Below are 57,671 nucleotides of genomic sequence, written 5' to 3' on the forward strand. Positions count from 1 at the left end.
CATGATCCCCTACCCTCAAATACAGGCATGATGCACTTCGGGGAGATTCTCCCCCCACTGGCACTTCATCTAACCCACGTCCGGAAACTGTAAGCCAGTGAAATTGGCCTTCAGGCACGTCCTCCCCCGATAATGCGCCCCACCGTACGATGCTGGGTTACGTTTCAGCTGAATTTGCTACCGGTAAAATCATCCGTTTCTTAGTCCTGAGAAAACACCCGGTATCCGATCCACAGTATTGCAGGATGGTTGAACTTAAAACGCGCATCCAGCCAGCATATCGATGCCCCCTCAATATCAACTTGGATGCAGGAGAGTTTATCGGCTATAGATATATGCTGGGAACTTATGCAATTCGGCGGCTTACCCGGTCTCTTTCTGGTTCCATCTCATGCTGATCGGACTATGCTAGCCGTGAAATCACGCAGTGAGGAGACTTGGAATTGTTGTTGCAATTCATGATGGCTGGTAGCTTCGCCTTGGTCCTGCTCGTGCTGTTGGTCTTCATCTGGCCTCGGAGAGAGGGATTGCGGCGAGTGTTCGGCAGCGGCGTTACGGATAGCTCTGGCGGTCACGACTACCTTCCACATACCGGCGGCTGCAACGACACCGGCTTGGATGGCGGGAGCGGCAATCATTGATGGCGAGACTCTATTATGTCGGGACCTGCCCACAGTGTGACAATCAGGGCCGCCTTTATCTCCAGAAGGACGTGACCCGGCAGATGATCTATGCGCATTGCGAGGAATGTGAGTGGGGATTCCTCAAGCCTGAGGATATCATGCATTCAAATAGTGCGTTCCTAACGCTGTTGGAGGAGTATGACACGGTGAACCCGACCGAAGACGAAATCTCGCGATCCACCTGGGCGCCTCACGTCATAAAGCACGCCGATGTTTGAAGCGGCCGAGACCTTTACCTGCATCATCCAGCCTCACCTAGGGACGATCTGCATCTGAGAGTCGCCCGCGCATTGATCGGGAGACTTCCCGCCAAGCTACGTCCGCAACTTGAAAATGGAAACAATTTGCGGCGGTATTCGCGTTGAAGAGCTATGAACCAACGACGCGGTTAAGGAGTAAGATAGACTCTGGTTATCAGTTATCGCTAGTAGAACGCTCTCGGATCAGTTCGATGAAGGCACGCAGTTTGGCTGGCATGTGTCGCCGTTGCGAGAAATAAAGGCTAAGTCCCGGATATTCGGGAGACCAGTCTTCCAAAACAGGAATGAGATCGCCTGAGGCAATATGGGGCGCAAGTGCATGTTCACCCAGATAGGCGAGTTCCTCACAGGGCTGGCCGTGATGGCCCTCTTGAACTTCATTCCCGTAATTGGCTGGCTGGCCAACGCGACCTTCGCATTGCTCGCAATGGGCGCAATCGTCTCAGGTACCTTGGAGGTCGACGTACGCCGCCGAGCTCAGGCACTGCCCCTGACCGACGACCGCGATTGAAAAAAAGGGCACGCTTCCGGACAATGGCTGATACTGAGCGATTTGGCTGGGTTGCTTTCGTAGTAATGGGAGTGCGGCGATAGTTATCGGACGTCATCCTGTCATTGCCGCTGTCGGTCTTCCCAGCAACGGCTATTATATGAAGTAAGAACGACGCCACTTACCGCCTACAGCAGTCTAATCCAGGATTTCGCGCAGGCTCACCGCCAGTTCGCGGGCGGTATAGGGTTTTCTTAGCCACCTTCCCTTGGCCGCCAACTGCCGCCCGGCAACAGCCGGTTCGGCATAACCCGACGTAAACAGAACCTTGATGTCCGGTCGCAAACCCCGGGCACGGTCTGCAAGCTCATCGCCCGCCATGCCACCTGGCATCACGACGTCGGAAAAAAGGAGGTCAATATCGGGATGGCGTTCAAGCTGCTCGAGAGCCTCGACGCCGTTGGAGGCTTCCACAACGCCATAGCCAAGAGCAACAAGTCGCGCGACCGCGATACGACGGACGCGGGCATCGTCCTCAACGACGAGAATTCGTTCCCTGCTGCCGTAAGCAATTGTGACTGGTGGATCATTGGTGGCGTCCTCCGACGGTATGGCAATGTTCGGGGCCGCAGGAAGAAAAATCCGCACCGTCGTCCCCCGCCCCAATTCGCTGTAAAGCTGGACATTGCCACCCGACTGTCTGGCAAAGCCATAGACCATGCTTAACCCCAGACCCGTCCCGGCTCCGACGTCTTTAGTGGTGAAAAAAGGTTCGAATGCCTTGTCTTTGACCTCCGGCGTCATACCCGTTCCCGTATCGGTGACCGAAATCTGCACATAATTACCCGGCTTTATATTCGGGAACATTCGCGCATGGTCTATATCAAATTTGACCGGCGCTATCTCTATTGTCAGGGTTCCACCCTTTGGCATGGCATCGCAGGCATTAATAGCGAGGTTTAAAAGCGCGTTTTGTAGTTGAGAACTGTCGACCAGGGCCTCGTTCTGCGAACCGGTTGTGACCGTCTTGAATTCGATTGTCTCACCGAGCGTGCGTCGCATCAATTCAGAAAAGCCGCTAATGAGTTGACCTATGTCTGCCCTACGGGGGTTGAGCGGCTGGCGGCGGCCAAAGGCCAGAAGCTGTCGTGTCAGCCTCGCGCCGTCCTCAGCGGCATCCTGGGCTTCTCGAAGCAGACGTCGAACGCCTTCGTCGCGGAGCATGCTTTCTGCCATTTCAAGGTTGCCGCTGATGACAGTGAGAAGGTTATTGAAGTCGTGCGCCAGACCGCCGGTCAGTTGACCAATCGCTTCCATTTTTTGCGACTGGCGCAACTCCTCCTCTACTTTTTGCCGGCTTGTCAGGTCGCGGACAAATCCGGTAAAAATACGATTGCCGTCGGCAATCGACTCACCTATCGACAGCTCCATCGGAAAACGTGATCCATCCTTGCGCTGTCCGGTTACCACCCTACCGTATCCGATGATCCGCCTTTCCCCGGTAGACAAATAACGCTCTATATAACCGTTGTGCGCGGCCCGGTCTGGATCCGGCATTAGCACCCGTACATTATGCCCTACGACTTCGTTCGCTTCGTAGCCAAACAGCCGTTGAGCCGCCGCGCTAAAGGATGAGATGATGCCCCGGTCGTCGATGACAACCATCGCATCGGGAACGGTTTCCAGAATGGAAAGAAGGTGCGCCTCGCGCCGGGCCAGTTCGTCCTGCATTCTTTTCAAGTCCGTCACATCATTGTTTGTCTGAACCACCACAGGTGCCTGGTCGCCGCCGAAATCGACAAATGACCATCGCGTTGCGATCAGAAGTTTGTGACCATTCTTATGGTAATGAACGACTTCGCCGCTCCATGATCCCTGTCGGGAAACACGCCGTCTGAGCTCCGAAAGCGGCATCGGGAACTGGGTGGAGAGAAGCTGGTGGACAATTTTTCCAAGCGCCTCGTTTTTACTCCAGCCATAAAGATGTTCACTACCCGCGGTCCAGCCCTTGATCCTGCCGTCCATTCCGTGAATGACGATGCTTGCACCATCCAGGAGAGTAATGAGGGCCTCAAGCTGCAGCTTGCCCTGCTCTTCGATAGGCAAAATTTCAGGCATCGTTGTCCCGTCGAGCGACGCTTGCTAGTGGCGGTGCCGTCCACCTTGAACGACCAGTTGCTGCCGCACGTCGGAGTAATCATCGCTGTCACCCGCCAATTGTGCAAGCAGAAGCGGCTTCTCGACTATTATTGCCTGACGCGCCCCGGCATTTTCGATCCGAAGGACGCCCCTTTTGATGAGCTTTGTAAGGGTCCGCGAAACGGTTTCGATCGTGAGCCCGAGGTAATCGGCAATGTCCTGACGACACATGGGGAGTTCGATCGTTTTTTCCCACTCCCCCTGCTGTGCTTTACGCTGGAGAAACTTCAGAAGAAACGTGCACATTCTCTCCTCGGCGCTTTTGCTTGACAGCAGCACCATCTGGTCTTGGGCGACAGCCATTTCGTCCGAAACAAGCGCAAATATTTCGGGTCGCAGTCTGTCATTGTCGCCGACGGCTTTCTCGAAATGCCTGCGCGTAACCCGGCGCAGCGTTACAGGGGACACCGCTTCTGCGCTGTAAAGGTAGCGCTTGCCGAACGATACGCCGAGAACATTGCCTGCATAGAGAAAACCGGTGATGATACGGCGGCCATCTGCTATAATTTTGAACATCCGCAATACGCCATCACTTACTTCGAAAATATGTGCAGCTTCGTCCCCTTCAAGGAACAGCGAGCGTCCGACCTTCAGATGCTCGGCAGGCTGATTGCGAAAAATGTCCCGCAAACAATAAATATCGTGCGCGGGTGCCGAAATTTGATGAGTTGAAGCGCGATATTCGCCGGTGCTGTACATCTTGTTCTCCATCTGCTTCCTGATGGAGTTAAGCCCGGCAAGATAACTGAATGATGCCTGAACTGTGACGAACGGCTTCAGTTCGTGACAAATTGTAACGCGAGGTCAAGAGAATGGCAGCGAACCAGGGTCACTTGCTCATTGTCGATGACGACGTAAGGGTGCGACAGATGCTCACGCGTTTTTTTGAAGGAGAGGGATATCACGTCAGCGCCGCGGCGGACGGTGTCCAGATGAGATCACATCTCAGACGCAATGAAATCGACGCGATCCTCCTTGATCTCACCCTCCCGGGTGCTCAGGATGGTCTTGATCTCGCCCGAGAAGTCCGGATGGATTCGGATGTGCCTATCATCATGCTGACCGGCCGTGACGACGTAGTGGATCGCATCGTGGGCATTGAGATCGGCGCTGACGACTATATTGCCAAACCGTTTCATCTTCGCGAGGTACATGCGAGGCTGAAGTCGATCCTGCGCCGCCGTCTGCCGGTCAATCGGCCGCGCCCACATGAAATGCTTTGCTTCGACGGCTTGTCACTCGACCTGTCTCGCCGCCAGCTTCTTTCGTGCGGAGGGTCCAAGATTGAGCTGACGACCGGTGAATTTGATATGCTTGTGACGTTTACCAGGCATCCAGGTCGGGTTTTGACACGTGATTTTCTAATGGAGGAAACGCGATCGCGCCGTCTGGATGCATTCGACCGGTCCATCGACGCGCAGGTCGCACGTCTGCGCCGAAAAATCGAAACCGACAGCAAGCATCCAAACATCATCAAGTCTGTTCGCGGCGTCGGTTATGTCTTTGTCGCATCGATTGAAGAGCCGTCACCTTCAACGGTACGAAGATCATAGACCAGCCCGGTGGCGGGTGCGTGTCGATCGTGCGGGTTTGCGACGATCGACCAGCCTTTCGGGCCGGCAGGCCAGAAATGAATACGCTGACATTTCAGCTCTCTGGCTTGTTGTTTGATCTTTTCGAACAGCAGCCGCGCAACGCCCTTTTCGTCAAACAGGCTGAAGGAGGCAAAGACCGGAACCTCCATTTGCGGCGATTGTGGGTAGCTGGTGACGAATACATAGCAGACACCGCGGATCACTCCCGCGCTATCGGTTACGGTGAGCCAATCGCGCCGTTTATGATCAGTATCCGTGGCAGCCTGCCACTCCTTAAAGGAAACCGACGAGAAAAGATGCTGGATGACGGCATAGGCGCGAACAACATTGGAAACGGTGAGCAAACCGACCTCGTAATCTCCTGACATTTATAATCTCCCGAATGATCTTTCCGATCTTCCGGTTCCGGGGGATTTTCACATTGACAGCGATCAACAGCGGTCGACCAACGCATGAATTTGCTGGCGACAACCACTCGGGAAACGACCGGGGATTGCGCTATGTCAAGGCAGAAGGGCGAAAGATCGCCGATAGGTTAGAGAAGCTGAAGGATGAAAGAGGCTCCAGGAGGGAGCATCACGCCACTACGGAAACGCAATGGCCGCCAGCACTGGCGATATGCCCGCCGCAAACGGAGAGTTCGCATGCATGAGACACTCCTCCTGACCTTTAATGCTGGTTCCTCAACGGTGAAGATCGGTATTTTCAGGCTCGACCGGCAAACACCGAAACGCATCGGCAAGGCAGTGGTTGATTTTTCCGATCGGCCGTTGACGCTGCATCTGGCGGAGGGACCGACCCGGCTTGATCTACCCTTGAAAAGCGATGCTGAGGAAGACCTTGCCGCACTGATGGATGAGGTGTTTTGCGCGCTGGCAGCCCATTTCGATCTCGACAGCGTCACGGCTGCCGGTCACCGCATCGTGCATGGTGGCGACATATTCGACGGTCCGGTCCGGATCAACGATCAAACCATGGAACGGATGCGCTCACTCGTGGACATGGCGCCGCTGCATCAGCCGCAGGCGTTGCGACTGGTCCGGGCAGTGACGCACCTGCGACCGAAACTCATGCAGACGGCCTCCTTCGACACGACTTTTCATTCAACGCAGACTGACCTTGTCCGACGCTTCGCCATTCCCCGCATCTTTCACGACCAAGGCATAAAGCGCTATGGCTTTCACGGGCTTTCCTTTCGTAACGTGGCGCGAGCTCTGACCGAAAGGACGCCCGAGATCGCCGACGGAAAGGTAATCATCGCCCATCTCGGCAGCGGCGCAAGTCTTTGCGCCATCGAGGACGGCAAAAGCTGTGATACGAGTATGGGCTTTTCCACCCTAGACGGCATTCCCATGGCGACGCGTCCCGGTGCGATTGATCCGGGGGTGCTGCTGTACTTCCTCGGGTCGCTCGGGAAAACGCGAGCGGAGCTGGAAGACATACTTTACCACAGATCCGGTCTTCTCGGCGTTTCGGGCCTTAGCGGCGACACCCGTGAGCTTCTCACGGACAATGGCAGGCAAGCCCGCGAAGCGATCGAGCTTTTCATACTCAGGGTCGCCGGTGAGATCGGCCGTCTGACTGCAACCCTCGGCGGGCTGGACGGGCTGGTCTTCACGGCCGGCATAGGTGAAAACCAGCCGGATATCCGCGCCGGGATCGCAAGCCGCCTGCTTTGGCTGGGTGCCGAGCTTGACGGGCACGCCAATCAGCGCAACGCGCTGACGATCAGCTCCAAGGCAAGCCGGATTGCCATCCATGTCGTCCCTACAGACGAGGAGCAGATGATCGCTGAGGAGTGCTTCTCCATTTTCCAGCCGGGCGGATGACGCCTCGTCCGTACTTCGCAAACTGAACCGAATTCCAAGGAGCCGTACTATGCAGCCCACAAATATTTCGATGACAGCGAGCGAGATCACCTCTCAGGAACTCGCGCTTGTGGATCGCTACTGGCGCGCCGCCAATTACCTCTCCATCGGCCAGATATATCTGCTGGACAATCCGCTCCTGCGCGAACCGCTGCGGGCAGAGCACATCAAACCGCGCCTGCTTGGCCATTGGGGTACGACACCTGGCCTCAATTTCATTTACACCCATCTCAACCGTCAAATCCGCAACCGCGATCTCGACATGATCTATGTCTGCGGTCCCGGCCACGGCGGACCTGGAATGGTGGCGAGCACCTATCTCGAAGGAAGCTACAGCGAAATCTACCCGCAGATTTCCGAGGACGCTGCGGGCATGAGGAAACTTTTCAGGCAGTTCTCGTTTCCAGGCGGCATACCGAGCCATGCCGCTCCGGAAACACCCGGCTCCATTCACGAGGGCGGCGAGCTCGGTTATGCTCTGGTGCATGCCTATGGCGCGGCCTTTGACAATCCGGAGCTGATCGTCACCTGTGTTGTGGGTGATGGAGAGGCCGAGACCGGAGCGCTCGCGGCAAGCTGGCATTCCAGCAAATTCCTGAACCCCTCGCGCGACGGGGCGGTGCTGCCCATTCTGCATCTTAACGGCTACAAGATCGCCAGTCCAACCCTGCTCGCCCGCATGGGCGATACGGAACTCGACCATCTCTTCCGGGGTTACGGCTATGAGCCATTCTTTGTCGAAGGACATGAACCGGAAAAGATGCACCGGCAAATGGCGGCCGCTCTAGATCAGGCCATCGGCCGCATCCGCGCCATTCAGGCTGATGCCCGTGGCGGGGGACTGGATGGCCTGCCGCGCTGGCCGATGATCGTATTGCGCAGTCCCAAGGGCTGGACAGGACCCAAGGAAGTAGACGGCAAGAAGGTCGAAGACTTCTGGCGCGCCCATCAGGTGCCGGTCGCCAATTGCCGCGAGAACGAAGGCCACCGCAGGATCCTCGAAGAATGGATGCGCAGTTACCATCCCGATGATCTTTTCGACGCGAACGGCCGGCTGAAAGAGGAGCTGCGCGCCCTTTCTCCGGTCGGCACACGGCGCATGGGTGCCAATCCGCATGCAAATGGTGGCATTTTGCGCAAGGAGCTTCGCGTACCGGATATCCGCGATTATGCGATCCCGGTGGAAAAACGTGGCGCGCTTATGATCCAAACGACAGAAATCCTCGGCAGATATCTGCGCGATATTCTCAAGCTTAACCGTACTGACGCCAACTTCCGCATCTTCGGACCGGATGAAACGGAATCGAACCGCCTCGGAGCGGTCTTCGACGCCACAAGCCGGGTCTGGATGCAGGAAATCAAGCCTTACGATGTCCACCTGTCACGCGACGGACGGGTGATGGAGGTGCTTTCCGAACATCTGTGCCAGGGCTGGCTGGAAGGTTATCTCCTCACCGGCCGGCATGGCTTCTTTTCCTGTTACGAAGCCTTTATCCACATTGTCGATTCCATGTTCAACCAGCATGCCAAGTGGCTGAAGGTCGCTCGTGAGTTGCCCTGGCGCAAGCCGGTCTCTTCGCTAAACTATCTGCTCACCTCGCATGTCTGGCGGCAGGACCACAATGGCTTTTCCCATCAGGACCCTGGCTTCATCGACCTCGTCGCCAACAAGAAAGCCGATATCGTCCGCATCTATTTGCCGCCGGACGCCAACACCCTGCTCTGGGTCGGCGACCATTGTCTGAGGACATGGAACCGCATCAACGTCATCGTAGCCGGCAAGCAACCGGAACCGCAATGGCTGACCATGGATGAGGCGGTGAAGCATTGCGAGGCCGGTATCGGCATATGGGACTGGGCTTGTAATGAGGATGGTGTCATAGCACCCGACGTCGTGATGGCCTGCGCCGGCGACGTGCCGACGATGGAAACGCTGGCCGCCGTGACCCTGCTACGACAGGCGATACCCGAACTGAAGATCCGCGTCGTCAACGTCGTTGACCTGATGACGCTTCAATCGCAGGAACAACACCCGCACGGGCTGTCGGATGAGGAATTTGACCGCCTCTTCACCACAGATCGGCCGGTCATCTTCGCCTATCACGGCTATCCATATCTGATCCATCGGCTCACGTACAAGCGTACCAACCACCAAAATATCCATGTCCGCGGTTTCATCGAAGAGGGGACAACCACGACGCCCTTCGATATGACGGTTCTGAACGAACTCGACCGGTTCCACCTCGCCCTTTCGGCAATCGATCGTGTGCCAGGCCTCAGGAATAAGGCTGCAGGCGTTGTGGGAATGCTCGAGGCAAAACTTGCGGAACATACACGTTACGTCCGGGAATATGGCGAAGACATGCCAGAAATCCGCAACTGGACCTGGCAAGGCTGAGGTTGCGGGCAAGACAACGCCGCCAGCGCGACAGTCGGTATCATAGACAATTCCGTGACTTCCATCGTGGAGGGCCATAATGCGCGATCACTCCCTTGCCGATATATTGAAGCGACTACGTCCAGCGCTAGTCGTCACCTCGCTCGGGGGACTTGCAATTGCCCTCATCGGATTGCTTGGTGGTTTCAATGTTGTCTACGATACCGCGCTGATAGCTACGACCATTCTTGTGATCCTTGCGCTTACGGGACAGATTTTCGTCAGCCTCCGGCGAAAGGAATTCGGACTCGATACGATCGCGCTGTTATCAATGAGCTCGGCATTGATTTTCGGCGAACATCTGGCTGCCGCCGTCGTCGCCCTGATGTATTCCGGCGGTCAATATCTGGAAAGCATCGCCGAAGGTCGCGCGCGACGAGACATGACAGCGCTTCTGCAGCGGGCACCCCGATTGGCAACGCGGCGCCGGGGCGAAAATCTGGAAGAAATCACCATCGAGGCGGTCGAAACCGGCGATCGGCTTGTGGTGCGAAGGGGCGACATTGTGCCTGCTGACGGTGCGCTTGCAGAAGACGCCGTTCTGGACGAGGCGGCACTCACCGGCGAAGCGTTACCCGTCAACAGAAAACGCGGACAGCCTGTCATGAGCGGGTCTGCCAATGCTGGCAACCTCTTCGAAATGATTGTCACCAAACCGGCAAGCGAGAGCACCTACGCTGGAATCATCCGGCTGGTCGAGGCTGCTCACAACAGCAAGGCACATATGTCGCGTCTGGCCGACCGCTACGCCCTTGCCTTTCTCCTGACGACGCTTTCGATAGCGGGACTTGCATGGCTGCTGAGTGGTGATCCGGTCCGTGCGGTCGCCGTGCTCGTCGTCGCAACCCCCTGCCCTCTCATCCTGGCCGTTCCTATGGCGTGGACTGCAGGTATGTCGCGTGCAGCGAGTGCTGGGCTCATCGTAAAAGGGGCCGATATTCTTGAAAAGCTCGGGCAAGTAAGAACACTCGTTCTCGACAAGACCGGAACTCTTACCGACGGTCAGCCCCATCTTGCAGTCATCAATGCATTGGCGGATGAAAATCATCTGCTCGGGCTGATTGCCTCTCTCGACCAGGGCTCCAACCATGTGGCCGCGCGCGCCGTGGTTGCGGCCGCCCTTGACCGCGGCCTTGCTTTGACGCCGCCCACGCACGTCTCGGAAAAACCGGGCGAAGGGATTTCAGGAACGATAGGATGCACGCAAGTTGCCATAGGTGGTCTGAACTATATAGCTTCGAAGGTAGCCGACGTGCCAACTCTCGGGCAGGCAGAAGTGATGACCGCCGCGATTGCTGTTGATGGAAAATTTGCCGGCACACTGCTTTTTAGCGACGCGCTTCGCGAGGGTGCTGGAGAAGCCCTGGCCGAACTGAAACGGCTCGGGCTTAACCGCATCATTCTAGCGACCGGCGATCGCGCCGATGTGGCGCGCCGCATTGCCGAGGGATTACCCCTCGATGAAATCAGGGCCGAACTTACGCCACTGCAAAAGATCGAACTGGTGCAAAAGGAAGTCCGTCAAGCGCCTACCATGATGGTTGGCGACGGGGTGAACGACGCGCCGGCACTTGCTGCGGCGGATATCGGACTGGCCATGGGCCTGCATGGATCGGCAGCAGCAGTTGAAGCAGCGGATGCGGTTCTGCTTGCCGAACGGCTGGAACGCATCGGCGACGGCGTACGAATCGCAAGAGACTGCCGGCGGATAGCGATGCAGAGCGTCGTGGCCGGAATCGGGCTATCCGTAGCCGCCATGACCGTTGCATCGTTCGGGTATCTCAGACCAGTCGAGGGCGCAATTGTCCAGGAAGTGATTGACGTCGCGGTCGTCCTTAATGCGTTGCGCGCCCTTCGAATAAGAAGATGGTTAATCCGAGCAAAGGCGCCCATAGTCGCGGTATAGTATTACACGCAAGCGTAATTCTCTCCGGCAGATCCGATAGCGCTATCGGGCGAAAAAGACCGGCAACTGGCATTCGTCCAATATCGATGCCGTGACGCCCCCGAAAATCCGCTCCCGCAGTCGCGAATGGCCATAGGCCCCCATGACGATAATGTCGCTACCGATCTCCCGTGCGCGCTGCTGGATAACGGCTTCGGTACTTCTTTCAGCACTCGCCAGTTGTTCGACGATGGTCTTAACGTTGTGGCGAGAAAGAAAGGTAGCGATATCTGCACCCGGTTCTCCGCCATTGAAGAGATAGGACCCGTCCGGGTCAACCAGAACGATATGAACCGCATCCGCACGCACCAGCATAGGCAAAGCCTCCTTGGCCGCGCGTGCTGCCTCGGGCCGGGAATTCCAGGCCAGCAGCACTCTTTTGGGCTTCAGGCTTGTTCTGCCTTGAGTTGCCATAAACATCAGCGGGCTGCGAGCATCGAATATCGTTGCAGCCATTACCGTTTTACGAAGGTCGATATCTTTACGTATACCATTACCGGCGACGACGATATCGGCACACATGGCCCGCATGCAGAGATTGTTTTCAATGATAAAACGGTCTTCATAAAGTTGATCTACGTCGTAGGTGACGCCATTTATGTTGCAAAGGTTCTCCGCCTCCTTCCTGATTTTCATCAGTTCATCAATTTCGTTTTGCCGCTCCTCTAGCCAGACCGTCGTAACGGGATAGTCGGCGGTAACGGGCGAGAGCGCCGCGCCGAGGACGAGAATGGAGAGATGGCTGTCTAGTTCGCGAGCAAGGTCGATCGCCTGACTGATATCTGCCGCGGCATCATGTGCACCGATGACAGCAAGTATGGTTTTCACGGACATGGACATGGCTCCTTCCTATTGATGATCAATTCGATGAGTAGAGTGTGCATAAAGGATTGCAGACCCGCGATGATCTTCGTCAATCGCAATGGAGAAACTCCAAATCCCGTACCGATCATTGCAAGGTGCCCTGCCGACGCGATCAACGGCTTGAACTCGGTGAAGAGTGGCATTGATCCTGTCAATGCGGGCCTGATTGCGCGGTGTTTAATCGGGATACTCAATGAAGTGCGGTACGCGGTTGAAATGACGTCAAGTTGCCGTTTCAAGCGTCATCTTTCTTCAATTACAGGAGAAATATCATGACTTTGGCCCAAACCAAACTTCCGGTGAGCTCCAATGAAACGCCGGTCAAATCGATGGGAAATTTCTGGTCCCCGATTGATACCCTTCGCTCCGAGATCGATCGGCTTTTTGACGGCTTCGCTCCCTCATCGTGGCATGCACCTGATCACTCCTCTTTCGGCGGCACCTCTTCCGGCCTGAATGGATGGAGCACCTCACTGGCGGTCGATCTGGTCGAGAAAGATGATACCTACGAGGTTATTGCTGAATGCCCCGGCCTTGATGCGAAAAACATAGAGGTCGAGCTTTCAAACGGTCTTCTGACTATCCGGGGTGAAAAGCGGGAGGAAAAAGAAGACAAACAAAAAGAATATCATGTTTCCGAACGCCGTTACGGCTCCTTCCAGCGCAGCTTCTCCTTGCCGGTTAACGTCGATGCCGACAAGGTAGCGGCCATGTTCGAAAACGGCCTCCTCAAGGCGAGGCTTCCAAAAAGCGCTGAAGCAAAGAAGAACCAGAGGAAGATCGAGATCAAGGCAGCTTGACCTTCGATTTGATCGGGGCGGTGAAAAGTGTAAGCGGTATTCGCCATCCCGCTCTAACTCTATTAGTGGGGCACGACCGATAAATTCAGAATGAGGAATCCTGAAACCGTAATGCACCATCGCATCAGCGCAGGCTTCCGATGAGCGCTCTTTGCATCACAACTACCCGAAGAATAGTGATACGCTCCCCTTTTTCTCAATCTCTAATCTTCGAAGAAGCGATCAATCCGAAAGCCATTGAAAATGGCAATCGAAAATAACCCCTCAAGATATACTCTGCCATTCGCTCCCAAGACATAGGTCATCCCGGGAACCATGGTGCGCGTCTTGACTTTGACATCCGCGACAAGCTTGCTGTCTTCAGTATGGTAATTGCCGACGTAATAGGAGCCTTGTTCCCCTCCAAGTAGTTTCCCGTCTCTCAGGACGACTACTCCACCGCCTTCGCCAACTGAGACAGTGAATTTCACGCTTTATAGCCCGTTTTTCATGCCTCGCTCTCCATTTACACTAAAGGTTGATAATGGATGCGCGCAAAAGTCTAGCAGGGCTCTACAGGAAATCCTATAAAGCCCGAAGCAACGTGCTCACCGTCCAAGCGATCAAGCCGGGATAGTCGGCGAAGTTTTACATGGAAGCCCGGCCCGGCCCTTGAAAAACGAAAGCATTCATCATTCTTCTCCTCTTGATCAAAAGTCGCGCGAGGCGGTTATCTTCACGCAAAGGCACCCAGCCTCCTCTTTCAAGTTATTATTTCGCCAGAAGGAGCGGTCGCCTGGTCTTTTCGATCATAGTGCGCGTGACGCCGCCGAAAATACGTTCGCGCAGCCGGGAGTGGCCGTATGCGCCCATGACGATGAGACTTGACTGCAAGCGCTCCGCATAGGTTTCGATCGTCTCGGCTATCGTCCGGCCTTCGCTCTTTATGCTTTCAATCGAAGCATTAATCTGCTGATGAGATAGATACGATCGCAATCCTGGCGCCAACTCCCGATCGTCGTCAGGATCGACGACAATGATCTCGACAGACCGCGCCCTTTTCAAAAAGGGAACGCTCGCCCTAACGGCCGCAGCTGTTTCCGGCGCATCAGACCAGGCAATCAGAACGGAGTTCTTGTCCCAAGAAAGGCTGCGCAAGGGATCGACCAAAATCGGTACACCGGCGTGAAAAAGAGCTCCGTCAAGGATGGCATCACGCACGCCAGGATCGTTTAGAATATCCGGGCCGATCGCAACAGCGTCGGCGAATTGCGCTCGATACCCGACAACATTGTCCAGATTGAATATTTCGGTATAGGCTTCCTCAATATCAAACGAAGAAATCTTGCCTTTCAGATAATTTTCGAGAGCAAATACTTGCCGTGCCAGCCTGTCTTGGTCGGCCTGCCGCTCGTCTAACCACGCTGCTGACACGCTCTCCATATGGGCACCGACGGGTGGTGGTGAAGCAATGCCGATCAACAGCACGGAAAGATGGCTTTCCATCGCATCGGCCAAATTGAAATCCATGTTTGACTCGGGCGAGGCAGGCTCACCTGTCGTGATCTGCAATAGCGTAGCGAAGCTCATTTTGTTCCTCCTGAACTTTCACTTCAGGATGAAGCAGTTGCGGTAAGATAGCCTTGATCCTCGTCAATGGGCCATTCGATGAAATTCCGGTGGGAAAGGGTAACCTGTGAGCGACACCGCTAGCCAGCACGCGAAAATTCTGCCGTGCGCGCAGTCCTGCGGTGCAGGTGTGGCCTAGTGCAAGTCACCCCGTACATTTTGGAAACGGTGCGACATGGAAAAGAAGCGCCGAAGCGCACACGGGTTAAAAAGTCACGCAATCATTCGCGACAAAATAAACGCCTGACGCCGCCAAAGCTGGACTTCCTGCAGCCTAAAACCCTGTTCAGGCATCGACGTATCACTACAGCATTACCTGCCGATCGGATACACCACGCAAGGCTTGCACTCGATCGACAGCCGCTTCTTTTTTATCTTTCCATTTGATCTCATGCCTGAGATTATCCAGCCCTTCTCGACGTGGACTTCCGCCGCATCGTGAGAAATATCTGTGTTCCAGTTGATCGTGATGAACTTAAGCTTGGCAGGCTCATCATCAGCCGTCAGCTTCGCACTGACCCTCGTTTCGGCAAAGGCCGCTAAGTATCAGCGGTCGCTTTACGCATTCTGCTTTAACTACCCAAATCGACCCGGCACGTTGATGTTTGTCTCACGATGGAATGGTCTAGTTCGTCTATTGGTTCACTGAGCCTTCAACGTCCCTTACCGCATCGGCAAAGCATTTTTGCATTTTGTGCCGTATCAAATTACGTGTATCCGAAAGCCCGAGGATCGCCAGATCGCTTTCCAGTTTTTTCAAGACACCCTCGTCGCCCCGTGCAAAATCAGCTTCAATAATGTCCTCAAGACAACGCGCAATATCGCGACCGAGCAGCGTGGCCACCCAACTCGCCAGCATTTTGTCACGCCTGGCGCGAATTCTGAACGGTTTCTCAGCCATCTGGACATATTGCCTCTCTGCAGCTCTCTCGCGTTCATCGTAGATCGTCATGGTACGCTTCTCCCCAAATCGCGGCCTTCGGGATCACCCGGATCTGGCCGATTGCGTAGAAAGTGCGGCAGAAATCTCGACCCGTCGGCGCCCAAAGCAACAAACGCCCCATGTACACGCCGACAAAACTGCTGCGGACAGGTCAGTGCACAAGAGTCCAGCGTCGCCTATTGCGACAAAACACGCTCCGGCTGGCCCTCTCTCGCCTCTCTACCACTCAAAGTCACGATATCCAGTGCAAAAAAGACGTGTGGAGAGGTCCCTCGACGAGGTTCAGATCGAGGTTTCAGGGCGCCGGGTTCCCACCAGTCAAAGTGTTCCGCAAGCAGCTCCCAAGCATGTAAGCGTTCCCGAACGGGGGGGTCTTCGTCTGGCAACTCCCGAAAAGAGGAGTCGATTATGACGCTCGCCCATTGATGCGCACCTTCCGGAGTGTCGATCTGCAAACAGGCACGCGGGTTTGACCGAAGGAATTCAAGTTTCTTTCCCGGCATTGTAAACGCGTAAAGGCTGTTTCCCGAATATGCGTAATATATTGGAACAACATAAGGGATATTATCCCTCGCGCACGCCATTCGCGCCAGCCTCTGGACTGCGATGACGGCGAGACACTCGTTGTGCGTCATTTCTCGGACCAGCATCGCTTACCTCCCGTACTCAGAAATGGAGCTTGCATCTGGAGATGTACAAACGTCGCTCCGCCACGCGGGAAATCCCGCGTCCGAAGTACTTTTTCCGTTTCTACATTTTCATCTCGGTGCAGCGTATCCATTAGTAAATAGAAATATCAGCCATCCGCCATTGACCTTTATCAATCGCAGAACCTTATGACGACGCAGAGCCCGTAAATCAGCACGGAACATTGACCCCTTTTTCTATCCGAGTTTCGCCTCCTGTGGGCGATGAGGTTTGATCGCCGAGCGCTGGACGGGTTCCATAGTTGTGCCAGGTGCGTGCTGGCCACCCCAATCCAGCAGGATCAATTTGCGATATCGATTTGAGTTGTCCTTTGGCCACGATTGACCGGAGGAAGAACGCGCCACGCTCAGGTTAAACAGGGAGCCGAGTCTGCTGCCCTTTGGAGAAGCAACACTATTCACCGTGAAGCAGACCATCTGTTCAGCAAACAATTCCGAAATGCGTCGCGAATAACTGGGGTTTTATCGCAAACGCGGGTTCAGTTGATGTCGTCAGGAATAAATCCACCCGTCTGCCGCTGCCACAGCCGCGCGAAAAGACCATTGGTTTCAATTAACTCCCCCGGCGGGCCTTCCTCTATTATGCGGCCGTTTTCGAGCACGACGATGCGGTCCATGCTGGAGATGGTCGATAGGCGGTGGGCAATGGCGATAACCGTCTTGCCTTGCATCACAAGATCAAGTTTCTCCTGAATCGCGGCTTCGGATTCACTGTCGAGGGCCGAAGTTGCTTCATCGAGGATCAGGATCGGAGCGTTTTTCAGGAGAACGCGGGCGATCGCGACACGCTGGCGTTGGCCGCCGGACAGTTTGATGCCGCGGTCACCGACGTAGGCGTCGTAGCCCTTGCGGCCATCGCTATCGGAGAGTTCTGTTATGAAGGTGTCGGCAGCAGCCATTCTGGCGACATCTTCCACCTCCTGCGCGCTCGCCTCCGGTCGCCCATAGCGGATATTATCGCCGACCGAACGATGCAGCAGCGACACATCCTGGGCTATAACGCCAATCACGCGGCGCAGACTTGATTGGGTGACCGAGCGAATATCCTTGTCGTCGATCAGGATCGCGCCGTCCTGGATATCGTAGAAGCGCAGCAGGAGATTGGCGAGTGTGGTCTTGCCAGCCCCCGATAGCCCGACGAGTCCAACCTTTTCACCGGGACGGATCGTCAGCGAGAGATCATCGATAACCGGCTTGCCAGTCTTGTAGGCGAAACGGACGTTCTCGAAACGGATTTCGCCATGGCGAATGGTAAGATCCGCTGCGTCTGGACGATCGGTGATGGTGGGCGGTGTCGTCATGACGGGCATGGCGTCCTTGATCGTACCGACTGCCTGGAAGATCTGTTGGCCCATCTGTAGGAACGTGAAGGTGTGAGCAGACAGCCGGCTGAGGACGTAAACGGCAGCCGTGAATTCGCCGATCGTGACGAAACCATCGACAAGCCCGGTAAATCCGATCGAGAGTATCGCCAGCCAGTGCATCATGTTGAGGGCAACGACAATGACCTCCGAGGTGCGGTAGATCCGCTGTTCACTTTGTTGGGCACTGATGGCCTTGGCAATAATGCCGCGGATAGCGCCCGCCTCGCTGTCTTCGGCGGCAAACTGCTTCACCATCTGCATATTGCCGTAGAGATCGGTGATCGCGCCAGAAATCAGGCTGCGCCGCTTGGCGGAACGGCGCGAGCGCTCGGTAAATACAGGTGCCAGCCTGATAGCGAGCAGAACGTTAAGCGTGATCCAGACGATGGTCGGCAAGGCGAGCTGCCAGGAGAGAGCGCTCAAGAGAATGACCGACCCAGCAATTTGCATCACGAAGCGCGGGATGGACTGGAAGGCCGATATGATCTGCTGCTGCACGGCAGAGGCCACCTGCTGCAGACGTGAGGCGACCTGACCAGCATAGAGATCATGGAAAAAGGCCAGATCCTGCCGCTCCACCGCCTTGTGGCCCTGCCACTGAATGGCGGCAGGCATACCAATGCCAAGCGTATGCGAGTTCAGCGTGTTGACGAGAAAGGAGCCAAGCGGGATTGCGGGAAACAGCATCAGGCCAAGCAAGGTCAGAAGCAACCATTCATTGTGCAGGAAGGCGCTTGCGCCCTGTTGCGTCACGCCATCAACGATGACCGATAGTCCCCAAATAATCGTCAGATTCATGGCCTCGATTGCCATTGTGGAAAGGGCGAGCACGAGCAGGATGCCGCGGAACATCCGGATGAAGTGCAGGAGAACAGCCACCGGGCCTTTCGCGGGCAACGGCTGATAGGGGATGTCGAGGGGTTGGATCAGCGTTTCAAAGGGTCGATAGATCGTATCGGAAATCGACATCAGGGCTCGAACTCCAATTGAGGAAAGATCAGAGGGTCTCGGCATATTTTAGCATTTCTGCGACGGCATCAATTATGACCTCGTTCCCAAGCCGACGTCCGGCACGAGCCAACGCCACGAATCCAACACATCTCGGCCAGCAACTCCATCATACCGAAACATAAGTGACCGCTTTGGGATGCACCTCTGCCGGATCGAATGGGCGACCCGACGGTCCAAAACGGAAGTTATTTTCGCCTTGGGCCGGGACCGGACTGTCTGATTTATGGCGGCGCGAGTGAAATAGCTGCCGTCAAACGCGGTGAACACTTTGACTGCTTCTGAACGTAATTCCAACCGTTTAGGCGTCCAGCACTCTGCGTCCAGGCGCACGATGAGAACCTCTACGACCAAGATAACGGCGCTTTGCCGGCTTGCAATATCCGACCATTTCAGACGTTGTAGCCCTCCAAAAGATCGCCAATGGCAGACAGTACCTTTCCGTTTTCAGCGCCCTTCGGCGGCGTATCGACAGCGACTTGATTTCAACATAGCAATGACGCCTGATCCAATTTCGAGATAGCTTGTTCAATGCGTGACAGCGACAAAACACTACGGCGGCGTCTCGTTGATGCCCTTCGCCCGCTGGCCGAGCGCGACACGCGCTTGATGCTCGAAAACGAAGATCCACCGTTCATCTCGGCCTTCGTCGCCCGTCACAGGGAAACCATTTCCGAGCTCAGCATGCCCGCAGCCGGCCTCGTCATCGTCATCGAAGGCCGCAAAGAAGTGCTGTGGGGCGCGAAACGCGATATCTACCACGCCGGCGACGCCTTCGTGCTGCCGGCCGGTGCGGAGATTGATGTTGTGAATGAACCAGATGCCGACACTGGCGTCTATCGCGCCCTCTTCGTCCGCTTCTCTCGCACCCTGGTCATCGAGGCGGCACGCCTTTGGCCGCAACTCACCAAGCGCGACATACCCCTCGGCTCGCCCATCACGATCAGTCCGACGCTCTGCTCGGCAATCATCCATAGTGGCGAGGCGCTGGCGGGTACGCTCGACCTTTCCCGGCGCGTCGTAGATCACCGTGTTCTCGAGGTTCTGCTTATCCTGGCCGAACAGGGTGCGCTGCCATTGATGCCCAAATATGTCGACCGCTCAGTCACAGAAGCAGTGCGCCTCCTGATCCGCCACCGGCTCGATCACGCGTGGTCAACCGCCGCGGTCGCCGCGTCCCTGTCGATGTCAGAGGCCACCCTGCGGCGGCGACTACGGGACGAAAACCACTCACTACGTGCGCTGCTGCTCACCGAAAGAATGCATGCCGCTTACCTCATACTCTCGGATCGGGATGCCGATGTCGCCGACGCAATAGCCGCTACCGGCTACGCATCGCGTTCACACTTCTCGCGGCACTTCCAGGATGCCTTCGGACAGGCTCCTTCGACCGTTCGCAGGGCACGTAAAAAACCATTAGCCTGACCGCTTCAGGCTCATTGCTGATCAGATCGGGCCCACCCGCATTGGCATCGTTCCCTATGCTCGACTGAAATCAACCAGGCGAGACGAGATGAACAGGAATAAAAGAAGCATATGCGCTGCCATTGTGGCCGCCGCATTTTCGGCGACAGCGCCCATGGCCGCGGACTCCACGCTGTCCGTAAAGATCGAAGGGCTTGACGGTTCTGGCCGGTTTTCAGATTCCGCCGCCTTCTGCCCGCCCGGAAAAGGGGCGAAGGACGTGAGCCCGGGGGTCTCATGGTCGGCAGGCCCAGAGGGCACCAGATCTTATGTGTTACTGATGACCGATCCGGACGTACCACTCGATTTTAGCCTCATCAATAAACCTAGCACCACGATTCCAGACGACGCGCCGCGGATCAAGGTTTTCCACTGGGTTTTGGCCGATATTCCCGCCGGCATCATATCCATCGGCGAAGGTACGGAAAGCGAGGGTCTCGTGCTGGGCGGCAAGCCGGTCGGATTGACACCACACGGACTGCGCGGCGCCAATGTCTTTACGAGTTTTCTGGCCAAAACTGATGGCATGGCAGGTACCTATGGTGGTTACGACGGCCCCTGCCCGCCCATAAACGATCAGCGCGTTCACCGCTACATCCTTGAAGTGGTCGCGCTTGACGTTGTGACACTGGGCCTTGCCGGGCCGTTCACTGGCGAAGACGTGGAAAAAGCCATGGCTGGCCACATCCTTGCAAGCGGCAAGGCGACAGCGACCTATTCATTGAACCCGGGCCTGATCCCCGCCGCCACGGCGAAGTAGATTGCAATCCCGAAAGGTTCAGACACACCATGGCACCGATAAATGTTTCGTCCTTACCCGTCTTCAATCGGGATGCATCCGGCTACGACGCCCTTCGGCGAGGCCTTATTCCCTGTTTCGATACGTTTTACGGGACAGCGCTCGACTTGATCGACGACTGGCGGGACGCCGCGAAACTGCGTGTACTCGATCTTGGCGCTGGCACTGGCCTTTTCACGGCAATGCTGCTGGCCCGCCACCCCGATGCCCAGATCCACCTCGTCGATGCCTCCGAAAAGATGCTCGAGCAGGCCCGGCAACGCTTCGATGGCAATCCGGCCATTACCTATGCCGTGGCAGACATGTCAGATACCGAACTCGGCGGTCCGTGGGATCTCATCATCTCAGCGCTGGCGATCCATCATCTGGAAGACGCCGCGAAAAAGCATCTCTTCGATGAAATTCGGAGCGCCTTGTCGGAGGGTGGCCTGTTCGTCAACGCCGAGCAGGTCCTCGGCCATGATTGCGAGGTAGAGGCCCGTTACGCCCGTATCTGGCTGCAACAGGTCAGGAGGCTGGGCGTACCCGAAGAGGAAATCACCAAAGCGCTCGAGCGGATGTCCCACGATCGTTGCTCCCCTATCGAGAACCAGTTGCAATGGATGCACGATACGGGATTTTCCGAGGTGGACTGCAGCTTCAAAGCATGGCGTTTCGCGGTGCTCAGTGGCCGACGTCAGGGCGAGCCGCCAGCCACTACGAACTTTTGAGATAGCAGCAAGACCTGGCATCAGCGGTTTATGAAATCTGCAGGGATTCTATAACGGGCCCTTGGCAGTCTACAGGTCCAGTGATGACTCATGATGGGTTCTGTAGTGCAGTTGCATCGTCCAGAGGGTAGAAAGCGGCACTGAAGGGGCTGTGCCGAGCGCAATTGGCGCTGTCATGATGCATCTTTTGAGACAACGCCGTCACACTCATTGATAACCTGCGCAACATCGGCAACCACCAATCGTCCTCTTCGGCCGAGTGTTGGCAAGGCAGCCAAAGGCCGCCTCGCCGAGGATTGTCACTTACCGGATCTCATCGCAAGGGCAAATAACCTGGCCTGCCGATCGGCGAACGCGCGCGGGTTGGCTGGTTTGTCCCCGTCAAGGATGCGGGCTTCGTCAAGCAAAAGCCACGCAGCATCCTCGCGAAACGCCTGATCGTCCATTGAAGCAATGTTTTTCACAAGTTCGCTCTGCCCATTGATCTCCAGGATCGGCTTCGACGTTGTTTGCAACCGCCCGGCGCCTTTCAGGAGTTTTTCGAGTTGGCGGTCGGGGCCATAATCCGACGCCACAAGGCAGACCGCACTTTCGGTCAACCGATCAGAAATACGCACGTCAGCGACCTCTTCACCAAGGGCGCTTCGCGCGAAATCGATGAAGGCTCCAACCTCGGGAGAAGCTTGCCGACCAGCCTCATCAGCGCCTCCCTCCCCGGCAACAGTGTTCAGATCGGCAAGACCTTGGGTGACAGATTTAAATGGCTTGCCTTCAAAATCTGGCACATTGGTCGGCCAAAAGTTATCGACGCCATCTGTAAGCAGGAGGACTTCGATCCCTTTGGCCCGGAAACCCTCAAGGTGCGGCGACGATTTCAGCTGGTCCAAAGTGGAGCCGCTAATATAGTAGATCGCCGATTGTCCTTCCCTCATCGTGGCCAGGTAGTCAGCCAGGCTGCGTGTCGCCTCGCCCGATGCGGTGCTGCGGAAGCGTGCCAGCTTCAGCAACTGTGAGCGCCGTTCGAAGTCCTCGTAGATGCCTTCCTTGAGAATAGCCCCGAACATATCCCAGAACCTGGCAAAGGTCTCGCCGTCGTGCTCGGCCATCTTCTCCAGCGCGGAAAGGATCCGGCTCGTCACGCCCTTTTTGATGGCCGCGAGGACCGGACTTTCCTGGATCATCTCGCGGGAGATGTTGAGCGGCAGATCCGAAGTATCAACGATGCCGCGGACGAAGCGCAGATAGCGCGGTAGCAGTTCGGCATCATCGGTTATGAAAACGCGCTTCACATAGAGCTTCATCCGACCATGTCGGTCCGGATCAAACACATCGAATGGCTGAGAACCGGGTATAAAGGCAAGAGTCGTATATTCGTGTCGGCCCTCAGCGCGGAAATGGACGTTACTCAGCGGCTCGTCGTACTGGCCTGAAACGCTCCGATAGAAATCGACATAATCCTGCTTGGATATTTCGTTCTTCTGCTTGATCCAGAGCGCTGCACCATCGGATACCTGTGAGGGCTCGGCACCCTCCTTCTCGACCAGACGGATAGGTACGGGGACGTGGCCGGACTGGTTTCGAATGATCTCCTCCACCGTCCATTTGCTCGTATATTTCTTTGCATCTTCCAAGAGATGTAACACGACGCGAGTACCGCGTGTCGGTGCTTGTCCCGGATCGACCGCAGCAATGTCATAGCTTCCTTTGCCGTCGGATGACCATTTCCAGGCCTCGTCCTTGCCGGCGCGGCGCGAGATTACTTCGACCCGGTGAGCGACCATGAACGATGAATAGAAGCCGACGCCGAACTGGCCGATCAGTTGCGCTTTCTCTCCAGCTTTGGCCGCCTCAAGCCGATCCATGAATGCTTTTGTCCCCGAGCGCGCGATCGTACCGAGCGCGTCGATCATCTCGTCGCGGTCCATGCCAATGCCGCTGTCTTCGACAACGAGCGTCTGCGCCTCTTCATTGAGCGTCACGAGAATTCCAGGCTGGATCCCATCGGCCGAGAGTTGCGGCTTGGAAATCGACTCATACCGCAGCTTTTCGCAGGCATCCGCCGCGTTCGAGATCAATTCGCGCAGGAATACATCTTTGTCCGAGTAGACCGAATGCACCATCATGTGCAGAAGTCGGCTGACATCGGCTTCGAATACGTGTTGCTCGGGCTGGCGCTCTTGTACGGTCGTCATTGATACCTCCATTGCACATAAATCGCCGGTCAAATGGTTTTTCCAGAGTCATATTTCAAGCGCTATCTAGCGCTTGCGCCAGCGTTCCTGGATCGTCTTTCGACTAGATTGTTTCCGATTGTCAGTTTTCGTGAGCCTTTAAGATTGCGCCAACAACCTCCTCGCAAATAGTGCTGCGAAAAAGATGACATTCGGTAGCTTTTTACCGGTAAGTCAGCAGAGATATAACCGCTACCGACCGAAACTCCGGCGCAATGATGACTGGACACTCACGCGGTCCATAAATTCCCCCCTCAACTTCTGAGGTCTTGACCGCTTCATCGCCCAGCAACTCGATACAACGTTGTTTGCTGTTGTCCTCGTTGAAATGGCGAACAGCACCGATAACCTCGCCGTTCCTGACAACGGGTGTCTGCCCCATCCTATCGGTCCACATTGCAGATGCGGTAAAGCTAGATATCGCTGCGCGCAGAGCCGTTGGGCCGCAAATTCGTCTTCAAGCCCTGCCCGGCCATTGTCCGACGGGGTCAGAAATCGAAGCGCGGGAGATGTGCAAGACAGACATTCAAACACGGCGGCTTCCAGACACTCGATGCCTGACGCATCGCCGACATGTCACCAACCTCGATCTTTCAACCACTGTGAGCCTTAGAAATATCGAAATTGCCGCTTCTTCTTCAGCGCCCGCGCCCAGAACCCGCGCGCCCTCCAGATAAGCCCTTCAGTTCCGCAGCCATGGAGAGTGAAGGCACCATAGCCGGTCGGACCGGTCATTGCGCTGACCTGGCGGCGCGTGGCGGGAATAAAGATCCCCGCCACATGCCGCCCTGATGATCCATCAGAAAACTTTCGTCAATGAAACGGCGAACGTGCGTCCGCGTCCCTTGTAGTCGAACACGGCTTCATTGGCCAAAGCCCCATAAAGCGCGTTGGCGCGCGCGCCCCATATGGTTGTGTAATCCTTGTCGAACAGGTTCATCACGCCGAAGCGAAGCGTTGTGTCCTGCGCTTCGAAGCGATAGGCACCGGTTAGATCGAACAGGGTGTAACCATCAATCTTCCGGCTGTCGTCGTCGCCGAGATTGAAGGCATGCTGCCCGGCCAGCTTGATGTTGAAGTTGTCTTTCGTCCAGCCAATATAACTGCCGAGCTTGGAAACACTGGCGGTACCGATGCTTTCCTTCTCCCAGTTACCGTCAGACTTGATTTCCGACTTCACCCAGTGACCGGATGCGCCAACATCAAACCCGTAATCCAGTGTCGCGCTGGCGCTGGCCTCCAGACCATAGACACGTCGCTCACGATCAACGACATCAACAGCCAGGGTCGTGCGGTTCAACTCGATGGATCGGTTGGAGAGCGAGTAATATGCCGCGGTCTGGAAGCTGAAGCTATCGTCATTGAAACGATAACCGACTTCAAAAGAGTTGGTCTTGATCGCCTGGAGTGCGGAGTCGGCAACATTGACGCTATCCAGGAGGACGTAACGGCCTCCGACAAGCCTATAGCTCCCGATCCCGTAATATTTTGCCGGGTCAGGAAGCTCGAAACCCTGGCCGAAATTGGCATAGATTTGCTGCGTAGCGGTCAGCTCATAGGTCGCGCCGGCGTTAAACAGAGCCGCATCGTAGCTGACTTCCCCGCCGGGAATGGGATCCACAGAGGAGCCGACCCGGTTGAGAACGGCGACCTGCTGTGCCGCGCCGGCGAAGCTCGATACGTCGGTGGTGACATATTGATAACGCACACCACCATTGACCGTCAGCCGGTCCGTCGCCTCATAAGATCCCTGGATGAAACCGGCCAGGGTCGAGACATCGATGTCGGGATAAAGCCCGGTCATGCCGCGTGTCCTGAAGTCCATCGCACCGGTCGTCGCGACTGTCAGGAAATCGAACACGTTCTGTTTGGAACTCAGCGAATCCCGGTCGGCGTCGATGCCATATGTCACCTTAAGCCCGTCCAGCGGCTCCGAGATCATCGCTGCCTTCAGGCTATAGTAATCGGTATCCTGCGAGCTGCCACCGAAATAGACGAAGGGGGAGAAAATCGCACTACCGGGAAACGGGTGGAACCGGATTTCTTCCCGCCGGAAACTGCCCTGCAGAAGCAGTTCCTGCCCCAGGAAATCATTGTCGGTGTAAGTCGCGTTTACCATGGTACGGCGCGTGCGCGGGTCGAAATCCGATCGGTATCCGTCCCGCGTTTCAACCAGGTTGGAATTGCGGATCCCGGCAAGGCCTGCGCCAAGATAAAGCCCGAACGGCGAATCCTGGGCGCTGTCATAAAACTGGCCGGACACCTCAAGGCGCCTGTCGTCATCGATCTGCAAACCGACACTACCCATGAAATCGATGCGCTTGTTGAATGCTGTGGAAGTCTGGGTAATATCGGGGGTGAGCATCGTGCCGGAGCCATCGTAAAAGGCTCCCGTCTGGTTGCCGGCGATGGAGAAACGCGCATCCCAGTTTTCGCTGTTATAGGTCACGGCACCTGCACCGTTGCGGTCAAGGTCACGGGTACGGCCAAAGCCACTGCCAAGGCCCGCCGTCACTTCACCGCGCAAACCGTCCGGCGCATCTTTCCCCTTCTTCGTGATGATGTTGATGACACCACCCGTTGCATTGCCGCCGTAGATTGCCGTCGCGCCAGACAGAACCTCGACACGCTCGACATTGAACGGATCGATTGAATCGAATTGGCGGCTCAGGGAGCGCGCCGAGTTCATCGAAACACCATCGATGAGAATGAGGGCCGTGCGTCCCCGCAAGTTCTGGCCATAGGCTGTGCGCGCACCTTCGCTGGCGGGGTCGAAACTTGGAACTCTCTCAGCAAGAATCTGCTGAAGCGACTTGCCTGAACGGGCTTCGGCCTCGATGGCCTGTGCATCAACGACATAAATCGTTCGCGCCGTCCGCGAGATTTGCTGGGGTATACGGTTGCCACTTACAACGATCGGCTCCAGCACCGTAGAACCGTTGTCTGACTGCGCGTTCTGAGACGTATCCTGCGCCTGAACGGCGTCGTTGCCGCCCCCGATTGCGACGACGATAGCCACAAGACTAACGCCGACATTCCACTTTCCGATCATGTCGCCCCCAATGCGCAAAAAATATCTTCCAAGTCGTCCCTCGGAAAATACAAGACTGTTTTGATCATGTTTTATGCGCTATGAAACCGCCGGGCTTGGATGGGAACGAACCCGATTTGGATAGATGCGAACATCAACAGCAAAGACAGGTTTGATTTTTCATGGAAGTTGTCCGCCCCCTGAAACTTGGAACCCTCTCGCTACCTGATCCAGAAAGCAGACTGGTCTGCCGCACAATCCTTCTGGACATGTTGGGAGAAGCAACAATCACCGTTGAAGATGGTGATCTGGCGGGTGTCACCGGCCTTGTCTGGAAACACGAAAACCTTTCTCTCGCAACCGTTTACCTGCCCAAAACACCCTTGCGGCTGACAACTCATGGGATCGGCAGGCCTGATATCGCGATGTTGCGTGCAACTGACGGAACCTTAATTGTCCATCATCGCAAGCACACTTTCGAACTGGAACCCCGTGATGTCATCATCCTTCCCACGGATATGGCATCGGAAATTATTTTGCCGGAAGGCGGGCGCCTCGACTGCGCCCATCTTCCCCATGCCGCCCTTACCCTTGCACGAAAGTCGATCGACCGGATCTTGTTGCGGCCCTTTTCAGCAGAATGCCTGCCATTGCAGTTGTTGACCCACTATGCAGGATATCTTCTTCAACAGGACCATCAGGACAAAGAGCATGCCACCATGATGGTGGCGCACTTCTACTCCCTGCTTCCCGTTCTCGCCCGATATGGGAACGAGGTTTCGCCTTCGGCAGTTCCGCAAAACCGCATTGAAGCGATCAAGGCGATGGTTGAGGAAAATCTTGCCGACGGTGCGTTTTCGATAGCTGATGTGGCACGCACCGAAGGCATCACACCGCGCGCGATCCAGAAACTTTTCAGTCGGACAGGCACGACGTTTTCGCGCTACGTGCTGGAGCGTCGGCTGGTGCTTGCCAAGAGCCTGATTCTTGCCGAGAACACCGCAACCCCCATCAGCCAGATCGTCTACAGCGTCGGCTTCAACGACCTGTCATATTTCAATCGCACCTTCCGCAGTCGCTACGGAATTCGCCCTTCAGATCTGCGCCGCATGACGACGCAAAAAAACTTGTGAGGGATCAAGCCGTCTCGTAGCCCGGTTGGGGAAAGCGTCACTCCAGCCGCTTATAATCATCGCCACAACTAGACACCTTAATCGCGGCCCACCCTTCGAAGGAACCAGACGGACAGTCCCATTCCAACAAGCGAAAGAACCGTTGCCGTAGAAAACAACGCGGAATAACCCATCCGGTCGGCGAAAAAGCCGGCTGCGGACGCACCGATCATGTAGACGATTAGCTCGGCGCAGGTGAGAATGGTAAAATCAGTTCCTGGCTGGTCATTTGAAGAGTTCTTCATGAAAAATGAATAGATGGCGACCAACTCCATGTAGCGGATCAGCGTCTGGAATGCCGAGGCCGACATCGCCACCCACATGCCGGGCCAGACGCCGTAAGCATTCAGCGTAAAGGCAAGGAAGCAGAGGCTTCTGAGGCCACCGAGCAGGATAAGCGTCGCCGTCAAGCCAATCTTACGAATAGTGAAAGCGGCGATCGCAACGCCGATCAGGCCCGACGTTGCTGCCGCTCCACCGGAAAGGTAACCGATCCAGTCAGTCGGCACCTTGCTGTCAACCAGATAGGTACCTTCCATCCCGCGCACGAGCCCTTCACTCGCCCGGTACGTCAGCGCAAAACCGAGAATCAGCCAGGCATTAGGGCGGCGGAAGAAACCAGCAAGGCTGGCGCGCTTTTTCTCTTTCCCTGCCGTGGGCGCTTCGGGCTGCATGGCCAGGGCGGCAAAGAGGGGCAGCAACGACAGCACGGCTACCAGCAGTATCATCGTGCGCCATCCCGCGACATGAAACACCACCAGTGCCGCAGTACCGCCGACGATTACGCCCAGCGCAACGGCACCCGCCTGGACGGCATTCCCCAGGGAGCGTGTTTTGTCGGTCAGGCACCTTACGGCGTATCCGTCCGTTGCAATATCCTGCACGGAGGAGACAAGCGTGATCGATATGCAGATTGCAAACAGGACGATGGCATCGCTCGGATCCACCAGCGCCATGGACGCGATACTGACGCTCACGAGAAGCTGGGTCGGCACCACCCAGCCGCGGCGATGACCAAGCTTGGGAAACGGGGACCATCGATCCACCAGAGGCGCGACCGAAAATTTCAGGATGAGCGGCAGCATCAGCAAGGAAAACAGCCCGATAGTCGTGCGCGATGCCCCACTCTCGCGCATAATCGGTGGCAGGGCCACCAAAAGCAAATACGTCGGTATCCCCTGAGCGAGGTAAAGACCGCCCAGCACATACATCAACCGCCGCTCGAACGTCGAAGTCGAAACGGTGTCGCTAGGAATCGCGTCGTCGATTTGGGCCATTGCAAGAACCGAATTCATGAGCCCGGAACACCACAGACCCAGGTAAGGTTTTCAGCGCTTCAAACGCCGGTCTGTCCCGGAGCGTAAACAGGAGTATTTTTTAATCGTCTTTATCTCACCGGCAAGCAAATGCTTGGATATGGGCGAACCCGAATAGGACAATTGCGAACAACCGCTCGATGCGACAGAGTTGAAGCAACAAATGCAGCGGCCAGCTGCCACTCCCCCTCGCAAGACTGGTTCAGGAAATGGAGATGCCAGTTTTGTTGTGAGCGAAGAGGACGGCATATCGAAGCGGCGGTGATACGATAAAAACCGATTGCAGCCCCAGGGATCGATGATATCTCGGCGCGACCACCCATTAAATGGACTTAACCGGCACTCCTCCAATGACGGACTTGGCTCTTATGCGCGCGGCCTTTCGGTAGGCCCGGGGCGTGAGTCCCATCTCCATTCGGAAATAGCGATTGAAGTTCGACAGGTTGTTGAAGCCCGCCTCGAAACAGATATCGGTGATCGATATTTCGGTCTCCGCGAGAAGGGTTCTTGCTCGCCAGACGCGGACGGATCGGCTGTAGTCAGAAAAGTTCATGCCGGTTAGACGCCGAAAGGCACGCGAGAAGGCGGACGGCTCGAAACCAACCATCGCAGCCACTTCATGCATCTGCGCACCAGGATCCGATTGCAGGATCTGGATTGCCTGGTCGATCCGGCGGTGCCTGCGGTCCGACACCTGGTTATAGACCGCAATGAAGTGTTCGCTGGCGAGCAACCTCTTTTCGGTGGCCGCTTCGATTGCCTCCAGTATCTCTAAAAACAGCCCGAGCCCACCACGGTGTCCCACCGCGTGAAGCTCGAGAATCTTCGCTCCAATCAAGAGTGCGTCGGCGCCCAGAACCTCGATCCCCCGTTGGGCCAGAGGCTTCAGCCGGTGGAGCACTTCAAACTCAGGGCATACTGCGCGAATACCGATCAGGGCATCCGCGTCGAATTGCAGGACCATGTCTCGGCCTGGCAAAGCCGGTGCACCGGGTGTGATCCAGTTGTGCGGCAGATTTGTCCCGGTGAGCACCAGATGCCCAGGCCGAAACGGGCCGATATAGTCCCCCACATAAGCAAATCCTGAAGCGTCAGGGATGAAGTGAATCTCCCATTCGGGATGATAGTTCCAGATGCAGATCGGATTGGGATAGTCGTCCCTCCGGATCAGATAGGAAGCGCCTCCGGGTAAGACGATCTGCTCGCGCGTGGCGGTGAAAGTCTCAGAGACTGTTTGAGGAAAGTCTGATGCAATAGGCATTCAATTGCTCATGTTACAGCGCACAAATGTCAATATAATACCAGTTCTGTGACGGAGGCAAACTAGTACGCGCCCGTCGCTTGCGTAAATGTGGGCTGGTTGATGGCAAGGGAGTTGCCATTCAGGGAGGACATCATGACACTCAACGCTCTCCGCGCCGGTTGCGCGGTTATCGCCATATTTGCCGCATCCAGCGCTTTTGCCGCCGCACAATGCACCAGCGACGTGCGTGTCCTGGCGCAGCCGCGCGATGGACTGACCCTTCTCGAGAAATATGTCGATGAGTTCGAAGAGCTCTCCGGCGCAGGCTTCGAGATCAGCTATCTCAACGAGAACGATCGCCGCGCGAAGTCGCAGGCCGACGCCTCGACGGTCGGAAGCTTCAACGTGTATTATGTTGATGAAGCCAATCTGGCGCTTTTTGCCTCGTCTGGCTGGATCGTCCCGCTTGATGGCTTTTATCCATCCGAATACGACTACAAAGACTTCGACGCCGGTATGCGCGCAGCTGCGACCTTTGACGGAAAGCAGTGGTTTGCACCAGTGCAGGGCGGTGGCGACCTGATGGTCTATCGCACCGACCTCCTGGAAAAGGCAGGCATCGCGCCGCCGAAGACCTGGGACGAATATTTCACAGCCGTGCAGAAGCTGCATGATCCGGCCAACGGCGTCTACGGCACTGCGCTTCGCGGACAGCGCGGTTCAGGCGCCAACGTCTGGCGCTGGATGCCGTTCTTCAAAGCAAACGGTGGCGAGTGGTTCAAGGACGGCAAGCCGGCCTTCAATTCGGATGCCGCGGTAAAGGCGACAGAGACCTATCTCGAGCTCTTCAAATATTCGGCGCCGGGCACTCAGACCGGCTCTTGGGACGAGTCCACCGGCGCCTTCCGCTCCGGCAAGGTGGCGATCATCATCGAATCCGCCCCCCTTGGCGGCATGTCCGTCGACAAGGCACAGAGCCAGGTTGCAGACAAGGTTGCTTTCTCCGTTCCGCCGTCGCCGCTGCCTGGGGCCGGCTACGCCCATGGTTTTGCAATCGCGTCCAAGGCCAACAAGACAGATGAGGAAAAGGCCTGTGCTGGTCTCTTTGTTGCCTGGGCAACATCCAAGGAACAGGAAGCCCGCCGCCTCGCCGCCGGCCAGCCGGGCGAGTTGACGCGCACAAGCACCTATCAGAGCGCGGAATACGCCAAGACCTTTGGCCAGAACCTTGCCGACGCCATGGCGGCGACCGGTCAAAAGACCACAGTCACCTTCTGGCAGGATCCGCGCTGGCAGGAATTGGGCAACCAGTGGGGCATCATGCTGGAAGAGCTGATCACCGGTAGCCGCACTGACATCAAGGCGACGCTGAACGACCTCGAAGCCTTCGCAGCCAAACTCTGACGCCTCCCAAGCCGTCTGACGGGCGCGTCTGATGACGCGCCCCCTTTTCCCAATCCGAGGATCTGCCATGCGCCGCGGCCGCTCGCTGCCTTACGTCTTTCTTGGGCCCACTTTGGGTATCCTGATCGTTCTGGCGCTCGTGCCGACGATCTACGCTATCAATATATCCCTGCAGAACCGGACCCTTTCGGCACCCGATGCAGACTATGTCTGGTTAGCCAATTATCTGGCGCTGTTTTCGGATGCCCGTTTCCTGAACGCGCTCTGGGTATCTTTCAAGTGGGAGGTTATCAGCGTCTCGTTGACCATGGTGACGGGGGTTGCGCTCGGGATTGCCATGTTCGAGGCAGCGAGCCCCCGTATGCGCAACGTCCTCTGCGTGCTCTTCATCGTTCCTGTTCTCTTGCCACGCGTGTGCGCCGCTTTTGTCTGGAAGTTCGCCTTTCATCCGCTCTACGGCGCCCTGACCTGGCCGGTCAGGGAGCTCACCGGCATCACACCCGACATTTTGTCGACGCCGATCGGCGCCCTCCTTGCTGTTGCCTTCGTCGATGTCTGGCAATGGGGCTTTTTCTTTTCAGTGATCATCTTGAAGCTTCTTGAATCCTTGCCGCCTCAGCCGCTGGAAGCCGCACGCATAGATCGGGCAACCCGCTTCGAAATCCATCGTTTCGTGACCCTGCCGATGCTGAAAGCACCCTTGATCAGTCTGCTGCTCGTCAAGGCGATCGAGAGTCTTCGCTCCTTCGACCTCGTTTATGTCATGACGCGCGGCGGTCCCGGCATCTCCACCGAGACGCTTGACATGTATGCCTATTCCCAAGGCTTCATCGAAGCCGGCAAGATCTCCTATGCGTCCTCAATGGCCGTCATCATGATGGTTCTGACGATCGTCACCTTTACCTTCACCTGGAAGAGGCTGAACCGATGAAGATCTCCACCTTTCTGCTCAGGCTTTTATTGGTTCTTGCCGCCGCACTTGTCGTGCTGCCGCTCCTGTGGACCCTGCTCAACGCCTTCAAGACCAATGCCGACCTGCTGGTGTCAACGCCGAAGCTCATTTTCCAGCCTGTGTTCGACAATATGAGTTATGTGCTCAATCGTCGGTCGGTGGCGCGCGCACTTACCAATTCGTTGATCATCTGCTCGAGTGCGGTCGTGCTTGGCGCCGTGCTCGGTGTACCGGCGGCCTATGTAATTGCCCGGTTCAAGAACAGGATTACGGCGGAGGCGCAGTTCTTCGTTCTGTCGCTGCGCTTCCTGCCGCCCGTCGCAATTGCTATTCCCATGCTGGTCATCTGGCTCGGCCTTGATCTCTACGACACACGTCTGTCCCTGATCGTGACCTATCTCATCGTGACAGCCTCGATCACCATCTGGCTTTCCGTGCCAGCTTTCGAGCGTGTCAGCCTGCACGTTGAAGAAGCTGCCCGGGTGGATGGACTTGGCCCTTATGCGACCTTCTTCCGCATCGCCTTGCCGATTGCCCGTTTCCAGGTCTTCGGCGCCATCGCCTTTTCCTTCGTCCTCGTCTGGAACGAGTTCCTGCTTGCCATGATGCTCACGACCTCGAAGGCAAAGACTCTGCCGATCATCGCGTCCGAGATGTCTCAGCTTGGCATGAACGTGCCCTGGGGCATTCTGAACGCCGCCGTCGTCCTGTTGTCGCTGCCACCGCTGATCCTGCTCGGGGTACTTGCGGGTGGCCTCAACGCCGCATTTTCCAAGAAAACTGATCAAGGTTGACTGACCCATGAAAGCACTTGTCCTCGAACATGTCGGCGAACTTTCCCTGCGCGATATCGAAATTCCTCAAGAGTTGGGGCCGGATGACGTTCGCATTCGTATCCACACTGTTGGCGTCTGCGGCAGCGACGTGCACTACTACACCCATGGTCGCATCGGTGACTTCGTCGTGAACGAGCCCATGGTTCTCGGCCACGAGGCAGCAGGAACCGTCACCGAGACCGGCGCCAACGTCACCCATCTAAAGCCCGGCGACCGCGTCTGCATGGAACCAGGCATCCCCGATCCCAAATCGCGTGCGTCGCGGCTCGGCCTCTATAACGTTGATCCTGCCGTGACATTCTGGGCAACGCCGCCGGTGCACGGCGTCTTGTGCCCGGAGACAGTCCATCCGGCAAGTTTCACCTACAAGCTGCCTGACAATGTCTCCTTCGCGGAAGGCGCGATGGTTGAACCATTTGCCGTGGGCATGCAGGCGGCCGCCCGGGCGAAGATCACGCCCGGCGATACGGCGGTTGTTACAGGCTGCGGAACCATCGGCATCATGGTGGCACTGGCTGCCCTTGCCGGCGGCTGCTCGCGAGTGCTGATCTCGGACATTTCCGCAACAAAACTTAAACTGGCCGAAAGTTATGGCGGCATCACTGGTATCAACCTCAAGGAGGTCGATCTCATTGAGACCGTCAACGAGGCGACAGAAGGCTGGGGAGCCGATATCGTCTTTGAATGCTCCGGCGCACCGGCCGCGGTCCGTGATCTCTTCAAGGTCGTGCGCCCGGGCGGAACAGTCGTTATTGTCGGCCTGCCGCCGGAACCCGTCGCGGTAGACCTTGCGGCGGCCTGCTTCCGCGAATGCCGTATTGAAACGGTTTTCCGCTACGCCAACGTGTTTGACCGTGCACTGGCGCTGATCGCCGCAGGCAAGGTCGACCTGAAGCCATTGGTTTCCGGCACCTATGCCTTTGATCAATCGATCAAGGCCTTCGAAAGGGCGGCCGAAGGCCGGCCAGAGGACGTAAAGCTGCAGATCGTCGTGGACGGGGAGACGAAGTGATGGCCACTGTTGAGTGCCGGGGGATCAGGAAAGTCTATGGTTCGCTTGAGGTCATGCGGGATTTTGACCTGAAGATCGACAACCACGAATTCGTCGTCTTTCTCGGCCCGTCAGGCTGCGGAAAATCCACCATGCTGCGGATGATTGCCGGGCTTGAAGAGATTTCAGGCGGGGATCTGCTCATCGGTGGCGAGCGGATGAACGATCGCGATCCGGGTGACCGGGGCATCGCGATGGTGTTCCAGAACTACGCGCTTTACCCCCATATGAGCGTGCGGGACAATATCACTTTCGGTCTCGAGAGGGCCGGAATAGGAAAAGCCGCGATCGATCAGCGCCTGGCGCCTGTGGTCGACGCGCTCGGTCTTGGCGTCTATCTTGCGCGCAAGCCGACGGAACTGTCCGGCGGACAGCAGCAGCGTGTGGCCATCGCCCGCGCCATGATCAAGACCCCGGAGGTCTTCCTGTTTGACGAACCGCTTTCAAACCTTGATGCCAAGCTGCGCGGCAGCCTGCGGGTCGAGATCGCGCGCCTCCACCGCGACCTGAAAACGACAAGCATATATGTCACTCACGACCAGCTCGAAGCCATGACGCTTGCCGACCGTATTGTCCTGATGAAGGACGGCCGTATTGAGCAGATGGGCACGCCCGAAGAAATTTATCAGGCGCCTCGGACAGTGTTTGCTGCCGGCTTCATCGGCACACCGAACATGAATTTCCTTCGGTTGCAGATGACGCAGGAGTGGCTCGGCGACAATCTTGTCAGGTTTACAGCTCCGGCAGGCCTCCGTTCCGGTGAGGTTACCGTTGGAATTCGGCCCGGATCATTTCGCATAAACCAGGATGCTCAAGCCTTTCGCGGCACCGTCGAGCGGAACGAGTTCCACGGTGAGACACGTCTGATCTGCCTGAAAAACGACCGCCACGAGATCAATATTTCTGTTCCTGCGGACATAAGACCCGCCATCGGCGAGGTGCTTGGTGTTGAAGTGGCATCGTCCGACCTACACGTGTTTGATCCCGGCACGGGACTGAGGTTGATTTAAACCCAATCAGGTGGGACCTTCAATCACGTCGCGCAGGGCAACTGGACGCCTACAATCCGCCTGGCCTTTTGCGGATGGCCTGTGACCGGGGCCGCAAAACGTCCTTTAATCCTGGTAGGGTCGGTTACCCTGAAGAGACGGGCAGCGCCAAGCATTCGCGGACGAGCAATTCATTGGGATATTGAAAGAGCAGTATAGCGGCTGATATCAGCCGTAAACACGCAATATGCAGGCTGCGATTTATGACCGAACGGTTGCCATACCGAGCGGCCTTACCAGTGAGGTCGGCAAGCATGACCTAAATTTCTCGGGCGGTGAAAGACGGCCAATTGCCATGGCAAGAACCTTATTCTGGTCCTGCTCTTATTTTCCTTACTGAGGCCAGCCCAGCGTGAAACGACGGAACCGACAGCCCGTGCCGGCGACGTCACTATAACCGCGATCACCCATCGTACAGCATTAATCACTATGAAGGATCAAGTGATCAACTGAGGCGGCAGAGAGATGAGACCGCAGCAAAAATGCGGGCTGGCATGCACGAAATGGATCGGCGGATGTACTGCCCGCTGATGTATTCACGCCATCAAAAGAGCAAACGAAATATTCAGTTGAACTCTCGTGGGAGTTTCAATCCGGCGGCGCTTGAAATCATCGTCGCTGTCCGTTTCGGACACATCCTGACAACGGATCAGCATCCCCCGATTCAACGGCAGAAATGACCCCGTAATTTTAGCGATCCGGCTGGCCGCTTAAATCTTTCTCATTCGTCCAATAAATGGTCAAATCCCACAAATTGCACCGAACCAAAAGCCCGGTTCTTGCAGGAAATCGAGATTGGCACGCTGTTTGCTTGTGACTGATTTGACCGTTTTGACTGATTTGACGGTTTATTCAAAATAGAAAAGGGGAACTCGATGGGTTCAGAATTCAGTCGTCGTCGCTTCCTGCAAGGATCCGCGGGCGCAGCCGCCGTCGCTGGCTACATGCAGATCAATCCTGACTTCTTCATCTCGCCGGCCTTCGCTCAGGCCGGCAAGACCATGACGTTCCTGTCGGCCGAAAACATTACCGGCAACTGGGACCCGACCGCTCATACGACACTTTCTCAGAAGAATATCGAAGGTTTCGTCATGGGCTTTCTTACCCGCACGCCGATGAAACTCGATGATCCCGGCGCGGTGGTGTACGAACTGGCCACCGACATCAAGCTGCTTGACCCGCACCGGCTACAGATCAAGCTGCGCGAAGGCATCGTCTTCCATGACGGCAAGAGGTTCAAGGCAGAAGACGTCAAGGCAACTTTCGAATACGGCTCCAGGGCAGATCGTCCGGCGCAGTGGTATCCCGGCCCGACCGAGACGCTGACGATCGAAACACCTGACGATTACACCGTCATCGTCGACACATCCAAGGGCGGCTATCCGGCCCATCTCTTCATCTTTCTTGCATCCTTCCTGCCGATCATGTCGGCCAAGGACGTCGCCGGCGGCCCAGGCGGCCCGCTCTCCCAGCGGCTCAACGGCACCGGTCCTTTCAAATTCGTCGAACAGCGCGGCAACGACACCGTGATGCAAGCCTATGACGGCTACTTCAAGGGCAAGCCAGCCATTCCCGGCATCAACTTCACTTTCACAGGCGACTCCACCACCCGTATGTTGTCGCTGATGAACGGCCAGGCTTCGATCGTTGAACGTCTGGAGCCTGAACAGGTTGACACGATCAAGGACAATCCGGCGATTTTCATCAACAAGGTCGTTTCGGTCGAGAACAAGTATCTGTGGTTCCGCTGCTCGAAACCGCCTTTCGACGATCCGCGTATCCGTCTTGCCGCCTGCCATTCGATCGATCGCGACATGATCATGGAACTGATGGGCTCGGCCGGCCATGCCTCGTCGAATTTCGTCTCGCCGGTCAAATTCGGCTATGTCGATCTGGCGAACTACCCGAAATTCGACCCCGAGAAGGCCCAGGCCCTGCTCGCCGAAGCCGGTTTCCCAAACGGCAAGGGCCTGCCGCCACTTGAATACATCACGTCCGTCGGCTTCTATCCGAAGACCAAGGAATATGGCGAGATGCTGACCGCCATGCTGCAGGAGCAGGGATTTAACGTCAGCCTGACCGTGCTTGAACCTGCGGCCTGGAACGAGCAACTGTACCATCGCCCCGGCGGCGGCCCGGGCCATATGGTCGATTGCGGCTGGTCGACAGCGTCTCCGGAACCGGATCTGGTCCTGCGCACCCATTTCCATTCCACCTCGCACCGCATCTGCGGCATTGAGGACAAGGAGATCGATGCCAGCCTCGATAAGGAACGTTCGGCACCGACGCTGGAAGAGCGCAAGAAGATCCTTCAGGAAGAGACCATGCCTCTCATCACCGCCAAGATGCCGGCACTCTCGCTGTTCACATCCGTGATGATCCACGCAATGCAGAAGGACTTTGAGGGCATGTACATCTATCCCGACGGGTCGATCGACGCGGCCAAACCTGCTGCCTGACCGTGATCAGCCACACGCCGCGATCAGGCGGCGTGTGGACTTGCCCGTGACTTTTCGAGCGGAGTGACTGAATGTTTGCCGTGAACTTCCTGATGCGACGCCTCATGCAGGGCGCCATCATCATATTCCTTGTGTCCTTGCTGATCTTTACCCTCTTGCGGGTGGTGCCGGGTGACCCGGTACGCCTTATGGCGGGCGGCATGGCGCCCGAAGCACTGATCGAAAAGATCGCAACCGACATGGGCCTTCGCGATCCCATACTGGTGCAATTCGGTCGCTACATGGGCGGTGTGGTTCGTGGCGATCTTGGCCAGTCCTTCGTGCGCCCGGCAAACGGCGCCTCGACCGGTGGCGCGACATTCAACGACTCAACTCGCGGCGAACGAGCAAAGGTCTTCGACCTGATTTTCGATGCACTTCCAATGACGCTTCAACTGGCGGCCGTGACACTGGTGATTGCACTGATCTTCTCGGCAATCATCGGCATTGCCGGCGGGCTTTCGATCGGCAGATGGCCAGACAAGCTTGCCTTCTACATTTCATCGATATTCATCTCGCTGCCGAATTTCTGGCTCGGCATCGTTCTGGCATTGCTTTTCTCGGTGAAGCTCGGATGGCTTCCTGCCATTGGCTATCAGGGTTTTGCCTACACAATCCTGCCGGCAATCGTGCTGGCGGTCGAATTGTCTCCGGTGCTGATCCGCACGCTGGTCAGTTCCGTATCCAGCCAGATGATGGAGCCCTATGTGGCAGTCGGACGCGTACGTGGCCTGAGCCGTTCGCGGATCATCTCCAACCATGCCCTGCGCAACGCCTCGGTGCCGCTTCTCAACCTGCTCGGTGTGCAATTCTCCAGCCTGCTCGGCGGGGTCATCATCGTCGAATATATCTTCGATTATCCCGGGCTCGGCCTTCTGACCATCAACGCCGTGCTGCAGCGCGACTTTCCGTTGATCCAGGGTATCGCGATCGTCACGAGCGCCATTTTTGTACTGATCAACATTGTCGTCGATCTCGTCGCAACAACCATCGATCCGAGGCTTGAATACTGATGTCCATCACATCCGCACTCGACACCCCGATCATTTCTAAAATGGCAAGCCGCTCGATTGCGCGCCGCATATTCGATCGCGCCGCATCGACGCCCGGTTTTCGCATTGGTCTTGCGATCTTCCTGCTGCTTGCGATTGCCGCCGCACTTTATCCGGAAATCAGTGGCGTCGACCCGACAAAGATGGATGTGAAGGCCCGCCTTCTGCCGCCACTTTTCTTCGGCGACAACTGGAGCTGGGGCCACCCGCTTGGCACCGATCAGATTGGCCGCGACATGCTGGTGAGGTCGCTTGTCGGCCTGCGTTATTCCTTCCTGATCGGGATTGCATCGGTTGCAGTGACACTCATCATCGGCTGTGCCCTCGGCACGATTGCCGGTTACTTCGGCGGTCGTATCGACATGCTGATCATGCGTCTGACCGATGCGCAGCTATCTATTCCGATGATCATTCTGGCGATCGCCGTTCTTGGCGTGTCGCGCCCGACAATTCCGGCCATCGTCCTGGTGCTTGGTCTCTCAAGCTGGCCGGTCTATGCGCGCATCATGCGCAGCATTGTGATGACGGAAAGGCAACGGGAATATGTGCGCGCTGCCAAACTTGGGGGCTCGACCGATTTCCGCATTATCGTCAGCCTGCTTCTGCCGCTGCTCCTGCCGCCGGTGATCTTCACCTCGGTGCTTGATGTGGCGCGCATGATGATCTTTGAATCGACACTCGGCTTCCTCGGCCTGGGTGTCCAGCCGCCGACCCCGACCTTCGGCAATATCATTGCCGATGGCCGAAAGTATCTTCTGAACGCCTGGTGGATCGCAACCATGCCCGGCATTTTCCTCGGCCTCACTTTAACCAGCATCAATCTCATAGGCGCTTCGCTGGAACGGGCCCGCAACACCATTCACGGAGGGTCCGAGTGATGATCAAGCCGCTTCTTGAGCTGCAAAACCTCACCGTTAATGCCGGTCGCTCGGACAAGGCGAAGATTATTCTGGACAATATCTCCTTCAGCCTCGCGCCGCGAGAGATCGTCGGTGTGGTCGGGGCCAGCGGAGCCGGCAAGACGGTGCTGTCCAAGGCAGTCGTCAACTGGCTGGAACCGCCGCTTTCCGTGCGTTCCGGCAGCGTCCTCTTCGAAGGCAAGGATATTTACGGCATCTCCGAGAACGAGATGCGTACCCTGCGCCGCCGGGTCGCCTATGTCGGCGCCAATCCGATGGGTGCACTCGATCCGACACTGCCGGTCGGCGTCCAGATCGTCGAGAAGCTGCGTGCGGTCGTTCCAGGAACCTCGTGGAAAGAGGCGGAAAAGCGCACGATCGAGCTTCTGGAGGCCGTCCGCATTCCCTCGGCCCGCAGCCGTTTCAGCGACTACCCTTCGCAGTTTTCCGGCGGCATGATGCAGCGCGCACTGATCGTTGATGCGTTGGTAACGAACCCGGCGCTGCTGATTGCAGATAACGTCACCCAGCCGCTCGACGTTACCGTCGCAGCCCAGGTCATCCGTCTGATGAAGGAACTGACAGATGGTTTCAATACCGCTGTGCTGTTCGTCTCCTCCTCCCTTCCCGTTGCCCGCGAAGCCTGCAACCGGATTTTGGTGATGGAGAAAGGTCGCATCGTCGAGGAACAGGAAACCGAAAGGCTGATCGCCGCCCCTGCATATGCCTATACGAAGGAGCTTGTCGAACAGACGCCGAAGATCTGGATCGAAAAGACCGAGATGCCGCGTCTCAACGACAAACGCGACGTTGTCTTGAGCCTGCGCGATGCCTCACAGGTCTACAGGGTAAAGAAGAAGACCGGCTTCGGTGGCTTCAACCATGTGCGTGCGGTTCGCAACGTCACCTTCGATGTCCGGCGCGGCGACAGTTTCGCGATCGTCGGTGAATCCGGTTGTGGCAAGTCGACGCTGATGCGGCTTCTGAGCAGGCTGGAACTGCCGAGCTCCGGCCAGGTTCTATGCGGTGCCGACGATATCGCCATGCTCGGTGGCAAAGACCTTCTGACCTTCCGCAAGAAGCTGCAAATGGTACTGCAGGATCCGTTCGGTTCCCTGCCGCCACGCACATCGGTCGGGAAGATGCTGGAGGGCCCGCTTCGCACGCACGGATGGAAGGACAGTGCCCAAATTCGTGAGCGGGTGCTCAAGGTCATGGGCGAAGTCGGCCTCTCCGCCGATCTCTACGAGGAATTGCCGATCGGCCTGAGTGCCGGCCAGCGCCAGCGCATCAATGTTGCCCGTGCGCTGGTTCTGGAGCCTGAAATACTGATCATGGACGAAACGCTTTCTGCCCTGGACCAGACAGAACAGTTCAAGCTTCTCGATCTTTTCCAGAAGCTGCAGAAGGAATACGACCTCACTTACATCTTCATCTCCCACGACCTTGCGATGGTCCGCAAGGTCTGCAACCGGGTGGCGGTAATGTATCTCGGCGAGGTCTTCGAACTGGCTGATAACGAGCGGTTGTTCTTCGATCCTGGACATCCGTACACAATGGCGTTGCTCAGCGCGATGCCGACACTTGAAGAACGCCGCTACAAAGCGGAAGACTGCCTTCTGGAAGGTGAACCACCAAGCCCGATCGATATTCCTCCAGGTTGCAGCTTCAAGTCGCGCTGTCCGCGTGCGATGGAGAGATGCGGCAGCCTGCAGCCCGCGCTTACCGCGCGTGGCAGCCAGGATTTCGCCGCCTGTCATCTCATCCAGCCATTGGCTCTCGATGACGCAACCCGTCAAATGGCTTTAGCCTGACCATGGTTGCGGCGCCACAGACGGGGCCGCGACGATCACTAGAATCCAGGGTGCATTCATGAGTTTCACCGAACATCGCCTCAAGCTTATCCTCGACATGCTGAAGCAAACCCAGCGCGTCAATGTGAGGGAGCTTGCCGATTATCTGCAGGTCAGCCAGGAGTCGATCCGGCGCGACCTCAAGGAACTTGAGATGCGCGGTTATGCCCGCCGCGTCTATGGCGGCGCGGTCCTTGACCAGCAGGAAAGCGATCAGCCGTTTACCGACCGACTGCGTGTCAGCTCACGCGAGAAAGCCAAGATCGGCGAGGCCGCAGCGTCGCTGGTCGAGGACGGCATGAAGGTGTTCATCGATACCGGCACCACAACGATTGCCTGCCTGAAACATATCGAGACGCGCAAGGACTTGACCGTTGTCAGCAATTCGCTGGCGGTCGCAGCCCACTTCTTCAATCTGCCGCAGGCAAGTGTGCGGGTTCTTGGCGGTCGCATGCGCCCAGATTATCAGGCGACATACGGCCATGAGACCGTGGCCGCGCTGAAGGAGCATTTCTTCGATCTCGCGATCATCGCCATCAGCGCCATTCACGCCGAACGCGGGTTCATGGATTTCGGCGAGGACGAGGCGATCCTGCGCCGCTTCGCCAAGGCCCAGGCAAAACGTTCGATCATTGTTGCCGACAGTTCCAAGTTTGGTCGCCTCGGCTCCATCCACACATTCGGCCTCAGCGAAATCGACGCGGTGGTGACCAGCGGCGTCATCGCGCGGGAATTTTCAGATCAATTCAATCAATCCAAAGTGGAAATCATACATGCCTGACGTCTCCTCCTCCCCTGTCCCGATCAATGCCGAGCGGCTCCAGATGCTGATGGAGACCCTCTCCACTTTTGGCGGCGGCCCCGATGGCTCGATGACCCGCCTGACGCTTTCCAGGGAAGACGGAATGGCGCGCGACTGGCTGGGGCACTGGTTTGCCGAAAACGGCTTCGAGCAGGCCGTGGACTCGATCGGCAACCAGTTCGGCAAGATGACCTTGGCGGGCGCAAATGCGCCCGTCATCATGGTCGGTTCCCATATCGACAGCCAGCCGAACGGCGGTCGGTTCGACGGAGCGCTTGGTGTCATCGCCGCCTGCGAGGCGGTTTTGTCCGTCAGCGAACGTCTCAAGGCGGAAGGCAGGTTGTCCGCCTGCAACTTCCAGATCGTCAACTGGACCAATGAGGAAGGCGCCCGTTTCCAGCCGAGCCTGCTCGGCAGCAGCGTGTTTACCGGCGCCATTGACCTGGAATGGGCGCTGGAACGGGCCGACGGTGATGGCATTACGGTGCGCCAGTCGCTGGAAGAGATCGGTTATGCTGGCAAGGAAAAGGTGGAAATTCCCGACGCATTGATCGAGCTGCATATAGAAGGTGACACGACGCTCAGCCGCGCCGGGGAGCGGTTCGGTATCTTCACGCGGTTCTGGGGCGCGACAAAATATCGCCTCGCCTTCCATGGACGCCAGGCACATACCGGCGCAACCCCGATGGCAGATCGCAAGGATGCGCTGCTTGCTGCTGCCTATCTGATCGCCGATCTCAAGCAGATATCGACCGAACACGGGCTGGACCTGCATACGTCGGTTGGCCGCCTGGAAGTCTTCCCCAATTCACCCAATGTCGTGCCGGCCGAAGCCGTGCTGTTCATCGAGCTGCGCTCGGGATCGCCAGACGTCCTGACGGAGGCGGAACGCAAGATGAAGATCAAGATCGAGGAAGCGGCGATGAAAGCCGGCGTCACCTCGGAGGTCCGCTCCATCGACCGCCGCAAGGCGGGAAGGTTCGCGCCGGGCCTGGTGACGCTTGCGCAAAGTGCTGCGGCGCATCTCGGCCAGAGCGCCCGTCACCTCGATACGATCGGCGGCCATGATGCCGTTGCCGTCTCTGATGTCTGCCCGGCGGTGGTTCTGGCGGTTCAGAGCCGTGACGGCGTCATCCACCACCCGACCGAGTATACCTCGCCTGAAGACCAGGCCCTTGGCACGCAGATAGTGGCGGACATGCTTTACAAGATCGCCTGCGAAGGTTTGAAAGTTGTCGAACTCAGCGAGGCTGCCGAATGAAGAGATCGGGCTCTCCTCAATCACCGATGGAAGCCCGCGCGGAGAAGGCGCTTTCAGTCTTTTCCGCAGTGATTGGCGACACCCCTTCCTATGCGCCGGCGACGGCAGCTGTCGCATCGCCGTCCTATCATGCCGTCGAATCCTGCGGTTTCGTGGTCGCGCCGACAGACGGGGAGGCACGCTATTTCCTGCGTCTCGGTGCCGATGAGGTAACCGATCTCGTGGATGCCGAGACCGCAAATGCTGCGGCACACCGTTTTCACAGCCTTGGTCTTTCGCCAGAGCCGATTGGTTACGATGCTGGGACGGCCAGCATGCTGTTTGCCCGACTTGGCGACGGCTGGCGAGCGGCAAGGATCGACGATCTGATGCAGCCGCAAACTGTTGCCCGACTGATCGAGATGCAGACGACGATTGCAGGGGGTGTTTCCACCGGCCGAACATGGTCAGTCTTCGACGGCATCGATCAGCTCTGGGCGATCGTGAGTGCCGGTGACGCCAGCCTGCCCGGCGATGTCGAATGGATGCTCTCCTGGATGACGCCGATCCGCGAGGCAGTTTCAGCGGCCGGCCTGGACCTGAAACCGGCCCATGGTGATCCGCAGGTTTCGAATGTCATGCTGGGCCCAGACGTGAAAATGCAGATCGTGGACTTCGACATGGCCGCCGACATCGACCCCTACTACCAGCTCGGCGTTCAGATGAACGAACTCTACCAGTTCGAAAGCCAGATGAGGCCGTTGCTGGAAATGCACGATGGAGGTTTCAGCGAAAGAAACTTCAACCGCTGCCGTGTCTATGCGGCGGCAGACGACCTCTACTGGGCGTTGCGCAGCCTCGTACTGGAGCTTCGTTCGCCGCCGCGGGGTGTCGAATTCCTGAAATATGCCGGCTGGCGGTTCCTGCGTTGCCGAATGCTGCTCGGCCAGCCGGATTTCGAGGCCAGGCTGAGAGCGCTCTAGGCGTACGAGAACGATAACGGGCTAGAAACAATAACGGGAACAAGCCTATGAATGAACTGGGAATGGCACGATCCGATGCCGAACGGGCAGTTGAGGCTGCAATCATCCAGGTACCACCTTGGGAAGGACGGCGGCTGCGCTACAGTCCGGTTTCCGGCGGAATCAGCAACACCAATTTCCGCATCGAGGTCGAAGGCGAAGAGCGTGGCTATTTTCTAAAGATTCCCGGCCGCGGCACCGAGATGTTCATCGATCGCAAGGCCGCCGCTGCCGCCAGCAAGCAGGCAGAAGTGATCGGAATCGGCCCGAAGACATTCGACTATCTCGATCACCTCGACATCGAAATCGCCGAGTTCATCGACGGTCGCCGCGCCTCGACACATAGGGATTTTGCAGACCCGGCGATCCGCAACGAAGCGGTGCGCGTCTACCGGCAGTTTCACGATGCCCCTGCCCTGCCGCTGACAAAAACCGTCTTCGACATGATCGAGGAACATTTCGACCAAGTGCGCCAGCTTGACGGCCACTGGCCGCTCGACCACGACTGGCTCTTGCGCAACTACAGACAGGCGCGCGCCGCGCTTGAGGCATCCGGGCTCGATCTGGTTCCCTGTTTCAACGACCCGATGCCGGGCAATTTCCTGATCGGTGACGACAAGTCGATCAAGCTGATCGATTTCGAATATGCGTCGAATAATGAGAGGCTCTACGATCTCGCGATCTGGAGTGGCGAGATGTTCTATTCCGAGGCGACCGACTGCGAGATAATCGAGGAGTATTTCGGTCGTTACGACAAGGCGCATCACGCTCGCTTCATCGTCCACAAGGCACTCGCCGACATCAAATGGAGCACCTGGGCGATGGTACAAAACCGGATATCGACCCTCGATTTCGACTTTTACAAGTACGGAATCTGGAAGCATATGCGCGCCCGCTCGATCATCCACGACCCCCGTTGGCCCCTGTTCCTGAAAGCCCTTTGATGCCAGTCACCGATATCAGCCCGCAAGAAGCTGCGACCTATATCACCTTCGCCGCGGAACTTGCCGACGCCGCGCGTCCGCTGGCGCTCTCCTATTTCCGGACCCCGCTCGACGTTATCTCAAAACTCGACGATAGCCCGGTGACAATCGCCGACCGGACGATCGAAAAACATCTCCGCGAGATGATCGAGGCGCGTTTTCCCGATCACGGCATCCATGGTGAGGAGTTCGGCGTAAAGGCAGGTAACGCCTTTACATGGGTGCTGGACCCGATCGACGGCACCAAGAGCTTCATCACCGGTTTCCCGCTGTTTGGTACGCTTGTCTCACTGACATTTCAGGAAAAGCCATTCTGTGGTCTGATCGATATTCCAGCCACCGGCGAACGCTGGCAGGGCCGGCCGGGAGAGACACTCTTTGCTGGCAAGCCGGCCCACGCCAGCGGCTGCGAGAACATCTCAAGCGCCCGTTTTTATACGACTTCGCCGGACATGTTCGTGGACAGCGAAGCTGAAAGCTTCGAGCGTCTCTCCCGCAAAGCCAGGCTGCGACGTTTCGGTGGAGACTGCTACATCTATGGTCTGATCGCTTCCGGCCATTGCGACATCGCTCTCGAGACGGGACTTAAACCTTACGACTACATGGCTCTCGTGCCCGTTGTGACGGGTGCCGGCGGATGCATTACGGACTGGCGGGGAAATGCGCTTTCGATCCATTCCGACGGACGGGTTCTGGCGTCGGCCACCCCGAGACTTCATGACGAAGCCCTGGCCCTCCTCAACCGGTGACGTGAACAAATGCCCTATACGACGACAATCGAGCAGACTGTCTTCCGCTTTGATGACTTGAAAATGCTGCTTGCGAAAGCAACCCCGGAGCGCTCCGGCGACCAGCTGGCCGGCATTGCGGCGCAAGGCCCGGTCGAGCGCTTGGCAGCCCAGATGGCGCTGGCCGATCTCCCCTTGAAAGCATTTCTCGGCGAGGAGCTCATTTCGTCGGAGGATGACGAGGTTTCCCGACTGATCGCGCAACGGCACGATCCGGCAGCCTTTTCCGCAGTTTCCTCGCTTACTGTCGGTGAATTGCGCGAATGGCTGCTCAAGCCCGAGACGTCGCATGAGCGGCTGGAGGCGGTGACCTTCGGACTGACGCCGGAAATGGTCGCGGCCGTGTCGAAGATCATGCGCCTGCAGGACATGATAGCTGTTTCTGCCAAGCGACGTGTCGTGACGCGATTCCGAAACACGATCGGGCTCGCCGGGCGGCTTTCCACCCGCAACCAGCCCAACCACCCGACCGATGACAGCCGCGGTATCATCGCGTCTGCCATCGACGGGCTGCTGATGGGGTCGGGAGATGCCGTGATTGGCGTCAATCCCGCGACCGATGCGACGGATGACTATATCCGCATCGTTTCCTTGCTCGACGAATTGCGGGAAAAGCTTGCGATCCCGACACAGACCTGTTGCCTTGGCCATGTAACGACGGCGATCCAGGCAATCGAACGCGGTGCGCCGGTCGATCTCGTCTTCCAGTCGGTGGCGGGATCGGAAAAGGCCAATCGCGGCTTCGGCATCGATCTGGCGCTTCTGAAGGAGGCACATGAGGCGGGGCGGTCGCTTGGTCGTGGCATGCCGGGCGCAAACGTCATGTATTTCGAGACTGGGCAGGGCGCGGCGCTTTCGGCCGATGCGCATTTCGGCGTCGACCAGCAGACGATGGAGGCACGTGCCTATGCCGTGGCGCGCGAGTTCGATCCACTGCTCGTCAATACGGTCGTCGGTTTCATCGGGCCGGAATACTTGTTCAACGGCAAGCAGATCATCCGTGCCGGCATCGAGGATCATTTCTGCGGCAAGCTCCTTGGCCTGCCGATGGGCGTCGACGTCTGCTACACCAACCATGCCGATGCTGATCAGGAAGACATGGATACGCTGTTGACGCTCCTCTGCGCAGCCAATGTCAATTTCGTCATCACCGTTCCCGGCGCCGACGATATCATGCTGAACTACCAGTCGTTATCGCATCACGATGCCGTCTATTGCCGCGAGACGCTGAAGCGGCCACCCGCACCAGAGTTCGAGAAATGGCTTTTCGAAATCGGCCTGACCGATCCAGATGGCGCGCTGGTCGGCGAGCCTGTCGCGCTTTCCAATTATGTCCGCAACAGCGCATTCATCGGAGCCTGACATGGAAGAGGTGCGAGAACCCACTGCTGCCGGAAAAAACCTCACTATCAAGGATATGACCGATGCGCGTGTTTCGCTCGGCCGTCATGGCGCGGGTCTTCCGACACGCGCTCAACTCGCATTCCTTCTCGACCACGCGCGGGCACGCGAAGCGGTCTGGACGAGCGTCGACCGGCCCTCGCTGGCAGACAGGCTCGATCGTCTCGGCCTTCCGGCTGTCAATGTCGATAGCATGGCAAGTGACCGCAGCACCTATGTGCGGCGGCCGGATCTTGGCCGGCGGCTTGCGGCGGAATCCGAAAAACGGCTGAAACATGAGAGAACGATCAATGGCTATGATGTCGCAATTATCGTCGCGGATGGCCTGTCGTCCCACGCGATCGATCTCAATGCCGTGCCGTTGATCGAGGCGCTTGTTCCGAAGCTCGCTATCCTGAACCTGACCGCTGCACCAATTGTGCTGGCGAGCCAGGCGCGCGTCGCGCTCGGCGATCCTGCCGGTGAGGCATTAGGTGCAAAACTGACGATCGTGCTTGTCGGCGAACGTCCGGGACTTTCAGCTGCCGACAGCCTCGGTGCTTACATCACTTACGGTCCCAAGTCGGGAAACCTGGATTCCAGCCGAAATTGTGTCTCCAATATCAGGGATGGTGGTCTGCCGGTCTGCGAAGCTGCCGAGATCATTGCGACGCTGACCAGGGATATGATGAGGACCCGCGTCAGTGGCGTGGCGCTCAAGGCTGCCATGGTGGAGTTTCTCGAAAGACATGACAATTCGCTTCCAGCTAAAGACCTACTGACTATTTGAAGTCTTTGCGGTGCGAAGCCTTCGGGACGTGGCCCATCTGCTTTGGAAGGATTGCGGCCTGTCGTCGAAAGTCCAGTCGACTGCCTTGTGTTGAGTGCGGAGACAATAGTCCCTGCACTCAACATCATCGTTCGCAAGCTGCCGTGCTAGCCGGCAGAGAACTTCTGGACGGCGGTTACGTCGAAATAGTCCCGCCATTCGACAATCTTGTCGCCTTCGAGCTCGAAAATTCCCATGATCATCACGCGCCCGATTTCACTGCCGTCGGCGCGCTCGAACCGGTCAAGCCTTTCGGTGAGAACGCGGGATCCATCGGCGGCAATCGCGAGCATATCGATATGGACTGTCGATATTCCCAGCGATGTCTCCAGTCCGTCGATCATCGCAATGGCCTCGTCGGCGCCCGTCGTGACTGACACGCCTTCATTGACCCAGCGCGTGGCGGGTGTGAACCAGCGGCGCACGGCTGGCCTTCCGCCGTCTTCAACGAACGTGGCGCAAAAAGCCGAAACGGTTTCGATTGGGGTGGGCATGGCAGTTTCTCCTGGGCCATCAGAAGCCCCGTTGGCCTCTGTCTTGCCGCGATATTAGGATTTCGACCCCAATGCCACGATGCCGAAACTTCCGGCACTCTTGCCTGATCTTCCGGAATACTTGATAAAACTGGGCAATCGACTTAGGGTGACTCCATGAGCGAACTCGACAAAATACGCGCCATCGCCATGCGTCATGCTGGCCGTCCCAGTCTTAAATTGCCGCGACTGTTCGCGTATACTCTCGACCATACGACCGAGGTCGATCCGCTGATCTACGATCCTGCGGCGTCCCTGGTGATCCAGGGTACGCAGCGCATGTTTATCGGCGACAAGATGTTTGAATACGGACCCGGCCAAAGCATGATCGTCGCAGCCGAGATTGCCGCCTTGGGCCAAGTTTGCGAAGCGTCGCCAGACAGACCGTTTGTCGCAATCGGTTTATATCTGGACCCGCCTATGCTGTCCGACCTCGTCCTTGAGATGGCGGCGATGCCGGAGTTACCGATGGAATCGGGATACGGCGTCAGCACCGCGAGCGCGCCGCTTCTCGGTGCTTGGGGGAGATTGGTAGAACTGCTCGATCGCCCATCCGAAATCCACGTTATGGCTCAGTCTCTGGAGCATGAGCTGATGTTTCGGCTACTGATGGGGCCGCATGGCGGCCTGCTGCGTCAGATTGCCGGGGCTGACTCGCGTCTGATGCACATCCGAAAGGCAATGGCCTGGATACGCGACCACTACGCCGAACGTCTCGATTTCAAGGCGGTCGCGGCACTTGCCGGCATGAGTGTATCCGTCTTTTACGATCGCTTCAAAGCCGTCGCCGCCGTCAGTCCGCTTCAGTATCAGAAATATATCCGGCTCCACGAGGCCCGCCGACGCATGATCGCGAACCAGGCAGGTGCAGCCGAAGTTGCGTTCGCCGTCGGCTATGAGAGCGCGTCGCAGTTCAGCCGCGAATACAGGCGTCTCTTCGGAGCGCCCCCGGGTCAAGACACCAAGCGAGCAAAGGCTGGCCTGGGGGGCATCAATCCGCCAAAAGCACCCGGTGCGCGGCCAGAGGTTGCTTGAACCGCTGACCGTAGTCCTGACTGACCGCTGCGACGACACTCGCTCGTAGAGTCAAAGCCTCGCGCCATCGCGTGACGCGCGGGAGACCCTGAGATATCGTCTGCGTTATGGCTGGGTCGATGAAACCGAAGTACCGGAAAAGAGGCGCGAACACCGCATCGACCATCTCGAAGATCGCGATGCCAGCGGCATGAGCCGCGCAAGCCTGCATCGCCATTTTCTGGCGATAACAGCGTTCAGTCCTAGTCAGTACCACAAGCATCTCAGATTGCAGGAGGCCCGACTAGCAGCCGGCCATAGCGCCTCGCAATTCACGACTGGAATGCAGGCGCTTTGCCCAGTTGCCAGAGTCAACTCTGTTACAGTCGAAACTACGGCGTTGCCGTCCACGGAAAGCGGACGTATCAGTCGGCATAGATGATGGAAATGTAGCACCACCGGGAACATGCTGTTGGGACGCCAAGAACATGGCAACCAGCTCGCTCTCGATCTTAAATGCCTGATCGGGTGCAATCGTCGGGCACCGCAACTAACGAAACGTTTGCTCAAGGCGTTAGCCTTATGTGCATATAAAGACAAAAACAGCGGGCTTTCACAGGCGACGGCTCGACGGAACAATGGACGCGCCCATATCTCGGGTGTAAGCTCACAACACACTACACGCATGCGATGAATCTCGAGGGGGACGGGAGGCGGCTATGCAGACGACGGTGTCCACGGCTTCAACTGCAGCACGAGACCCTCCGGGAGTAGAGGAAATCCGGTCGCAACTCGAACGCATCGTCGCGAGCGCGGAGTTTCCCGGCTTGGGGCGAAGTGCCGCATTTCTGCGATATGTTGTCGAGGAAGCCATCGCCGGGCGGGCCGCCCGCATCAAGGGTTACTCCATCGCAATTGAGGTATTCGGCCGCAATGAAAGCTTCACGCAGGACGATCCGGTCGTGCGGATCGAGGCCGCGCGTCTAAGGCGTTCGCTAGAACGTTATTATCTGGTGGAAGGTCACAAGGACCCGGTCAGGATCGACATACCGAAGGGCGGATATGCCCCGGTGTTCTCATTGAATACTGCGGTCGTTTCCAAGAAGGTCGATAATGGGTCCGTTCCGGCATCACAGCTATCGCCGATGGTCCGATGGTGGAGCGTGAGGCGGCTTTCACTTACTTGCCTTGCCCTGCTTACGGCTGCGTCTGCCTATCAATTCTCAAGTCACTCAAGATTGGCGCCAACAGAAGAGTTAGCCGAAAGCACGGCTCCCGACAGACCCGCCCTAATTGTGGCTCCTTTCGCCAATTTGGGCGATGGACCAAACGCCCAGTTATACAGCCTCGGGCTTACGGAGGAGCTTCTGACTGCCCTGCCCCGCTTCAAGGAGATCAAGGTCTTTGGTCGCGAGACGTCCAAAGCGCTGCCGTCGGACGTCGATGTATCCAAAGTTAGGGAAGAGCTTGGGGCCCGTTATCTTCTGACCGGGGGTGTGCGAACTGCTGGAAACAGCCTGCGCGTGACAGCCCGTCTTCTGGACACCGACGATGGCGAAATAGTCTGGTCCCGGGATTATGACAACGATCTCGGATCGAAAGACCTGTTTTCCATACAGGCGGACGTGGCCAGAAGAGTCGCCACCGCCATTGCGCAACCATATGGTGTGATGGCACAGGCCGACACCGCAAATCCTCCACCGCAGGATCTTGGTGCATACGAATGCAGCCTGCGCTTTTACGCATATCGTAGCGAGCTCAGCCCCGAAGAGCATGCACACGTTCGCGAATGCCTGGAAACATCCGTTGCGCGGTATCCGACCTTTTCCACTGCCTGGGCGATGCTATCAATCATCTATCTCGATGAAGACCGCTTCAAATTCAATAGGGGCCAAGGTCCGGAAACACCATTACAGCGGGCGCTTCGCGCGGCGCGGCGGTCGACCCAGCTTGATGCGAGCAACACGCGAGGGCTTCAGGCGTTGATGATGGCCCTGTTTTTCAACCGGGAGCTTACCGAGGCGATGCGAGTAGGCGAAGTGGCCCTCGCTACCAACCCCAACGACACCGAGTTGATGGGCGAGTTCGGCACCAGACTAGCCCTTGGCGGCCAGTGGCAACGGGGAGCCAACCTGCTTGATCAGGCTATCGCACTCAATCCAGGCGGCAGCGGCTATTATAACGGCACACGCGCTCTTGCAGCCTACATGCTCCACGACAATTCAACCGCCGTCCGCGAGATCACCAAGGCTGATATGCAAAAATTTCCGCTGTTTCATGCGGTTGCGGCGGTCATATACGCAGATGCCGGAATGATGGATCAAGCCCGGCACGAGGCAGAGATTTTCGTTCGAATGCGCCCGGACTTCCTGCCAAACGTCGTTGAAGAACTGGCGATGCGGAACGTACAGCCAGGTGATCGTGACCGACTGGTAGAGGGACTTCGCAAAGCCGGAATGCTGCCTCCCAAGGTTAAAGAACCCGCTGCGATAACCATCAGTGCTTCGGATTTGCAGCCGCGCTAGCGCAGAGGCTTAATACGCTGAAAATCGAAATGCCGCCCGCTGCGACGTACCAAACGGGCAGGTAGGAAAGGTGACGCCAATATCTCTTTCCTTCAGGCCTTTTTCGAACGCCCACATCTTACGCGGATACTTCCAGATCCACGCACCGCTGTAGAAATCAGACGAGCTGCGTTTTCATGGGTTTATCCTTCTCAGGTGCGGCCTTCTGGGCCACAGAATGGTGGCGAGCAACAGAGTGTAGGTCAAAGCTAACGCGATATAGACAATGCGGGTGGCGAAGCTTTCCGCAGCACTGCCAGGCAGGGGCGACACACCGAGCCCGAACAGGATAAGGAAAATCGTCAGAGCACCGGCAAACATCGGCGCCTCCCTGGTACGAGCTGCTGCCCGACCTCCCAGAAAGAGGGCAACGACAAGGACAATCAGAAAGATCGAGAACAGGCTGGGGCGAAGCGTGAGGATCGCATAAGCTAAAGATGCGAGGACGCCGCCGAATAGATTGACCATTATAAGCCCAACAGCTGCCCGCGTGCTTGCGGCGACGTCGAGCTGGCCGAGTAAGGATGCAACGGTGATCGGAATGACCGCCGCGGCCGTCAGATTGTCGCTCGTCAGGCAGATCACGACAGATGCCAGCAGGATCAGCGTATTGGCCAATGCTCTCAGCAGAGCCGGCGGCTGGTCGAAGGATGGCGCGGCACTTCCGTCCAGAACTACCGGTTCGGGAAAGATCGCATGGGCGAGCCACATCAAAAGCGTGCCCGACAACACGCCACCAACAAGAATCGAGAGGATGGAATTGGCCAACTCATCGTTCAAAATACCGAGCAGCGGAACGATGATCGCGACCACCAACACCAGAAAGACCGCAGGCCCGCCCTTTCCCGACGCCTGTAAGGCAAAACACAGGAAATAGGTTAGCCCCAGAAGCAGGAGAAAGGGAACAGGACGATTGCCGAGGCTGCTGGTCAAGATCATCATCGCCATTCCCGCGACCAGAATGACGAGCGCCGCGCCAAGTGTCTTGGCAAGCGGCATCGGTCGAGAGCTTCCCAGCAGAAATTGCGCGGCGAAAAGCGGCCCGAGGAACGGAACAAAGGCCCCCCAATACACCGCCAGCACAAAGCCGATCGAAACCGCAAGAGCGACCCGCAATCCTTTTCGTTTCTGCTGGGCGGCGGTGCTGTCAGTTGACATAGGTGAGCACCGACATGATACGGATCCAGAGTGATCCCCAAGCATTGGTGACCGGATTGTTACCGGTATAGATGATGACGGTCGCCTGCGAACCGTAGCGCACGCCGCCCTTGGGTCTTTGAGCTTCATCGATATTGAGACGGACCGGAAACCGCTGCGCTTCCTTGACCCAGCCGCTGTCACTGCGCATGGTTGGCAACCCGGTGCTCGGATCCGTGCTCCCTTGCGAGACACCGAAGCCGACGCTTTCTACCGTGGCAGGGAACAGTCGGCCTGGAAGGGCATCAAAAAGGATTTCCGCCCTGTTGCCGACGACGACATTTTCGAGGCTGTTCTCCTTGAACGCGGCATTGATCCAGATGGTGCCCACATCGATAAAGGTCATGGCCGGTTGGCCGGCTGGCAAGACCTTGCCACTGGTGAGCTGAAGGTTTGTCACGACCCCGGACGAAGGCGCCCGCACTGTGGTATGCATCAGGTCCAGCCTGGCCTTCTCCAATCCCGCAAGAGCTGCGCGCAGTTGCGGATTGTCGTTTCCGGAAGGGCCGAGCTGCTCGCGGGCCTTGGTGAGATCAGCCTGCGCACCGGAAACCGAGGCCTCTGCCTGATCGAAGGCAGATTTGGCGGCGTCGAAACGGGCTTTTGAAAACACGCCGTTTTTGAGGAGTTCGGAGGCCCTGGCATATTGGTCGCGAAGGTTGTCCCTGTCGGCACGGATCTGGACAAGCTTTGCTTGGGCGGCATCCACCGCAGCGGTCGATGCGCCGATTGACTGGCCGACACTGGCCAGACCGGCCTCCGCCTCGTTCACGGCGAGTTGGTAGCGCTGGGGATCAATTCGGAACAGGATCTGGTCGGCCTCCACCCGCGTATTGTCGTTAACGCCCACTTCCACGACGCGACCTGTGACTTCAGGCGCTATACCAACGACATACGCCTGGACCTGCGCTTGAGATGTTGATGGTGTCCGCCGCTCCATGAAGATTGACAGCACGAACAGGACCAGCGCCAGACAAACGACAGCGAAAGCGATCCTCCGCAGGGGATTGCGGGGTGGCGGGGTAGTTACAGGCTCGTGTGATATCTCGGAAGCCACGATCTCGTTCCTTCGAAGTTAACTGCCCATCCGGCGGAATTACACCGGGCGCGGACCAGGTGAGCGATGAAGAGAGACAACGGTGGCTCGGGCGAGAGCATCTTCAATCTCTCTGCCAAGGGCCGCCAACAATTCCCTGTATTCGGCCACACGGTCATCTCGGACCGGATCGGAAGAAGCCGCCTCCCATCTTGCCAACTCCGTCTGGGCTTCGGCAAAATCCTGGCAGATTTCACAGAATATGACGTCCCGCGACGCAAGCTCGTTGATGGCCTGAACTCTTGTGGGAAACCGCAGCCTGACCGCAGCCACACCTTCATCCATTGTCCTCTCCCACCGTCACAGCGTCACGGCGACGCCGAATGTCTCGATGGCATATTCTTTGATGAAGCGCGGCTCGTGCAGTATGTTACCGTAATATACGCTGGTGCGGTCAGCTTACCGGGGTCGGATTGCAGCACCGTCAAGGCCTCGCATGTTTTACCACGCTAGCGAGCGGGCAAGAAAGACGACGGTTACGGGGCCGCGTGTGATTGTCTCTGGCAACTTCCACACTTTCACGCATTCAGATGACGGCATCGTCCGCCGGATGCCCGTAACATACCCGATGTTACGGGAAAACAGCCCGTCATTCGCATAGGTTTTTTGTGCGCCGACGTGGCGAGGACAAAGCTGTGACAAATGGCGGCGGGCGATCTGGTGAACGGCAACGATACAAGGGACCTCCGTAACGGACGCTTTCCATATCGAATGGGAAGGCTCCCTTTTTGTGTGATGTTCGCAGCTCTCGTTGGTTGCGGCGGCCACGCGAAAAACGTTCTTGTCCCTGTTGCCGATAGCGCCCCCACATCCACCAAGGTGGACATGCTGATCACAACAACGCGTAGTCGCTCCGCGAACAAAGGCGAGATGTTTACGGGTGAACGCGCAAGGGATGCCGCCTTCGCGGAGATCACCGTGTCCATCCCTCCGGGAAATGTCCGCAAGATTGGTAATGTTGCCTGGCCGAAAAGGATTCCTCCCAATCCAGCCACTGATTTTGCGACGTTAAAGGCACAGGAAATCAGCCGCGACGATGCCCGGAAATGGCTGAGCGCTTCCGTCAGAAAGAGCCGTGACGGCAGCGTGCTGGTCTTCATTCACGGCTTCAACAATCGATTTGAAGACTCGGTCTATCGCTTTGCCCAAATCGTCCAGGATTCCGGCGTAGCGAGCGCTCCCGTACTGGTCACCTGGCCGTCGCGCGGAAGCCTACTTGCGTACGGCTACGACCGCGAGAGCACCAACTATACGCGCAATGCCCTGGAGTTGCTTTTTCAATATCTGGCCAGGGATAAGCAGGTGAAGGAAGTTTCGATCCTTGCTCATTCCATGGGTAACTGGCTCGCGCTCGAGGCGCTTCGTCAAATGGCCATTCGCAATGGAAGCCTTCCGGCCAAGTTCAAGAATGTGATGCTCGCATCTCCCGACGTCGACGTCGACGTCTTCCGGCAACAGATCGCCGACATGGGCAAAAAGCATCCGAAATTCGCTTTATTTGTCTCCCGGGATGATCGGGCATTGGCCGTGTCCCGCCGAGTGTGGGGCAACGTCGCGAGGCTTGGCGCTATCGACCCTGAGCAGCCTCCCTACAAGAGTGAATTGGCCGAAAGCCAGATCTCGGTAATCGACCTCACCATGATCAAAGCCGGGGACAGCCTCAACCACGGGAAGTTCGCGGAGTCGCCAGAGATCGTCCGGCTGATTGGAGCCCGGATTTCTGATGGACAGACTTTGACGGACAGCAAGATTGGCCTTGGAGATACGATCCTTGCAGCAACAACCGGCACGGCAGCGGCAGTGGGCAGTACCGCAGGGCTGATCCTTGCCGCTCCGGTTGCCGTCGTCGATGCCGACACCAGAGACAATTATGCCGGGGGCGTTCAGTCCCT

The 57,671-nt window shown here is 57.3% G+C and carries 47 protein-coding genes and 2 pseudogenes (1 of these 49 running past the window's edge); 30 read left to right on the forward strand and 19 right to left on the reverse strand.

All coding sequences use genetic code 11. From position 1 onward, the window contains the following. Positions 1-1,097: 1,097 nt before the first annotated feature. A pseudogene (locus tag AC5SEO_RS18340) lies at positions 1,098-1,283 on the reverse strand (LysR substrate-binding domain-containing protein); the annotation flags it as partial. Between AC5SEO_RS18340 and AC5SEO_RS18345 the strand changes: the two are divergent. Then, the gene (locus tag AC5SEO_RS18345; RefSeq protein WP_495363907.1) at positions 1,263-1,454 is read left to right on the forward strand and encodes a hypothetical protein; all 192 of its coding nucleotides are present in this window, start codon (positions 1,263-1,265) and stop codon (positions 1,452-1,454) included. The pseudogene AC5SEO_RS18340 and the gene AC5SEO_RS18345 sit on opposite strands and share 21 nt — an antisense overlap. A gap of 177 nt (positions 1,455-1,631) precedes the next feature. Here AC5SEO_RS18345 and AC5SEO_RS18350 read toward each other — a convergent pair whose 3' ends face one another. Continuing rightward, entirely contained in the window at positions 1,632-3,551 is a 1,920-nt protein-coding gene (locus tag AC5SEO_RS18350) for a hybrid sensor histidine kinase/response regulator (protein WP_495363908.1), read from the reverse strand. 24 nt (positions 3,552-3,575) lie between these two features. Continuing rightward, complete coding sequence (locus AC5SEO_RS18355) at positions 3,576-4,331, reverse strand: helix-turn-helix domain-containing protein (protein ID WP_495363909.1); 756 nt, start codon at positions 4,329-4,331, stop codon at positions 3,576-3,578. 113 nt (positions 4,332-4,444) lie between these two features. On the opposite strand from AC5SEO_RS18355, the gene AC5SEO_RS18360 reads away from it, so the two are divergent. Continuing rightward, positions 4,445-5,185, forward strand: a complete 741-nt coding sequence (locus tag AC5SEO_RS18360; protein WP_076846208.1) for a response regulator — start codon at positions 4,445-4,447, stop codon at positions 5,183-5,185. On the opposite strand, the gene AC5SEO_RS18365 is transcribed toward AC5SEO_RS18360, so the two are convergent. Then, entirely contained in the window at positions 5,128-5,595 is a 468-nt protein-coding gene (locus AC5SEO_RS18365) for a hypothetical protein (protein WP_495363910.1), read from the reverse strand. The two genes, AC5SEO_RS18360 and AC5SEO_RS18365, sit on opposite strands and share 58 nt — an antisense overlap. Positions 5,596-5,871: 276 nt before the next feature. On the opposite strand from AC5SEO_RS18365, the gene AC5SEO_RS18370 reads away from it, so the two are divergent. From AC5SEO_RS18370 to AC5SEO_RS18380, 3 genes are all read left to right on the forward strand, one after another. Then, the gene (locus tag AC5SEO_RS18370; RefSeq protein WP_065703963.1) at positions 5,872-7,056 is read left to right on the forward strand and encodes an acetate/propionate family kinase; all 1,185 of its coding nucleotides are present in this window, start codon (positions 5,872-5,874) and stop codon (positions 7,054-7,056) included. Between the two features lie 49 nt (positions 7,057-7,105). Then, positions 7,106-9,493 carry a phosphoketolase family protein gene (locus tag AC5SEO_RS18375; protein ID WP_495363911.1) on the forward strand — a complete coding sequence of 796 codons (2,388 nt, stop codon included), beginning with the start codon at positions 7,106-7,108 and terminating at the stop codon, positions 9,491-9,493. A gap of 172 nt (positions 9,494-9,665) precedes the next feature. Then, entirely contained in the window at positions 9,666-11,438 is a 1,773-nt protein-coding gene (locus AC5SEO_RS18380; RefSeq protein WP_076846213.1) for a heavy metal translocating P-type ATPase, read from the forward strand. A gap of 42 nt (positions 11,439-11,480) precedes the next feature. On the opposite strand, the gene AC5SEO_RS18385 is transcribed toward AC5SEO_RS18380, so the two are convergent. After that, on the reverse strand, positions 11,481-12,311 hold the full coding sequence (locus AC5SEO_RS18385) for a universal stress protein (RefSeq protein WP_236742563.1): 831 nt from the start codon (positions 12,309-12,311) through the stop codon (positions 11,481-11,483). 69 nt (positions 12,312-12,380) lie between these two features. On the opposite strand from AC5SEO_RS18385, the gene AC5SEO_RS18390 reads away from it, so the two are divergent. Continuing rightward, positions 12,381-12,617 carry a hypothetical protein gene (locus tag AC5SEO_RS18390; protein ID WP_162647858.1) on the forward strand — a complete coding sequence of 79 codons (237 nt, stop codon included), beginning with the start codon at positions 12,381-12,383 and terminating at the stop codon, positions 12,615-12,617. After that, positions 12,614-13,141: an Hsp20/alpha crystallin family protein gene (locus AC5SEO_RS18395; protein ID WP_076846204.1), complete on the forward strand. Its 528-nt coding sequence runs from the start codon at positions 12,614-12,616 to the stop codon at positions 13,139-13,141. The genes AC5SEO_RS18390 and AC5SEO_RS18395 overlap by 4 nt, the downstream gene beginning before the upstream one ends. A 203-nt stretch (positions 13,142-13,344) precedes the next feature. On the opposite strand, the gene AC5SEO_RS18400 is transcribed toward AC5SEO_RS18395, so the two are convergent. The 5 genes from AC5SEO_RS18400 to AC5SEO_RS18420 form a co-directional block, all read right to left on the reverse strand. Further along, positions 13,345-13,611: a GrlR family regulatory protein gene (locus tag AC5SEO_RS18400; protein WP_003516916.1), complete on the reverse strand. Its 267-nt coding sequence runs from the start codon at positions 13,609-13,611 to the stop codon at positions 13,345-13,347. A 280-nt stretch (positions 13,612-13,891) separates the two neighbouring features. Continuing rightward, positions 13,892-14,710, reverse strand: a complete 819-nt coding sequence (locus AC5SEO_RS18405) for a universal stress protein (RefSeq protein WP_003516917.1) — start codon at positions 14,708-14,710, stop codon at positions 13,892-13,894. Positions 14,711-15,383: 673 nt separating this feature from the next. After that, on the reverse strand, positions 15,384-15,701 hold the full coding sequence (locus tag AC5SEO_RS18410) for an ATPase inhibitor subunit zeta (RefSeq protein WP_065703945.1): 318 nt from the start codon (positions 15,699-15,701) through the stop codon (positions 15,384-15,386). A gap of 167 nt (positions 15,702-15,868) precedes the next feature. Next, complete coding sequence (locus tag AC5SEO_RS18415; RefSeq protein WP_003516919.1) at positions 15,869-16,342, reverse strand: pyridoxamine 5'-phosphate oxidase family protein; 474 nt, start codon at positions 16,340-16,342, stop codon at positions 15,869-15,871. 536 nt (positions 16,343-16,878) lie between these two features. Next, positions 16,879-18,732 (reverse strand): ABC transporter ATP-binding protein, encoded by a 1,854-nt coding sequence (locus AC5SEO_RS18420; protein ID WP_495363912.1) that lies wholly within the window; start codon positions 18,730-18,732, stop codon positions 16,879-16,881. Between the two features lie 570 nt (positions 18,733-19,302). Between AC5SEO_RS18420 and AC5SEO_RS18425 the strand changes: the two genes are divergently transcribed. From AC5SEO_RS18425 to AC5SEO_RS18435, 3 genes are all read left to right on the forward strand, one after another. Next, a complete protein-coding gene (locus tag AC5SEO_RS18425) occupies positions 19,303-20,196 on the forward strand; it encodes a helix-turn-helix domain-containing protein (protein ID WP_035200764.1) in 894 nt (297 codons plus the stop codon). A 154-nt stretch (positions 20,197-20,350) separates the two neighbouring features. After that, positions 20,351-20,995, forward strand: coding sequence for a YbhB/YbcL family Raf kinase inhibitor-like protein (locus AC5SEO_RS18430; RefSeq protein ID WP_244517153.1), 645 nt, complete (start codon positions 20,351-20,353; stop codon positions 20,993-20,995). Positions 20,996-21,024: 29 nt separating this feature from the next. Beyond that, a complete protein-coding gene (locus AC5SEO_RS18435) occupies positions 21,025-21,744 on the forward strand; it encodes a class I SAM-dependent methyltransferase (RefSeq protein ID WP_495363913.1) in 720 nt (239 codons plus the stop codon). A gap of 299 nt (positions 21,745-22,043) precedes the next feature. On the opposite strand, the gene htpG is transcribed toward AC5SEO_RS18435, so the two are convergent. The 3 genes and pseudogenes from htpG to rhtA form a co-directional block, all read right to left on the reverse strand. Next, positions 22,044-23,936 carry a molecular chaperone HtpG gene (htpG, locus tag AC5SEO_RS18440; RefSeq protein WP_495363914.1) on the reverse strand — a complete coding sequence of 631 codons (1,893 nt, stop codon included), beginning with the start codon at positions 23,934-23,936 and terminating at the stop codon, positions 22,044-22,046. A 237-nt stretch (positions 23,937-24,173) separates the two neighbouring features. Then, positions 24,174-24,330 (reverse strand): annotated as a pseudogene (locus AC5SEO_RS18445) (DUF4172 domain-containing protein); the annotation flags it as partial. Between the two features lie 444 nt (positions 24,331-24,774). Beyond that, positions 24,775-27,027 carry a TonB-dependent siderophore receptor RhtA gene (rhtA, locus tag AC5SEO_RS18450; RefSeq protein WP_495363915.1) on the reverse strand — a complete coding sequence of 751 codons (2,253 nt, stop codon included), beginning with the start codon at positions 27,025-27,027 and terminating at the stop codon, positions 24,775-24,777. Positions 27,028-27,188: 161 nt separating this feature from the next. Between rhtA and rhrA the strand changes: the two genes are divergently transcribed. After that, positions 27,189-28,139: a rhizobactin biosynthesis transcriptional regulator RhrA gene (gene rhrA / locus AC5SEO_RS18455; RefSeq protein WP_495363916.1), complete on the forward strand. Its 951-nt coding sequence runs from the start codon at positions 27,189-27,191 to the stop codon at positions 28,137-28,139. Positions 28,140-28,216: 77 nt separating this feature from the next. Here rhrA and AC5SEO_RS18460 read toward each other — a convergent pair whose 3' ends face one another. Both AC5SEO_RS18460 and AC5SEO_RS18465 read right to left on the reverse strand, forming a co-directional pair. Beyond that, positions 28,217-29,473: a RhtX/FptX family siderophore transporter gene (locus AC5SEO_RS18460; RefSeq protein ID WP_495363917.1), complete on the reverse strand. Its 1,257-nt coding sequence runs from the start codon at positions 29,471-29,473 to the stop codon at positions 28,217-28,219. Positions 29,474-29,816: 343 nt separating this feature from the next. Next, entirely contained in the window at positions 29,817-30,755 is a 939-nt protein-coding gene (locus AC5SEO_RS18465; protein ID WP_013637579.1) for an AraC family transcriptional regulator, read from the reverse strand. Between the two features lie 135 nt (positions 30,756-30,890). On the opposite strand from AC5SEO_RS18465, the gene AC5SEO_RS18470 reads away from it, so the two are divergent. The 16 genes from AC5SEO_RS18470 to eutC all read left to right on the forward strand — a co-directional run bounded on the left by AC5SEO_RS18470 (position 30,891) and on the right by eutC (position 49,336). Next, positions 30,891-32,141, forward strand: coding sequence for an ABC transporter substrate-binding protein (locus tag AC5SEO_RS18470; protein ID WP_495363918.1), 1,251 nt, complete (start codon positions 30,891-30,893; stop codon positions 32,139-32,141). Positions 32,142-32,208: 67 nt separating this feature from the next. Next, positions 32,209-33,072 (forward strand): carbohydrate ABC transporter permease, encoded by an 864-nt coding sequence (locus AC5SEO_RS18475; protein ID WP_495363919.1) that lies wholly within the window; start codon positions 32,209-32,211, stop codon positions 33,070-33,072. Beyond that, positions 33,069-33,887 carry a carbohydrate ABC transporter permease gene (locus tag AC5SEO_RS18480; protein ID WP_003516943.1) on the forward strand — a complete coding sequence of 273 codons (819 nt, stop codon included), beginning with the start codon at positions 33,069-33,071 and terminating at the stop codon, positions 33,885-33,887. Before AC5SEO_RS18475 ends, AC5SEO_RS18480 begins: the two co-directional genes overlap by 4 nt. Positions 33,888-33,894: 7 nt before the next feature. Then, on the forward strand, positions 33,895-34,941 hold the full coding sequence (locus tag AC5SEO_RS18485) for an NAD(P)-dependent alcohol dehydrogenase (protein WP_495363920.1): 1,047 nt from the start codon (positions 33,895-33,897) through the stop codon (positions 34,939-34,941). Further along, complete coding sequence (locus AC5SEO_RS18490) at positions 34,941-35,990, forward strand: ABC transporter ATP-binding protein (protein ID WP_141194255.1); 1,050 nt, start codon at positions 34,941-34,943, stop codon at positions 35,988-35,990. Before AC5SEO_RS18485 ends, AC5SEO_RS18490 begins: the two co-directional genes overlap by 1 nt. A 914-nt stretch (positions 35,991-36,904) precedes the next feature. Further along, the gene (locus AC5SEO_RS18495) at positions 36,905-38,488 is read left to right on the forward strand and encodes an ABC transporter substrate-binding protein (RefSeq protein WP_495363921.1); all 1,584 of its coding nucleotides are present in this window, start codon (positions 36,905-36,907) and stop codon (positions 38,486-38,488) included. Between the two features lie 71 nt (positions 38,489-38,559). Continuing rightward, positions 38,560-39,540: an ABC transporter permease gene (locus AC5SEO_RS18500; protein WP_003516948.1), complete on the forward strand. Its 981-nt coding sequence runs from the start codon at positions 38,560-38,562 to the stop codon at positions 39,538-39,540. Next, positions 39,540-40,457, forward strand: coding sequence for an ABC transporter permease (locus tag AC5SEO_RS18505; RefSeq protein WP_003516951.1), 918 nt, complete (start codon positions 39,540-39,542; stop codon positions 40,455-40,457). The genes AC5SEO_RS18500 and AC5SEO_RS18505 overlap by 1 nt, the downstream gene beginning before the upstream one ends. Continuing rightward, complete coding sequence (locus AC5SEO_RS18510) at positions 40,457-42,292, forward strand: dipeptide ABC transporter ATP-binding protein (protein WP_495363922.1); 1,836 nt, start codon at positions 40,457-40,459, stop codon at positions 42,290-42,292. The genes AC5SEO_RS18505 and AC5SEO_RS18510 overlap by 1 nt, the downstream gene beginning before the upstream one ends. Before the next feature lie 58 nt (positions 42,293-42,350). Next, complete coding sequence (locus AC5SEO_RS18515) at positions 42,351-43,112, forward strand: DeoR/GlpR family DNA-binding transcription regulator (protein WP_112286159.1); 762 nt, start codon at positions 42,351-42,353, stop codon at positions 43,110-43,112. After that, positions 43,105-44,394: a Zn-dependent hydrolase gene (locus tag AC5SEO_RS18520; RefSeq protein WP_111842595.1), complete on the forward strand. Its 1,290-nt coding sequence runs from the start codon at positions 43,105-43,107 to the stop codon at positions 44,392-44,394. The genes AC5SEO_RS18515 and AC5SEO_RS18520 overlap by 8 nt, the downstream gene beginning before the upstream one ends. Beyond that, positions 44,391-45,356 carry a phosphotransferase gene (locus tag AC5SEO_RS18525; protein WP_495363923.1) on the forward strand — a complete coding sequence of 322 codons (966 nt, stop codon included), beginning with the start codon at positions 44,391-44,393 and terminating at the stop codon, positions 45,354-45,356. Before AC5SEO_RS18520 ends, AC5SEO_RS18525 begins: the two co-directional genes overlap by 4 nt. Before the next feature lie 47 nt (positions 45,357-45,403). Further along, positions 45,404-46,339: a choline/ethanolamine kinase family protein gene (locus tag AC5SEO_RS18530; RefSeq protein WP_035200787.1), complete on the forward strand. Its 936-nt coding sequence runs from the start codon at positions 45,404-45,406 to the stop codon at positions 46,337-46,339. Continuing rightward, positions 46,339-47,127: a histidinol-phosphatase gene (gene hisN / locus AC5SEO_RS18535; RefSeq protein ID WP_112286157.1), complete on the forward strand. Its 789-nt coding sequence runs from the start codon at positions 46,339-46,341 to the stop codon at positions 47,125-47,127. Before AC5SEO_RS18530 ends, hisN begins: the two co-directional genes overlap by 1 nt. Positions 47,128-47,136: 9 nt before the next feature. Then, a complete protein-coding gene (locus tag AC5SEO_RS18540; protein WP_112286156.1) occupies positions 47,137-48,528 on the forward strand; it encodes an ethanolamine ammonia-lyase subunit EutB in 1,392 nt (463 codons plus the stop codon). 1 nt (position 48,529) lies between these two features. Further along, a complete protein-coding gene (gene eutC / locus AC5SEO_RS18545; RefSeq protein WP_003516961.1) occupies positions 48,530-49,336 on the forward strand; it encodes an ethanolamine ammonia-lyase subunit EutC in 807 nt (268 codons plus the stop codon). A 146-nt stretch (positions 49,337-49,482) separates the two neighbouring features. Here the strand turns inward: eutC and AC5SEO_RS18550 are convergent, their stop codons facing one another. Then, on the reverse strand, positions 49,483-49,869 hold the full coding sequence (locus tag AC5SEO_RS18550) for a limonene-1,2-epoxide hydrolase (protein ID WP_025591684.1): 387 nt from the start codon (positions 49,867-49,869) through the stop codon (positions 49,483-49,485). Positions 49,870-50,025: 156 nt separating this feature from the next. Between AC5SEO_RS18550 and AC5SEO_RS18555 the strand changes: the two genes are divergently transcribed. Continuing rightward, positions 50,026-50,943, forward strand: a complete 918-nt coding sequence (locus AC5SEO_RS18555; protein ID WP_065687652.1) for an AraC family transcriptional regulator — start codon at positions 50,026-50,028, stop codon at positions 50,941-50,943. Positions 50,944-51,641: 698 nt separating this feature from the next. After that, positions 51,642-53,447: an adenylate cyclase gene (locus AC5SEO_RS18560; RefSeq protein WP_112286155.1), complete on the forward strand. Its 1,806-nt coding sequence runs from the start codon at positions 51,642-51,644 to the stop codon at positions 53,445-53,447. Between the two features lie 174 nt (positions 53,448-53,621). On the opposite strand, the gene AC5SEO_RS18565 is transcribed toward AC5SEO_RS18560, so the two are convergent. From AC5SEO_RS18565 to AC5SEO_RS18575, 3 genes are read right to left on the reverse strand one after another with little or no spacing between them, the layout of a single operon-like run. After that, positions 53,622-54,644: a DUF2955 domain-containing protein gene (locus AC5SEO_RS18565; protein ID WP_112286154.1), complete on the reverse strand. Its 1,023-nt coding sequence runs from the start codon at positions 54,642-54,644 to the stop codon at positions 53,622-53,624. After that, positions 54,634-55,740 (reverse strand): HlyD family secretion protein, encoded by a 1,107-nt coding sequence (locus AC5SEO_RS18570; RefSeq protein WP_035252442.1) that lies wholly within the window; start codon positions 55,738-55,740, stop codon positions 54,634-54,636. The genes AC5SEO_RS18565 and AC5SEO_RS18570 overlap by 11 nt, the downstream gene beginning before the upstream one ends. 39 nt (positions 55,741-55,779) lie before the next feature. Then, positions 55,780-56,064 (reverse strand): hypothetical protein, encoded by a 285-nt coding sequence (locus tag AC5SEO_RS18575; RefSeq protein ID WP_035200796.1) that lies wholly within the window; start codon positions 56,062-56,064, stop codon positions 55,780-55,782. A gap of 426 nt (positions 56,065-56,490) precedes the next feature. Between AC5SEO_RS18575 and AC5SEO_RS18580 the strand changes: the two genes are divergently transcribed. Beyond that, positions 56,491-57,671: the 5' portion of an alpha/beta hydrolase gene (locus AC5SEO_RS18580; protein ID WP_495363989.1), read on the forward strand. The gene runs 79 nt beyond the window's last position; only the first 1,181 of its 1,260 coding nucleotides appear in the window; it begins with the start codon at positions 56,491-56,493; the stop codon falls past the right edge of the window.

The organism is Agrobacterium sp. K11 (assembly GCF_059429395.1).

Excerpts from the sequence above, each read along its gene's own strand:
- AC5SEO_RS18565 (WP_112286154.1), bottom strand. The coding sequence starts at position 54,644 with ATGTCAACTGACAGCACCGCCGCCCAGCAGAAACGAAAAGGATTGCGG.
- AC5SEO_RS18390 (WP_162647858.1), top strand. The coding sequence starts at position 12,381 with ATGATCTTCGTCAATCGCAATGGAGAAACTCCAAATCCCGTACCGATC.
- AC5SEO_RS18410 (WP_065703945.1), bottom strand. The coding sequence starts at position 15,701 with ATGACGATCTACGATGAACGCGAGAGAGCTGCAGAGAGGCAATATGTC.
- AC5SEO_RS18395 (WP_076846204.1), top strand. The coding sequence starts at position 12,614 with ATGACTTTGGCCCAAACCAAACTTCCGGTGAGCTCCAATGAAACGCCG.
- AC5SEO_RS18345 (WP_495363907.1), top strand. The coding sequence starts at position 1,263 with ATGTTCACCCAGATAGGCGAGTTCCTCACAGGGCTGGCCGTGATGGCC.
- AC5SEO_RS18420 (WP_495363912.1), bottom strand. The coding sequence starts at position 18,732 with ATGTCGATTTCCGATACGATCTATCGACCCTTTGAAACGCTGATCCAA.
- rhtA (WP_495363915.1), bottom strand. The coding sequence starts at position 27,027 with ATGATCGGAAAGTGGAATGTCGGCGTTAGTCTTGTGGCTATCGTCGTC.
- AC5SEO_RS18470 (WP_495363918.1), top strand. The coding sequence starts at position 30,891 with ATGACACTCAACGCTCTCCGCGCCGGTTGCGCGGTTATCGCCATATTT.
- AC5SEO_RS18550 (WP_025591684.1), bottom strand. The coding sequence starts at position 49,869 with ATGCCCACCCCAATCGAAACCGTTTCGGCTTTTTGCGCCACGTTCGTT.
- AC5SEO_RS18555 (WP_065687652.1), top strand. The coding sequence starts at position 50,026 with ATGAGCGAACTCGACAAAATACGCGCCATCGCCATGCGTCATGCTGGC.
- AC5SEO_RS18460 (WP_495363917.1), bottom strand. The coding sequence starts at position 29,473 with ATGAATTCGGTTCTTGCAATGGCCCAAATCGACGACGCGATTCCTAGC.
- eutC (WP_003516961.1), top strand. The coding sequence starts at position 48,530 with ATGGAAGAGGTGCGAGAACCCACTGCTGCCGGAAAAAACCTCACTATC.
- AC5SEO_RS18505 (WP_003516951.1), top strand. The coding sequence starts at position 39,540 with ATGTCCATCACATCCGCACTCGACACCCCGATCATTTCTAAAATGGCA.
- AC5SEO_RS18430 (WP_244517153.1), top strand. The coding sequence starts at position 20,351 with ATGGCCGCGGACTCCACGCTGTCCGTAAAGATCGAAGGGCTTGACGGT.
- AC5SEO_RS18530 (WP_035200787.1), top strand. The coding sequence starts at position 45,404 with ATGAATGAACTGGGAATGGCACGATCCGATGCCGAACGGGCAGTTGAG.
- AC5SEO_RS18525 (WP_495363923.1), top strand. The coding sequence starts at position 44,391 with ATGAAGAGATCGGGCTCTCCTCAATCACCGATGGAAGCCCGCGCGGAG.
- AC5SEO_RS18465 (WP_013637579.1), bottom strand. The coding sequence starts at position 30,755 with ATGCCTATTGCATCAGACTTTCCTCAAACAGTCTCTGAGACTTTCACC.
- AC5SEO_RS18510 (WP_495363922.1), top strand. The coding sequence starts at position 40,457 with ATGATCAAGCCGCTTCTTGAGCTGCAAAACCTCACCGTTAATGCCGGT.
- AC5SEO_RS18540 (WP_112286156.1), top strand. The coding sequence starts at position 47,137 with ATGCCCTATACGACGACAATCGAGCAGACTGTCTTCCGCTTTGATGAC.
- rhrA (WP_495363916.1), top strand. The coding sequence starts at position 27,189 with ATGGAAGTTGTCCGCCCCCTGAAACTTGGAACCCTCTCGCTACCTGAT.
- AC5SEO_RS18575 (WP_035200796.1), bottom strand. The coding sequence starts at position 56,064 with ATGGATGAAGGTGTGGCTGCGGTCAGGCTGCGGTTTCCCACAAGAGTT.
- AC5SEO_RS18415 (WP_003516919.1), bottom strand. The coding sequence starts at position 16,342 with ATGCTGGTCCGAGAAATGACGCACAACGAGTGTCTCGCCGTCATCGCA.
- AC5SEO_RS18500 (WP_003516948.1), top strand. The coding sequence starts at position 38,560 with ATGTTTGCCGTGAACTTCCTGATGCGACGCCTCATGCAGGGCGCCATC.
- AC5SEO_RS18475 (WP_495363919.1), top strand. The coding sequence starts at position 32,209 with ATGCGCCGCGGCCGCTCGCTGCCTTACGTCTTTCTTGGGCCCACTTTG.
- AC5SEO_RS18350 (WP_495363908.1), bottom strand. The coding sequence starts at position 3,551 with ATGCCTGAAATTTTGCCTATCGAAGAGCAGGGCAAGCTGCAGCTTGAG.
- AC5SEO_RS18375 (WP_495363911.1), top strand. The coding sequence starts at position 7,106 with ATGCAGCCCACAAATATTTCGATGACAGCGAGCGAGATCACCTCTCAG.
- AC5SEO_RS18490 (WP_141194255.1), top strand. The coding sequence starts at position 34,941 with ATGGCCACTGTTGAGTGCCGGGGGATCAGGAAAGTCTATGGTTCGCTT.
- htpG (WP_495363914.1), bottom strand. The coding sequence starts at position 23,936 with ATGACGACCGTACAAGAGCGCCAGCCCGAGCAACACGTATTCGAAGCC.
- AC5SEO_RS18480 (WP_003516943.1), top strand. The coding sequence starts at position 33,069 with ATGAAGATCTCCACCTTTCTGCTCAGGCTTTTATTGGTTCTTGCCGCC.
- AC5SEO_RS18365 (WP_495363910.1), bottom strand. The coding sequence starts at position 5,595 with ATGTCAGGAGATTACGAGGTCGGTTTGCTCACCGTTTCCAATGTTGTT.
- AC5SEO_RS18485 (WP_495363920.1), top strand. The coding sequence starts at position 33,895 with ATGAAAGCACTTGTCCTCGAACATGTCGGCGAACTTTCCCTGCGCGAT.
- AC5SEO_RS18435 (WP_495363913.1), top strand. The coding sequence starts at position 21,025 with ATGGCACCGATAAATGTTTCGTCCTTACCCGTCTTCAATCGGGATGCA.
- AC5SEO_RS18405 (WP_003516917.1), bottom strand. The coding sequence starts at position 14,710 with ATGAGCTTCGCTACGCTATTGCAGATCACGACAGGTGAGCCTGCCTCG.
- AC5SEO_RS18560 (WP_112286155.1), top strand. The coding sequence starts at position 51,642 with ATGCAGACGACGGTGTCCACGGCTTCAACTGCAGCACGAGACCCTCCG.
- AC5SEO_RS18360 (WP_076846208.1), top strand. The coding sequence starts at position 4,445 with ATGGCAGCGAACCAGGGTCACTTGCTCATTGTCGATGACGACGTAAGG.
- AC5SEO_RS18370 (WP_065703963.1), top strand. The coding sequence starts at position 5,872 with ATGCATGAGACACTCCTCCTGACCTTTAATGCTGGTTCCTCAACGGTG.
- AC5SEO_RS18520 (WP_111842595.1), top strand. The coding sequence starts at position 43,105 with ATGCCTGACGTCTCCTCCTCCCCTGTCCCGATCAATGCCGAGCGGCTC.
- AC5SEO_RS18385 (WP_236742563.1), bottom strand. The coding sequence starts at position 12,311 with ATGTCCGTGAAAACCATACTTGCTGTCATCGGTGCACATGATGCCGCG.
- AC5SEO_RS18495 (WP_495363921.1), top strand. The coding sequence starts at position 36,905 with ATGGGTTCAGAATTCAGTCGTCGTCGCTTCCTGCAAGGATCCGCGGGC.
- AC5SEO_RS18425 (WP_035200764.1), top strand. The coding sequence starts at position 19,303 with ATGCGTGACAGCGACAAAACACTACGGCGGCGTCTCGTTGATGCCCTT.
- hisN (WP_112286157.1), top strand. The coding sequence starts at position 46,339 with ATGCCAGTCACCGATATCAGCCCGCAAGAAGCTGCGACCTATATCACC.
- AC5SEO_RS18355 (WP_495363909.1), bottom strand. The coding sequence starts at position 4,331 with ATGTACAGCACCGGCGAATATCGCGCTTCAACTCATCAAATTTCGGCA.
- AC5SEO_RS18515 (WP_112286159.1), top strand. The coding sequence starts at position 42,351 with ATGAGTTTCACCGAACATCGCCTCAAGCTTATCCTCGACATGCTGAAG.